Here is a 57,671-nt window from a genome sequence, read left to right as displayed (position 1 = left end):
ACGACGATGCGGCTGCAGCAGCGCCGCACCTGGCAGAAGCGGGAGACCGAACGCCTCGCCGGGTCGAGCGCGCTGATCATCGGAACCGGCCCGATCGGGCGGGCGATCGGGCGCAAACTGCGGGCCGTCGGGGTAGCGGTGTCCGGCGCGGGCCAAGCCGCCCGGGACTCCGATCCGGACTTCGAGTCGGTCGTCGCGCTCACGGACCTGCGCTCCGCGCTGCCCAAGCACGACCATGTGATCGTCGCCCTGCCGCTCTCGCCCGCAACGACCGGGTTGATCGACGCGCACGCCCTGCGGGCCATGCGGCCGACCGCCAGACTGGTCACCATCGGCCGCCGCGGCCTGATCGTCACCGCGGACCTGCTTGACGCCTTGGATTCCGGGACGATCGCGGGCGCGGCGATCGAGGTGTTCGCCGACGAGCCGCTCTCGCCGTCCTCGCCGCTGTGGGACATGCCCAACGTCCTCATCTCGCCGCACATGTCCGGCGACGTGAAGGGCTGGCGGGACGAATTGGTCCGACTCTTCGCCGACAACCTCAACCGCTACACCAAGGAAGAACCGCTGCTCAACGTGGTCGATAAGCGCCTCTACCGTCGGTGACCCGGGCCACAGGGGTCGACTGGAGCCACTTGCTACTCTAGAGTAGGTAAGAGGTCCGAACCGATTAGGGAGCAGCATGGCCGGGAAAGAGGGAGTCGGCGCGAAGCCGGCGCGGCGCGATGCCATGGGGACGGCGCTGGCGGTGCTGAACCGTTTGGCGAGCACCGAGGTGCTCGACCGGTTCGGGTTGCGCAAGCCGGTGCAGAACACCGTCTACCAGGCCACGAAGACCGGGTTCACCGCCATCGGCGCCGCGAGCCGCACGTTCGTCGCCGCGCAGAAGTCGGGCAAGCCCAAGCGGCTGCCGTCCGCGTCGGCCAAGGGTCTGTTCGACCTGACGCCGACCGAAGAGCAGCAGATGATCCGCGACACCGTCGCCGAGTTCGCCGCCGAGCGGCTGCGCCCGGTCGCCGCGGACGCCGACGCCAAGTGCGAGACCCCGCAGGAGCTGCTGACCCAGACCGCCGAGCTCGGCGTGACCCTGGTCGGCGTGCCCGAGGACCTCGGCGGCGTGGGCAGTGAGCGCTCCGCGGTCACCAACGTGCTGATCGCCGAGGCCATGGCGCACGGCGACATGGGTCTCGCGGTGGCCTGCCTCGCGCCGTCCGCGGTGAGCAACGCGCTGGTGCTGTGGGGCGACGCCGACCAGCAGGCCACCTACCTGCCCGCGTTCGTCGGCGACAACGTGCCCGCCGCCGCGCTGGCCATCCAGGAGCCGCGCGCGCTGTTCGACCCGTTCGCCCTGAACACCAAGGCGCACCGCACGCCCGGCGGTTTCACCATCACCGGCGTGAAGTCCCTGGTCCCGCGGGCCGCCCAGGCCGAGCTGTTCATCGTCGCCGCCGACCTCGACGGCCGCGGTCCGGCGCTGTTCCTGGTCGAGTCCGCAAACTTGGGCGTCAGCGTCGAGTCCGAGCCCGCCATGGGCCTGCGGGCCGCGTCGCTCGGCAAGCTGCACCTGGACCAGGTGTCGCTGCCCGCCACCGCGCTGATCGCCGAGGGCAAAAGCGACGTCTACGCCGAGTGCGTTCGCCTGGCCCGCATCGGCTGGTGCGCGCTCGCCGTCGGCACCTCGCAGGCCGTGCTCGACTACGTGATCCCGTACGTCAACGACCGCGTCGCCTTCGGTGAGCCGATCAGCCACCGGCAGGGCGTGGCGTTCAAGGTCGCCGACATCGGCATCGAGCTGGAGAGCATGCGCCTGCTCACCTACCGCGCCGCCAGCCGCGCGGAGCAGGGCAAGACCTACGCCCGCGAGGCGGCGCTGGCCCGGAAACTGTGTTCGGACAAGGGAATGATGATCGGCAACGACGGCGTGCAGTTGCTCGGCGGACACGGCTTCGTCAAGGAGCACCCGGTGGAACGGTGGTACCGGGATCTGCGGGTTATCGGTCTGGCCGAGGGCGTCGTCCTCGTCTGAGGGCTCAGGACAACGGGAGAAATTCAGATGATCAACCTTGAGGTTCCCAAGAAGTTCGAGCAGCTCGTCGACCAGGCACACCAGGCCGCCGCTGAGTTCTTCCGCCCCAACTCACGCAAGTACGACCACGCCGAGCACACCTACCCCAAGGAACTCGACATGCTCGCCGCGCTCCTCGACGGCCTGTCGGCCTCGGGCGGCGGCGCGGGCGCGAGCGGCGTCCGGGCGGACACGAGCAAGGAGAAGGGCAATCGCAACGGGTCCAACCTGTCGCTGCTGCTCGGCACCATCGAGATGTGCTGGGGTGACGTGGGTCTGCTGCTGACCATGCCGCGGCAGGGCCTGGGCAACGCCGCCATCGCCTCGGTCGCCAACGACGAGCAGTTGGAGCGCTACAAGGGCAAGTGGGCCGCCATGGCCATCACCGAGCCCGACACCGGCTCCGACTCCGGCGCGATCCGGACGACCGCGGTGAAGGACGGCGACTACTACGTCCTCAACGGCGAGAAGATCTTCGTGACCTCCGGCGAACGCGCGGACTGCGTCGTCGTGTGGGCCACTTTGGACCGCTCGCTCGGCAAGGCCGCCATCAAGTCCTTCGTGGTCGACCGCGGCACGCCCGGCTTCGAGCTGGTCCGGTTGGAACACAAGCTCGGCATCCGCGCCTCGGACACCGCGCACTTCCGCCTGGAGAACGTCCGGGTCCACCAAGACAACCTGCTGGGCAGCCCGGAAATCAGCGCGGAGCTGGGTTTCGCGGGGGTCATGCAGACCTTCGACAACACCCGCCCCCTGGTCGCCGCCATGGCCGTGGGCGTCGCCCGCGCCGCCCTGGAGGAGACCCGCCGCATCCTTTCCGAAGCGGGCGTGGAGATCGACTACGACCGTCCCGCCAACACCCAGTCCGCCGCGGCGGCGACCTTCCTGCAGCTGGAAGCCGACTGGGAAGCCGCCTACCTGCTGTCGCTGGAAGCGGCGTGGATGGCCGACAACCGCAAGCCGAACTCGCTGCAGGCCAGCATGGCCAAGGCGAAGGCTGGCCGCTCCGGTTCGGACGTCACCCTGCGGTGCGTGGAGCTGGCCGGTTCCGTTGGCTACAGCGAGAACTCGCTTCTGGAGAAGTGGGCCCGCGACTCGAAGATCCTCGACATCTTCGAGGGCACCCAGCAGATCCAGCAGCTGATCGTCGCCCGCCGCCTGCTGAACAAGTCGTCGGCCGACCTGAAATGATTTAGCGCCAACGAAAAGCGGCGCCCCTCGATGTCGTGGGGCGCCGCTTTTCGCTGTAGGGACTACAAGTGCGCCGCGCGCATCGCCTGGTCCATCTGATCGTGTGTCGCCGCCGCGCAGGGCAGCGGGTCCGACCCGCCGGTGCGGATCCCGTCGAGCAGCATGGCCAGGTACCGCCGCCACAGGTCGGGGTTGATCGCCCGGGTCAACTCCGCCGACGCGGCGACCATGATCAGGAAAGCGCCGATGTCGGAGGCCTCGAAGTCCGGGCGGACCGAGCCCTGCGCCTTCGCGCGGGCGACCAGGGCGTCCACCGCCGGGATGAAGTGTTCGGAGATGCGCTCCACCTGACCGAAGTCGGCCCGGGTGCAGATCTCGAACAGGCCGCGGTCAGCCGACTGGCGCTCGGCGATGTCGGTGATCAGACCACACAGGCCTTCCCACGCGTCCGGTGTGGACGCGGCGGCGGCGATCACCACGGCCAGTTCCTCGACGACGTGGTCGAACACGGCGGTGACCAGCGCTTCCTTGTTCGGGAATCGCCGGTAGACGGTGCCGACGCCGACACCCGCGTGCCGGGCCACATCGTCCAAAGTGACGTCCAGACCGTGCTCCGCGAAGACCTCGCGAGCGGCCCTGACGACGCGGACGCGGTTGCGTTCGGCGTCGGCGCGCAGGGGCTTGGTGGCGATCGTCACGCTCCTATCATAACAAATACGGAGGACGGCCCTCCGCTTCCTTGGTACCGTCGAAACCATAACCGGAGACCGGGTCTCAACTTTCTCCCCAGGGGCATTCATGACTCTCTCGGACACGCGCGCGCCCGAGCCACCGCTGCAGGCCGCGTCCAACAAGCGCTGGCTCATCCTCGCCGTCATCGCGATCGCCCAGGTCATGGTGGTGCTCGACGCCACCATCGTGAACATCGCACTGCCGTCGGCGCAGGTCGACCTGGCCTTCACCAACGACCAGCGCCAATGGCTGATCACCGGCTACGCGCTGAGCTTCGGCAGCCTGCTGCTGATCGGCGGCCGGGTGGCCGACCTGTTCGGCCGCAGGCTGACCTTCCTCGCGGGCGTCGCGGGCTTCGCACTCGCCTCCGCGGTCGGCGGCGCGGCGAGCAGCTTCGAGCTCCTCGTCGCCGCGCGCGTCGGCCAGGGTGTGTTCGCCGCACTCCTCGCGCCAGCCGCCCTGTCCCTGCTGACGACCACCTTCACCGACCCGAAGGAACGCGCCAAGGCGTTCGGCATCTTCGGCGCCATCGCAGGCGGCGGCGGCGCGATCGGCCTGCTGCTCGGCGGCGTGCTCACCGAGTACCTCGACTGGCGCTGGTGCATGTTCGTCAACCTGATCTTCGCCGGCGCGGCGTTCCTCGGGGGCGTGGCCCTGCTCGACCGCAGCACCGTCGACCACCGGCCCAAGCTCGACCTGTTCGGCATCGCGACCGCGACCGCGGGCATGTTCGCGCTGGTCTACGGCCTGGCCAACGCCGAGACCGAGTCGTGGAGCCACGGCCTGACGTGGGGCGGCATCACCGCGGGCGTCGTGCTGCTCGCGGTCTTCGCCTGGTGGCAGACGAAGGCGTCGCACCCGCTGCTGCCGCTGCGGATCCTGCTGCACCGCAACCGCGGCGGGGCGTTCCTGGCGATCTTCACCCTGTGCGCCGGGATGTTCGTGATCTTCCTGTTCCTGACCTACTTCCTGCAGGTCAACCTCCAGTTCGGCCCGGTGAAGTCCGGGGTGTCGTTCCTGCCGATGATCGGCACGCTGATGGTCTCGGCGACCCTGGCGACCACGGTGTTCCTGCCGCGCGTCGGGCCGCGGCCGCTGATCGCCGGCGGCATGCTGATCGCGGGCGCGGGCACCGGGCTGCTGGCCCTGCTCGACGAGACCAGCACATACGCGAGCGGCGTGCTGCCCGGTCTGCTGATCGCGGGCGCGGGCATCGGCCTGACCATGGCCGCGGGCATGAACATCGGCATCCTGGGCGTCGACCCCGACGACTCGGGTGCGGCGTCCGCGGCGATCAACGCCGTGCAGCAGGTGGGTGGCTCGATCGGCACCGCGCTGTTCAGCTCGGTCGCCGCCGGCGCGGTGACCACGGCCATGATGGAGGGCAAGGCCCCGGCGTCGGCCGCCATCGCGGGCTACAGCGCGGCGTTCCTCGGCAGCGCGATCCTCTTCGCGGTCGGTGCCGTCGTGGCCGGTCTGGTGCTGCGCCCCGGCGTGCCCGAGGAGCTCAGCACCGCCGGTCCCGTCGTCCACATGTGACATCTCCGGTGGCGTGGGCGAACCGGCTCACGCCATCGGGTTGTGGACCGCCAGGAAGTCGTCGATGTGCTTCCACGTCGTGTCGCGCGCGCCTCGGCCCGCGAGCACGCCGAGGTGGCCGCCTGGGCAGGCGTGGAACTCGACCTCGGCCGCGTTGTCGAGCACGTCGACCAGATGCCTGACCGCCCGCTCGGGTGCGATGCTGTCGCCCTTGCCCGCGATGATCAGCACCGGGATCTTCACCTCGGCCAGGGTGATCCGTCGCCCGCCCAGGTCGAACGTGCCCTCCGCGAGGTCGTTCGCGCGGAAGAACCGGTGGTAGAGCTGCCCGAACGTCCGTCCCGGGTAGGCGATCATGTTGTCGGTGAACCGGTCGACGGCCTCGATCTGCGCCAGGAAATCGGCGTCGTCGAGGTGCGACAGGATCGCGTACGGCTTGGTGATGACCTTGTCGATCGCCGAGAGTTGGAACGCGCGCTTCACCAGGGCCCGCGGCGCTCCGCCGAGCAGGCGGTAGGCCGGGGTGAGGATCCAGCCCTGAGTGAAGTCGACCAGGGGCTTCATCGGCGCGATCAGCGGGATGGCCGTCACGTCGAAGGGCGCGGCCACGGTCGAGATCGACGCGATCGGCAGGCCGGGCTGGTCGGCGGCGGTGAGCAGCGACATGATGCCGCCGAGGCACCAGGCGACCACGTGCACCGGCCGGTCGCCCGCGTCCCGGCTGACCGCCCGGATCGTGTGCGGCAGCACGTCGTCGATCCAGTGCTCCAGGCCGAGCGTGCGGTCGGCGAAGCTCACGGTGCCGAAGTCGACCATGTAGGTCGAGCGCCCCTGCTCGACCATGTGCTCGGCAAGGCTGCAGCCCCGGCGCAGGTCGAAGCACAGCGACGGCGCGGCGAGCGGCGGCACGAACAGCACCGGATCCCCACTGGCAGGAATGTTCCCCTCAGCGAACCGGTAAACCGACCGCATGCGGCCCTTGTCGATCAGCGTCCGCGGCATCGGCCGAAGATCGGCGATACCCCCGCGCGCGACCTTCGCCCCCACATTCTCAACCGCCGCCGCCACCCACTCGGTCACACCCACCGCACCCACCTCCACCCCAAGTCTGCCCGCCCCGCGAGTCGCCCGCCCAGGCAAACGAGTCGCCCCTCCAGGCAAGTGAATTCAACATCGGGACAACGAATCCCAACTTCGCCTGGTTACGAAGGTGAGACCCATGTCCCAGCCAGTGTCGAACTCGGTTGCCGGAAGGGGCGACTCGTTTGCCTGACGGGGCGACTCGCGCTATTTGAGGCCTAGTTCGCGGGCGATGAGCATGCGCTGGACCTCGCTGGTGCCCTCACCGATCTCCAGGATCTTCGCGTCGCGGTAGAAGCGGCCGACGGGGAACTCGTTCATGAAGCCGTAGCCGCCGAAGATCTGGGTGGCGTCGCGGGCGTTGTCCATCGCGGCGTTGGAGGCGTGCAGCTTGGCGATGGCCGCCTCCTTCTTGAACGGCTCGCCGCGCAGCATCTTCGCCGCCGCCGCGTAGTAGGCCAGCCGGGCGGTGTGCGCGCGCAGCTCCATGTCGGCGATCTTGAACTGGATCGCCTGGTACTCGCCGATCTTGCGCCCGAACGCCTCGCGCTCGCCGACGTACCGCAGCGACTCGTCGATGCACCCCTGCGCCAGACCGACCGACAGCGCGGCGATCGCGACCCGGCCCTCGTCCAGTGTGGACAGGAACTGCGCGTACCCGCGGCCCTGCTCACCGAGGAGGTTCTCCTTCGGCACCCGGACGTCGGCGAAGGACAGCTCGCGGGTGTCGGAGGCGTTCCAGCCGACCTTCGAGTACTTCTTCGACACGGTGAACCCGGGCGTGCCCGACGGCACGATGATCGCCGAGATCTCCTTGCGGCCGTTGTCCTTCACGCCGGTGACGGCGGTGACGGTGACCAGGCCGGTGATGTCGGTGCCGGAGTTGGTGATGAACGCCTTGGAGCCGTTGATGACCCACTCGTCGCCGTCGAGGCGGGCGGTCGTTCGGGTCGCGCCCGCGTCGGAGCCGCCGCCGGGCTCGGTGAGGCCGAACGCGCCGAGCTGCTCGGCGTTGGTGAGCTTGGGCAGCCACGTCTGCTTCTGCTCTTCGGTGCCGTACCGGTAGAGCGGCATCGCGCCGAGGGAGACACCCGCCTCCAGCGTGATCGCGACCGACGAGTCGACCCGGGCCAGCTCTTCGAGCGTCAGACAGAGGGCGAAGTAGTCGCCGCCCATGCCGCCGTACTCCTCGGAGATCGGCAGGCCGAACAGGCCCATCTGGCCCATCTTGGCGACGATCTCGTAGGGGAACTCCTCGCGCTCGTAGAAGTCCCCGATGACCGGGGCGACCTCCTCACGGGCGAACTCCTGGACGGTCTTGCGGAGCGCCTCGTGCTCCTCGCCCAACCTGAAGTCGATCATGACTGGTCCTCCGATGGGGTTACCACGGCCAATACCTGGTTCAGCGCGACCTGTTGGCCCGCGTGCACGTTCAGTTCGGAGACGACACCGTCGACCTTGGCCGTGATGGTGTGCTCCATCTTCATCGCCTCGACGACGAGCAGCGGCTGCCCCGCGGTCACGTGGTCGCCCGCGGCGACCTTGACCACCAGCACCGTGCCCGGCATCGGGCTGGTCACCGGCCCGCCCGCGGCGGCGGACGATCCCGCGCCTTCGAGCATCGAGTGCTCGGCCACCGCCCACGCCTGGCCACCGGCCGCAAGCCACAGCACGTCGCCGTCCTGGGCTCGGGTGTAGCGCAGGTTGCGACCGCCGTAGGTGACCCGCAGTTCACCGTCCACACGCGACACGGACGCCTTGACGGGGTCGCCGTCGTCGATCGTCACGGTCGCGGCCGACGGGCCGCCCGAGAGCCGGACCCGCACGTCGCGGTCGCCGCAGGTCAGGCGCAGCGGGACCACCGCGGCCCGGCCGAGGCGCCAGCCGTTGGGGACCGACCAGGGGTCGATCACGTCGCCGGTGGGCTGCATGGTGAGCAGCTCGTCGAGCGCGGCGGCGGCGAAGACCTCGTCGGGCACCGGCTCCGCGCGGGTCAGCTCGTCGAGCTTGCGTTCGACGAGCTGGGTGTCGAGCCTGCCCGCGCGCACGTCCTCATCGGCAAGCAGCGCGCGCAGGAAGGCGATGTTCGTGCCGACGCCAAGCACGACCGTGTCGGCCAGGGCGTCGGACAACCGGGTCAGCGCCCGCGCGCGGTCCTCGCCCCAGGTGATCACCTTGGCGAGCATCGGGTCGTAGTCCGAGCCGACGACAGAACCGGCCAGCAGCCCGGAGTCCATCCGCGCCCAGTCCTCAGTGGACTGGGACAGGCCGAGCACGCGGCCGCCGGTCGGCAGGAAGCCGGTCGACGGGTCCTCGGCGTACACCCGGGCCTCGACCGAATGCCCGCGAAGCTCCACATCGGACTGCTTGAGCGACAGCGGCTCCCCCGCCGCCACCCGCACCTGCAGCTCGACCAGGTCGAGGCCGGTGACCTGCTCGGTGACCGGGTGCTCGACCTGCAGCCGGGTGTTCATCTCCATGAAGAAGAACTCGTCGGGCCGGTCGGCGGAGACGATGAACTCCACCGTGCCCGCGCCGGTGTAGCCGACGGACTTGGCCGCGTCGACCGCCGCCGTGCCCATCCGGTCGCGCATCACCGCGTCAAGCAGCGGCGAGGGCGCCTCCTCGATGATCTTCTGGTGGCGCCGCTGGAGGCTGCATTCGCGCTCGCCGAGGTGGATCACGTTGCCGTGGGCGTCGGCGAGGACCTGGATCTCGATGTGCCGGGGCCGCTGGACGAACCGCTCGATCAGCAGCGTCTCGTCGCCGAACGAACCACGGGCCTCGCGCCGCGCCGACTCGATCGCCGAGCGCAGCGCGTCCGGCTCGGTGACCAGCCGCATTCCCTTGCCGCCACCACCCGCGGACGGCTTGAGCAGCACCGGGTAACCGATCTCCGTCGCGGCGGACACCAAGTCGTCGTCGGACATCCCGGGCTCCGTGCGACCGGGGACGACCGGCACGCCGGCGGCGATGACCGTCAGCTTGGCGCGGATCTTGTCGCCCATGGCGTCGATCGCCGAGGCGGGCGGGCCGATGAAGACCAGCCCCGCGTCCGCGCAGGCCCGGGCGAACTCGACGTTCTCGGCGAGGAACCCGTAGCCCGGGTGCACCGCCTCGGCGCCGGTCGCGCGAGCCGCCGCGATGATGTTCGGGATGGACAGGTAGCTCTCGCGCGCGGCGGCCGGCCCGATGCGGACGGCCACGTCGGCCTCCCGGACATGCCGGGCGCCCGCGTCGGCGTCGCTGTAGACCGCGACCGACCGGATGCGCATCCGGCGGAGCGTGTCGATGACGCGGCAGGCGATCTCGCCGCGGTTGGCGATCAGAACGCTGGTGAACATCACACTCACATCCGGAAGACGCCGTAGCCGACAGGGTTCAACGGTGCGTTGGCCGCCGCGGAGAGCGCGAGGCCGAGCACCTGGCGGGTGTCCGCCGGGTCGATCACACCGTCGTCCCACAGCCGGGCCGTGGAGTAATAGGGGTTGCCCTGCTCCTCGTACTGCTGCCGGATCGGCTCCTTGAACGCGTCCTCGTCCTCGGCGGACCACTCCTCGCCGCGCGCCTCGATCTGGTCGCGGCGGACGGTGGACAGCACGGACGCGGCCTGCTCGCCGCCCATGACCGAGATGCGCGCGTTGGGCCACATCCAGAGGAACCGCGGTGAATAAGCGCGGCCGCACATCGAGTAGTTGCCCGCGCCGAACGAGCCGCCGACGACGACCGTGAACTTCGGTACGCGCGCGCACGCGGTCGCCATGACCATCTTCGCGCCGTGCTTGGCGATGCCACCAGCCTCGTAGTCGCGCCCGACCATGAAGCCGGTGATGTTCTGCAGGTACAGCAGCGGGATGCTGCGCTTGTCGCACAGCTCGATGAAGTGCGCGCCCTTCATGGCCGACTCGCTGAACAGCACGCCGTTGTTGGCCACGATGCCGACCGGGTGGCCGTGGATCCGGGCGAACCCGGTGACCAGGGTCGAGCCGTACTCCTTCTTGAACTCGCGGAACCGGCTGCCGTCCACGATGCGGGCGATCACCTCGCGCACGTCATACGGGGTGCGTGAGTCGGTCGGGACGACGCCGTACAGCGTGGCCGGGTCGATCGCGGGCTCCTCGACCGGCGCGACATCCCACGGGCGCGGGGCGCGCGGGCCGAGTGTGCTGACGATCGAGCGGACGATGCGCAGCGCGTGGGCGTCGTCGTCGGCGAGGTGGTCGGTGACGCCGGAGGTGCGCGAGTGCACGTCGCCGCCGCCGAGGTCCTCCGCGGAGACGACCTCACCGGTCGCGGCCTTCACCAGCGGCGGGCCGCCGAGGAAGATCGTGCCCTGGTTGCGCACGATCACGGCCTCGTCGCTCATCGCGGGGACGTACGCGCCGCCCGCGGTGCACGAGCCGAGGACCGCGGCGATCTGCGGGATGCCCTGGGCGGACATGGTGGCCTGGTTGAAGAAGATCCGGCCGAAGTGGTCGCGGTCGGGGAAGACGTCGTCCTGCTTGGGCAGGAACGCGCCGCCCGAGTCGACCAGGTAGACGCACGGCAGGTTGTTCTGCAGCGCGACTTCCTGCGCGCGCAGGTGCTTCTTGACCGTCATCGGGTAGTAGGTGCCGCCCTTGACGGTGGCGTCGTTGGTGACGATCACGCACTCGCGGCCGGACACCCGCCCGACGCCGGTGATGACGCCCGCGGCGGGGGCGTCGTCGCCATACATCCCGGTGGCGGCGAGCGGCGAGAGTTCCAAAAACGGGGACCCTGGGTCGACCAGCGAGTCGACCCGGTCGCGCGGGAGGAGCTTGCCCCGCTCGACGTGGCGCGTGCGGGCCTTCTCGGGTCCGCCGAGCGCCGCCGTGCCGAGGCGTTCCCGCAGGTCGTCGACGAGCACCCGGTGCTCTTTGACGTTGCGCTGGAAAGCCTCGTCGGCGGGATCGGCGGCGCTGCGCAGGACGGGCGCGTCCATCTCAGATCCTCGCGATCGCATGTTAGTCACCGTTAACTATGCGACCAATGTTAGCGCTCGCTAACGTCCGCGTCCACCCATGGCGAAGGCCACCCCCTACCGGGGGTGGCCTTCGCGGAGTTCAAGCCGGGAATCAGCCGGTCACGGCCCGCACGGCGGCGTAGTAGCCACCGCTCTGACCAGCCACGTTCGGGTGATAGGACTCTTCGACCGGCCAGGCCCAGCTGTTGATCCAGCGGGTCCCGGAGGCACAGATCTCATGCCCGGCGAAGGCGGTGCGACCGTCGACGAAGGTGAAGCCTATGGCGGCCGCGCGACCCCGGGTGACGTCGGCCAGCACGTCGGCCGACTGGTTGATGGCGGAGCGCTTGGTCTCGCTCAGACCCGCGTAGCAGTAACCGGGGACCTTGTACATGCGCGGATAGCCGACCACGAGCACCCGGGCGTTGGGCGCCCGGGTGCGGATCTGGGAGTACACCGAGTCCAGCTTCGCGGGCAGCTGCGTACGCGCGTAGTCCTGCGCCTCCTGGTTGCGCTGCACGCAGGTGGAGTCGGAACCGAAGTTGCAGTCGGTCATGACACTGGCGAAGCCAGCGTCGTTGCCGCCGACGGAGATGGTGACCAGGGCGGTGTCGGAGGTGACCGCGCCGATCTGGTTGGCCAGCACGTCGCCGGTGCGGGCGCCGGAGCAGGCGACGAAGGAGAAGGAGGACGGGGCGTGGGAGTTGGCCCAGAGCTGGGGGTACGCGTTCGAACTGCGCTTGCACGAACCGCTCGTGCCGTAGCTGCCCGCGCCCAACCCCGAGGAGTAGGAGTCGCCGAGCGCCACGTACTTGCCGGTCGCGGCCGATGCGGGCACCGCGAGACCGGCCATGGATAACAGGGTGAGCAGAGTGATCACTAGGGACTTGGGGACACGCATGCCTAACCTCCGCCGTTGGAGGGGGATTCCCGACAAGTCATGACTACCAGCGACCAACCGCATACGGAACTGCTCGGTAACTTATTAAGGGTTGCCACTTTCACCAGCAGACTGCGAACGCCAGGCGTTAGCGGTCGCTAACCGCCCTGCAATACGATGAGTCCGTGTCCCCAGCAGCCGAACCAGCGAAAACCGGCCCCAGCCGCCGTGAGCAGATCTTGGCCGCCGCGGCGGAACTGTTCGCCCGGCACGGTTTTCACGGCGTCGGCATCGACGACATCGGCTCCGCCGTCGGCATCTCCGGGCCCGCGCTCTACCGGCACTTCCGGTCGAAGGACGCGATGCTCGGCGAGATGCTGACCTCGATCTCCGAAGTGCTGCTCGAAGGCGGGCTCGCCCGGGTCAGCTCGGCGGCGGGTGCGCAGGAGGCACTGGGCGACCTGGTGCGGTTCCACGTCGACTTCGCGCTGGACAACCCGGCGCTGATCACGGTGCAGGAGCGCAACCTCGGCAACCTGACCGACCCCGATCGGCGCAAGGTCCGCGCCTTGCAGCGCCGCTATGTCGAGGCCTGGGTCGAAGTCATCCGCGACGCCGTCCCCGCCATCCCCGAACCCACCGCCCGCGCCGCCGCGCACGCGGTGTTCGGGCTGATCAACTCCACCCCGCACAGCAGGCACCTCGACCGCGACCAGATGGCCGACTTGCTGACCGCGATGGCCCTCACCGCCCTGATCCACACGCCGACCGCGTGACCAACCCCTAGTGCGAAGCGTCCCGGGATAGGTCCCGGATCTCGGGGAGTTGCTGGAAGCCCGCTGACTTGTAGGTGGCGACGGCGCCGCCATTGGAGCTCGGGGTGCTGACGATCGCGCTCGACGAGCCCAACTCCTGGAGTGCGGCCGCCGCGCCGACGGTGATCGCCTTGCCGTAGCCGTGACCCCGGTGGTCCCGGTGCACACCCATCGGCTCGAGCAACCCGGGCTTCCCCGGACCGGCAGACCACACCGTCACCGCCGCCACCGCGTCGCCATGGTCGTCGTACGCGACCAGACACCGGGCGTCGGCGTACGGCGGTCCCGCCGCCATCGCGTGCCAGCGCTCGTCGGTGAACGTCGACCCGTCGAACGATGCCCGCTGCAGGGCGGTCCGCACATGCGCCCGCTTCGGTCCGATCACCTCGATCCGCACGCCTGGGTCCTTCACCGGCTCCGTGAGATCGCGGCGCAGCGGCGTCCACGGTTCGTCGGCGTTCCAGCCGTCCTCGAACAGCAGGTCTTGGACCAGTGCGCCCCTTGGTGCCTCGATATACACCTTCCCCGCTATCAGCACGCCACGCTCCGGCTCGGTCACGTCCTCGACCAGCTGCCGCGCCAGCTCCTCGTCCCGCAGGGCGTCTGGCGCGATCGTCAGCCGCAACAGCTCGGGACCGTCCAGCAGCCCGACGGCGAGAATCCGTCCGTCCCGGCTCCAGGTCCGGACCGCCGAGGCCGTCGCCTCCGCACCGAACCGCCAGAACCAGCCCAGGTCCCCCGGATGCGGCTGCATCGGCGCCCCGTCGTGCTGCCACTCCCGCAGCACGCCCACAGCCTCGATCAGCCCGTCGACGCCCGGCCTGCCCAGCACAATCGCCATGCACCCGATCACACACCACCGCACCGACAGCCTGCACCCGGTTTTCGACAGACCGACCAGGCCGAGAAATTGGTAAGACCACTTGACCTCTGACCGATTCGTCTTCTACCGTCCTCGACATGGAATTCCAGCCCGTGGCCCGGAGGTCGGTTCCGGACGAGGTGTTCGCACAGATGCTGCACGCGGTGATCGACGGCAGCGTCGCGGCGGGCGAGTCCCTGCCCAGCGAGCGCGCGCTGGCCGAGGTGCTCGGGGTGTCGCGGCCCGCGGTTCGCGAAGCACTGCAACGGATGTCGCAAGCCGGACTGGTCGACGTCCGCCAGGGCGACGGCACGGTCGTGCGCGACTTCCGGCGCAGCGCGGGCCTGGACCTGCTGCCGCGCCTGCTGCTGCGCGGTGAGACGGTCGACCTCGCCGTGGTGCGCGACATCCTCGACGCCCGGCTGCTCATCGGCCCCGAGGTGGCCGCCCTGGCCGCCGCGCGCGCGGGCGACCGCCTGGCCCGACCGCTGTCGGACGTGATCGCCGCGCTCGCCACGACCGAGGACCCGGTGGCGTCGCAGCGGCACGCGCTCGCGTTCTGGGACCACCTGGTCGACGGCGCCGACTCGATCGTCTTCCGGCTGGTGTTCAACAGCCTCCGCGCCGCCTACGAACCCGCGCTCGACCTCCTCGGCCCGCTGATGGCCGCCGAGGTGTCACGCACCGACGCGTACCGCGCTCTCGCCGACGCGGTCACCGAAGCCGATCCCGAGCGCGCGCGCTCGGCCGCGCTCGACCTCCTGAGCCCGGCCACCGAGGCGTTCCTGACCGTCATCAAGGAGCTGACATGAGCCGAAGGCAGGTGTCCCTGGCGGACTGCGCGCGGGAGTTCGCACGCCACCCTTCACCGTGGTTGATCGGCGGCACGCTCCTCGCCGCCATTGTCGCCCGTGTCGCGGTCGGCGACTGGTGGCTTAGCGACACCCTGCTGCCGTTCATCATGCTCGCCGTGTTCCCGTTCTTCGAGTGGACGGTGCACGTCTGCGTCCTGCACTGGCGCCCCCGCAAGATCGCCGCGGTGACCATCGATCCGCTGCTCGCGCGTAGGCACCGCGAACACCACGCCGATCCGCGCGATGTCCCGTTGGTCTTCATCCCGTGGCCGGTCCTCATGTGGCTGCTGCCGGTGATCACCGTGATCGCCCTCACCGCGTTCGGCCGGGTCGCGTTGGGCCTCACGTTCCTGTGTTTCGTGGCGGCCCTCGGGCTCGTCTACGAGTGGGCCCACTACCTGATCCACAGCGACTACCTGCCGAAATCCCGGCTGTACCGCGCGGTGTGGCGCAACCACCGACTCCACCACTTCAAGAACGAGCACTACTGGTTCACCGTCACCACCTCGGGTACAGCCGATCGGGTCATGCGCACCTACCCCGATCCGCGTACCGTCACGAACTCGCCCTCCGTCAAGGATTTGCACAACACCTCGCGCGATCCACTGTCGGATCCCCTGGTCGGGTGAGTAATCTCTACGGGTCACCAAGCGATCGCGGAGAGTGGGTGTCGTGGCCGAATCGACGACGACGTGGGTGCCCGAGGGCATCGACCTGGACAGACCAAGCGCAGCACGGCTCTATGACTACCTCCTAGGCGGCGGTCACAACTTCGCCCATGACCGGGAACTGGCTCACCGGTTCCTGCAGGCGCAGCCGCACGCCAGGGAGATCGCCCGGCACAACCGGTCCTTCCTCCGCCGGAGCGTGCTGTTCATGATCGAGAACGGCATCCGGCAGTTCCTCGACCTCGGCTCCGGCATCCCGACAGTCGGCAACGTGCACGAGATCGCGCACAACGCCGACCCCGCGTGCCGGGTCGTCTACGTCGACTACGAGGAAGTCGCCTGCGCGCACAGCAACCTGATGCTGGCAAGCAACCCCAACGCGACGATCGTGCAGGCCGACCTGACCGTCCCGGAGGACGTGCTGGCCGCGACGCGAGGCACTGGGCTGCTCGACTTCGACCAGCCGATCGGCGTGATCATGGCCGGGGTGTTCCACTTCGTGCCCGCCGCGAAGGACCCGAAGCGGATCATCGGGCGCTACCGCGATGCCACGGCCGACGGCAGCATGCTGGCGTTCTCGCAGTTCACCCGCGATCTGATGCCGGAGGAGATGGACCGCGTCGTCGAGGTCATGAAGTCCAGCCGCGACCCGATGTTCCCCCGCACCCGCGAAGAGATCATCGACCTGTTCGACGGCTACGAGATCGTCGAGCCGGGCATCGTCCCCACCGCGCTGTGGCGCCCGGACGTGGGCCTGGACGACGGCCAGGACCCGAACATGGCGGGCATCCTCGCAGGCGTGGGACGCAAGCACTGAGACGGATGTGATGGCCGAGCCCACCGCGCGCGTCCGAACGGACCAGGACACCCTGGTCCGTTCGTGGCTGCGCGCGGTGGCGGCCACGGCCTACGTGCCGCGGACGTCGCAGGAGATCACCGCCGACCTCGCCGAGATGGTCGACACGCTCGTCGCCGCGATGGCGGCCGAGCCGTTCGACACCACGCCGGGAACCGACGTCGGCGAGCGGATGGTGGCCGACGGCCTGATCGGCGAGACCACGCTGCAGCGGTCGGTCGCCGCGCTAGCCGAAGGCCTGCACGGGCCCGCGGACCGGAAGGTGTCGCTCCTCGTCGCGGTGTCCTCCGGCTACGCGAACGCCTTGCGGAACCGGACGCTGGCGCAGCAGGAGAACATGAAGATCGCGCTGCACAGCGCGATGCGGCAGGCCGAACGCGACCGGCGGGCCACCGAGAGCCGGTTCCGCGAGGTGTTCGCCAGTTCCGCCGTCGGTATCGCGATCACCGAGCTGGACGGCCGGTTCGTGGAGACCAACCCGGCCCTGGCCACGATCCTGGCCTGCGAGACCGGCGACTTGGCGGGCCGCTCACTGGCCGAGTTCATCACCAACGAGCCCGACGTCTCGGGCAGCCCGCTCGCGCACCTGCCCGACCGGCAGCGGCTGCGCAGGCTCAACGGCGAGACGGCGTGGGTCTACGCGAAGTCCTCGCTGCTGCCCGACGAGTCCGGCGGGCCCGCCTACCGGGTGACGATGGTCCAGGACCTCAGCGAGCTGCACCTGCTGGGCGACCGGCTCAGCCACCAGCTGCTGCACGACGCGCTCACCGGGGTGGCGAACCGGATCAGCTTCGAGTCGCGGCTGGAGACGATGCACGGGAACGCGGCGCCGACCAGCGCGCTCACCCTGTGCTGCCTCGACCTCGACGCCTTCTCCATGGTCAACACCACCTACGGCCACGAGGTCGGCAACCGGGTGCTGCGCACGGTCGCGCAGCGGCTCGAAGCGGTGGCGGGCGACAAGGCGGTGGTCGCGCGGATCGGCAGCGACGAGTTCGCCGTCCTCGTCTTGGACGCGCCGCCGGTGTCCGAGCTCGTCGACGCGATCAACGCCGAACTCTCCGAGCCGGACTACACCGACGGCGTTGGTCTCGCGATCAGCGCGAGCATCGGGGTCGTGCGGGCCGGTCCGTCGGCGATGTCGAGCGCCGAGCTGTTCCGCGCGGGCGAATCGGCGCTGCGACAGGCGCGTGCGGCGGGCAGGCGGCAGTGGGTCGAGTTCGACCACGACGCCGACAAGCGCGACCGCGCCATCGGGTCCGCGGCGACCGCGCTGCCCGCGGCGTGGGAGAACGGCGAACTGGACCTGCGCTACGACGTCGTCGCCCGGCTGGCCGACCACAAGCCGGTGCGGGTCACGGCGGTGCCCGGCGTCGAGCGACCCGCCGCGGGCATGCCGTCTCCGGCGGACCTGGCGGAGACGACAGGCCTCTCGGTGGCGCTGGGCCCGTGGCTGCTGTCCCGGTCGACCGAGCAGGTCCCGGTGTGGCAGGCGCTGTTCGGATCAGGACCGGTGCACCGGGTGCTGCTCTCCCCGCTGCAGTCGGCCGACGCGGAGCTGTCGGGGGTGATCAACCGGGCCATCGCGGCCACCGGGATCCAGCCGGGGCTGCTGGAGGTCGGGCTGCACACGGGGACGGTCACCTTCAACGGCGACGCCAAGGACAACCTGCGCACCCTCGGCGACATCGGCGTGGTCACCGGCCTGCACGGGTTCGCGGGCGGGCCGCGCGAGATCACCATGGCCGAGCGGTTCAAGGTCGGCGCGGTGCTGCTTGCCGACCCGTTCGAGGGATGGCGGCCGGACTGGCTGCCGCACGACTGCGTCCAGGTCGAGACCGCCCGCGGGTTGATCGACACGATGCACTCGATCGGCGTGTCCGTGGGCGTGCGCGGGGTGCGTGACCTGGCCGAAGCCCGGTGGTGGGCGGAGTTGGGCGCCGACACCGGGGAGGGCCCGGCGTTCGGCCTGGGTTTGTCCGTTGAGGACGTGCTGAGCCGCGTCCGGTCCGCCAAGTGAACGAATCGCCCGGCGTCGATCTCCCCGCGCGCACGCCGGCTGTTGCAGGATGAGGAACGTGGAACCCGACAGCGAGCCGGACCCGAACCGCCGCGAACGTCTCATCGACACCGCGGGCGCGGCTCTGGCCGCCATGCGCGCGGGTGAGGACGACGGCGCGCTCGACCATGTCGCGTCGGCCGTCCAGTCCGCCCCCAACAGCCACGCCGACGCGCGTGAGCTGATGCTGCTGCTGTTCCACGAGTGCAGCGCGATGGTGGCCGAACTCGGCGACGGCGGCTCGGCCCCGGTGAAGATGCAGGTCTATGACGACGACGGCCAGGAAGTCCCGATCGATGAGGCCGACCCCCCGGTCCGCACGGCGGTCCGGACCCTGCTCGCGGAGGTCCACGGCGACCAGGCCGGGGCGAAGGCCCAGATCGAGATCGCTTTGGCCAACGCGGACCCCGACGAGATGGCGGCCCTGATGGTCCAGGCACTGCGGTGGACCCTGCGTCTGTCCGACGAGTGCCTGAGCCGCGACCTGCCGGTGCCCGCCTGGATTCGCGGCTGAGGTCCACAGTGGACTGTCAGGTTGTCCACAGGCCGCGGCGGACCCGTTGACGTGCCCGGATCCGAGGACGACGATTCAAGGCATGCGCCCAGCAGCCTTGGTCCTCATCTTGACGGTGCTCGCCACCTTCACGGTCCCCGCGTCCGCGGCACCGCCCACCAAGGACTACGTGGCCTTGGGCGATTCGTACGCGGCGGGCCCCGGCATCCCGATCCAGAACTCGACCCCTCCGGGCTGCGCCCGCTCCGACCAGAACTACCCCGCGCAACTGGCCCGCTGGCTCAACGTCGACAATTTCCGGGACGTCTCCTGCAGCGGCGCCACCACCGTGCACATGGCCGCTCCCCAACAGGTCTCCGGCGGCCCCAACCCACCCCAATTCGACGCGTTGAGCCCCAAGATCGACCTGGTCACCCTGACCATCGGCGGCAACGACATCGGCTTCGGCGAGATCCTGGCCCGCTGCGGCCAAGAGGGCGCCAAAGACCCCACGGGCAACCCCTGCCAGCGGTACTACACCCAGTCCGGCCGCGACATCCTCGCCGACCGGGTCGCCGCGGTGGCCCCGAAGATCGCCCAGACGCTCGACGGCATCAAGAAGCGGTCGCCCCACGCCAAGATCCTGGTGGTCGGCTACCTGAGAATCCTGCCCCCACACACCGGCTGCTGGCCCGCGGTCCCCTTCGCCGAAGGCGACACCGCCTATTTCGACGGGGTGGAACGCGCCCTCAACGCCACCATCGCCACCACCACCCAGGCGGCAGGCGCCCTCTTCGTCGACCCGTACTACTTCTCCCTCAACCACGACGCCTGCCAACCCCGCGACCGCCGCTGGGTGGAGCCATTACAGCCCGCCAACCCCGCCGCCCCCATCCACCCCAACGCCGCGGGCATGCGCGTGGTGGCAGGCCTCACCTGGGCAACCCACTTATTGACCCGGTGAAAGCCGCAGTGCGCGAACCCACGAAAAGCGCCGCTCGGCGCCCGGACAACTGGCCGCCCTATCCCACCGCCACCCAAGGGGACCGTGACGACACTCGACCACGGCTACCACCAACCGCACCAATCACATGCGAGGGTGACCCAACCTTTGAATTCCGGGGAGGCGGACCAGGCATGATCACCGTGCAAGGAGTCGTGGACCGAGTAGGCCCCACCCTCCTGCGCATAGTCGCCCCACAAGACCCCACGCCCCAAGTAAGCGACGTGATCATCGCCGAAGCGGGCAAACGCACCCAGATAGCCACCGGCGACCTCGTCCTCGGCATCGCGGTCTCCTCAACCGCCGAAGCTGTCGAACTGGTCCGCCACAGCGGCGCCCACGCGGCCGCCGCCGTCCTGCTCAAGCCTCCACACGCCTCCCGCAGCGCCGTCAAGACCGCCGCCCAGCGCGGCGGCACAGCCGTCGTGGAGGTCCATTCCGGCGCCGCATGGGCCCAGCTCGTCTGGCTCCTGCGGTCGGTTCTCGACGCCGCCGCCGACGAGTCCGACTCCTCCGGCACGGTCACCGACGCGGGCCCTTTCGGCGACCTCTTCCGGCTCGCCGACGCGGCCGCCGCCGTCATCGACGCGCCGGTCACGATCGAGGACGCCAACTCCAGGGTCCTCGCGTATTCCGCCAGGCAGGACCGGACCGACCCAGCCCGGGTCTCGACGATCATGGGCAGGCGGGTCCCGGACGATGTCCTGGCCCGGTTCCGCTCCCGCGGTGTGTTCCGCGAACTGAGCCGCGGCCGGACCACGATCTTCGTGCCCGCGCAGCGCGACGGCACGCTTCCCCGGCTGATCGTCCCGATCCGCATGGGCGGGGAACTGCTCGGCTCGATGTGGGCGGTCGTCCCCGGTCCCGTCCCGGACGCGCGGGCCGCCGCGTTCGCCGACACCGCGCCCGTCGTGGCCCTGCACCTGCTGCGGCGGCGGGCGCGCGAAGACAGCGAGCGCAGACGGACCGCGGAACTGGTCCGCTCGGCACTGCAGGGCACCGGCAGCGCGCGTCTCGTCGCCGCGGAGCTGGATCTCGCCCCCGGCACCGCCCACCGGGTCGTGGCGATCGACGTGCAGACCGACGACGCCTTGGGCGGCGAAGGTGTGCGCCTCGCCCTGGTCCAGCGCCTGACCGACGGCATCGGCCGCCGGCCTGCCGTGGCCGACATGCACGGTGTCCTCTACGCCGTCGTCCCCGACCAACCGGGAAACACCGGGTGGACCGAGGTCCGCGCCGCCTTGGCGGCGTCCAGTGGCGCCCTGGTCGCGGCGGGCTCCCCGGTGGACGTGGCCGACCTCGCCCGGTCGCGCACCGAGGCCGACGAAGCACTGAGCCTCCTGCGCGCGGGCCTGGTCGAGGGCCCGGTGGCCGTCCATGACGACGTGTGGGCGGTGCTCGTCCTGCATCGGGCCGCCGTGGCCGCGGCCGGGGTGACCGCGTTCGGGCCGCTGGCCGCGCTCCGCGCCGCCGACGAGGAGTCCGACGGCTGGTACGTCGACACCCTCTACGAGTGGCTCCGCCACCCTGGTGACCCCCGCTCCGCCGCCGCGGCCCTGCGGATCCACCCGAACACCCTGCGGTACCGGATGTCCCGGGTGACCGCCGCGCTCGACGCCGATCTGACGGAGCCCGATGTCCGGCTCGCGCTGCTCACACAGCTAGTAGCCATTCGCTGGGCGTGATGTGCTCGTAGCACAACCGACTCGGGCCGATCTCGTGCTCCCGACACGATGACACCGCTGCACGCGTGTCCGACCGTGGTACGGCACACCCCGAATGGCCAGAGAGGACATCCCGTTGAAGATCGCCGTCCCCCGCGAGATCAAGAACCACGAGTACCGGGTGGCGCTCACGCCAGCGGGTGCCCATGAGCTGACCAGCCGCGGCCACGATGTCTTCGTCGAGACCGGCGCGGGCCTGGGCTCGGCCATCACCGATGAGGAGTACCTGGGCGCGGGGGCGAAGATCCTCGCGACCGCCGACGAGGTGTGGGCCGAGGGCGACCTGGTCCTGAAGGTCAAGGAGCCCATCGCGGTCGAGTACCCGCGGCTGCGCAAGGGCCAGACCCTCTTCACCTACCTGCACCTCGCCGCCGACGAGGCGTTGACGAAGGCCCTGTTGGAGTCGGGCGTCACCGCCATCGCGTACGAGACCGTGCAGACGAGCAACGGCGCGCTGCCGCTGCTGGCGCCGATGTCCGAGGTCGCGGGCAGGCTGGCCCCGCAGGTCGGCGCGTTCGCCCTGATGAAGCCGTCCGGTGGGCGCGGTGTGCTGCCCGGTGGTGTTCCGGGTGTGACCCCGGCGAAGGTCGTCGTCATCGGCGGCGGCGTCGCGGGCGTGAACGCGGCCACCATCGCTCTCGGCATGGGCGCTGAGGTGCAGGTCCTGGATACGAATGTGGACCGGCTGCGCCAGATCGACAACCAGTTCGGTGGCCGGGTCCGCACCGTCGCGTCGAACCGTTACGCCGTCGAGCAGGCCGCCCGCGAGGCGGACTTGGTCATCGGCGCCGTCCTGGTGCCGGGCGCCAAGGCCCCGAAGCTGATCAGCAACGCGCTGGTGGCGGAGATGCAGCCGGGTTCGGTGCTCGTCGACATCGCCATCGACCAGGGCGGCTGCTTCGAGGACTCGCGTCCCACGACACACGCGGACCCGACGTACCCGGTCCACAACTCGATCTTCTACTGCGTCGCGAACATGCCGGGCGCTGTCCCGAGGACGTCGACCTACGCCCTGACCAACGTCACCCTGCCGTACGCGGTGGCATTGGCCGACAAGGGCTGGAAGTCCGCCCTGCGCGACGACGCCGCCCTGGCTTTGGGCCTGAACACCCACGACGGCTTGCTGACCAACGCTCCCGTCGCGACCGCCCACTCCCTCCCCGCCACCTCGCTCGACTCCGTCCTCGCCTGAGCTCTCCCTTGTCCTGGCCGCCTTTAGCTCTCGATCGGCGGCCAGGACGAGGGAGCAGGGGAACCGCAGGGATGGAAGCATCCCCAGGGGTGAACTCGTCCGGCGTTAACACGCAGGCCGCTAGGGCGGCGGGCGCGGCACTACCGACCCCAGCCACCAGCCCACCTCGACCCCCATCCCAGGGGGATCACAGCAATCCCCACGAGCGCGACAAAAGCGCCACCCGCTAGTGGTTTCAGCCGCCCACCGAGCACAGCGATGCAAGATCCCCGACAGGGCTGCCTAGCCGAGCGCACCCGCGAACGCGGCTCCGCAGCGCATCGCCGGCGCAGCGAAGCAAGAACTCCGCACCGACGCACCGTCCGTCAGCGGCAGCGAGTCGAGCAACCGCACCACCTCCGCGCCGAGATGACAGCGCTGTACCGCCCCACCGCAGCTCTCGACGGAGTACGACTCCCCCTGCTTCCTCCTGGTATTCGGTCGAGCTGCGACAACCGTGGCGCATAGTCTGAAGGCATGGCTGGGATCTGTCTGATCTGTGCCAAGCATCGCGGGGAAGGCCCACTGGTCGGTCACCGTGTCTGGGCTGACGAACACGTGATCGTGTCGCACCGGCCGGTGAGAGACGACGGAACGACCGCCCTGGGGTACCTGTTCGTGGAAAGCCGTCGCCACGCCCCGTCGCTGGATGCGCTGACCGAAGTCGAGGCTGGGGCCATCGCCAGAGCAGCCTGGAGGGCGGCCCGTGGGCTCCGGGCTGAGCTCGACCCCGAGTTCGTCTTCTCCGCGATCGTCGGCCGCAGTGTCGCTCACTTCCACCAGCACCTGTTTGTCCGCTACCAAGGCACCCCAGAGCAGTACTCGTGGATGGAAAGCACGGCATGGCCAGGCGCGAAGCGCGGAGGCTTCGACGAGGTTGCCGACCTGTCCGCGCGGTTGGCGCTCCACATGGTTTGAACATGTTCCTTCGCCGAGTAAACGCCCTAGGCGACCGGCTAGTCACCGACAGCACCGTCGTCGGGGCCTCGGCCCCGGTCGTGTTCATTCGCGGCATTCACGCGACGCCTACCCACGCGATCGAGGATCACCGCAACCCGCTCAACGGAGTCAACTCGGATCGCGCCGGCGCGACATCGCCGTAAAGGACGAGAATCCCCGGCGAGCGCTCTGCGCGAGCATGTGGGCGCGGATTTAAGGGCGGCCCGCTCAACCAGCCTGGGGGTCACTGGGAGCGGGCCGCCATCTATAGCTTAGGCATATTCGGTCTTGGGCGCCGCATCGGGGGGCAGGCGAGTTGTGAATATTTGTCCACGGACAGTGGATGCGTTCTGGTGAACTGTTCACCACCAGCGCACATTCGGGTGAATACCCCCGGTAGGGGTAGTGAGTTCGCCCTGTGAGACCGATGTTCCCTCTGTGACTGAGCCCCGGTGGTACGTCGGTTGCCATGACCCGTTCGGCAGGGATCGGGCGTTGACGGTGTTGGTCGAGGATGACCGTGTCGTGTTGGTGCCGCCGCCTGGTGCTTCGGCTGTGTTGTCGGCGCAGCAGACGCGGTCGTTGGGTCTTGTGTTGGATCAGGCCGCCGGTCGCGCGGATGAAGTTCGGGCCTGATGGCGGGCGATCCGTTGCGTGAGGCCGTGATGCGGCGTTTGGCGCTGCTGGACGAGGCCGCGGGCAATGCTGATGCGGATACGTTGCTTCCGTTGGCACGCAGCGAGATCACCAGGTTGGCCGATGGGTGGCGGTTGCTGCTCACGGTGCACCAGCAGGGTCCTGATCAGCGGTGTCAGGCTTGTCCGCCGGGGTGGGGTGGGTTTCGGGGCAGGCGTTGGCCGTGTCAGGTGTGGAAGATGGCTCATGAGCATTTGATCGGTGAGGGTGTTCCGCACCGTGAGCGCACGACGCCGTTGCGCAATCCCTTCGGGAAGCCGGGTTGGGTGGTTCCGCCCGAGTCTTCCGTCGAGGTCACCACGGAGATCCCGGTGATTCGCCACCGCTGATCGCCGGTCACGCTGGGTGAACAAGGGCGCCAGTCTTCCAGTGTCGCCACGCCGTGCAGTCGTCATGGGGCAAGATGGCCGCCACGTAAGCCTGGCGAGCAGGAGGGGCCCTGTGCAGGACGGTAGCGGTCGCATCGTGGTGCAGAACTTGACCAAGAACTTCGGTCAGGTCGCCGCGGTGCAGAACCTGAGTTTCCATGTGGAGCCGGGGTCGGTCACCGGCTTCCTCGGGCCGAACGGCGCGGGCAAGACGACGACTCTTCGGATGTTGCTCGGCCTTGTGCGGCCGACGGCGGGCCACTCGACGATCAACGGGCAGCCGTTCGAGCGGTTGGGCAACCCCGGTCGGGTTGTCGGCGCGGTGCTCGAGGCGCAGGGGTTTCACCCCACGCGGTCGGCGCTCAACCATCTGCGGGTTTACGCCGCGGCGATGGGGCTGCCTGATCAGCGCGCGCATGAGGTGGTGCAGCTCGTCGGGCTGGGTGGTGCGGCGCACCGGGCGGCGGGCGGGTTCTCGCTCGGCATGAAGCAGCGGCTGGCGTTGGCCACCGCGCTTCTGGGCGACCCGCAGGTGTTGGTCCTCGACGAGCCCGCGAACGGGCTCGACCCGGAGGGCATCGCCTGGTTGCGCACGTTCCTGCGCGCGTTCGCGGCGTCCGGCCGGACTGTGCTGATCTCCAGCCACCTGTTGGCCGAGGTCGAGCAGACCATCGACCAGGTGGTGATCATCAGCCGCGGGCAGACCGTGTTCTACGGCATGCTCGACGACCTGCGCCGGTCGCAGCAGTCGCGGGTGCTTGTGCAGCCCGCGGACGCGACCGCGTTCGTCACCGCGTTGCAGGCGGCCGGGATCACCGGCATCCAGCCGACGCCGGACGGCAGGGTCGCGGTCACCGACGCCACGATCCAGCAGATCGGCGACGTGGCGGCCAAGGCGGGCGTCGCGACGTACGGCATGCAGGAGGAGAAGGTCGACCTGGAGCAGCTGTTCTTCCGGCTGACCAGCGGCCAGTACGCGGCACCGGGTTACGCTCCGCCGCCTCAGCACGGCGGCTACGCGCTGCCTGTGGAGGCCTACCAGCAGCAGCCGAACCCGTACCAGCAGCAGCAGCAGCAGCAGCAATACCAGCAGCCGCCTCAGCAGGATTATCAGCACCAGCCGTACCAGCAGCAGGATTATCAGCAGCCGCCGCAGAGCTATGAGCAGCAGTACCAGCCGCCGGTCCAGGAGTCCTCGCCGTATCAGCCGCCCGCGCCGGATCCGACGCCCGCGCCGCAGCAGGACTCGACCGGACAGGGAGGCAACGCCTGATGGGCAACATGATCAAGGCGGAGTTCCGCAAGATCCTGACCACCAAGTTGTGGTGGGCGATGATGATTCCCGCGTTCCTGGTGGCGGGCGGCTGGGCGCTCGGCGGCGCCGCGCTGACCACGGAGATCGCCAACGACCTGTCCCAGGAAGACGTCATCCAGCAGTTCGACATCCCGATCAACGACGTGTCCTGGTCGGTGATCGCGCTGGCCCGCGCGATGAACATCGCGTCGATCTTCCCGATGCTCTTCGGCGCGCTCGGCCTGGCCAGCGAGTTGCACCGCCGCACGATCACGACCACGTTCCTGACCGCGTCCACCCGTCCCGGCGTGCTCACCGCCAAGGCGATCGTCTACACGGGGTGGGGTGCGATCTACGGACTCGTCATCGCCATCGCGGTCTCCTTCGGCGCGCTGCTCGGGTCGGACAGCAACCACCTGCCCGACGGCAAGCAGTGGTTCCTGGTGCTGCTCGCCGGCGTGATCATGTGCACCCTGTGGACGCTGTTCGGTCTCGGGGTCGGCGCGCTCATCGGGTCGCCGGTGGGTGCGATCGTGATCCTGCTGATCTACGCGCTAGTCATCGGCCCGTTCGGCGAGTTCGTGCTCTTCTCCGCCACCGACGGCTCGAACCTGCCCGGCTTCCTGCCGAACGGCTCCGCCAACGGCATGACCGGCTCGACCGCGAGCGCGCTGTTGTTCGACCAGATCCAGGCCCTGGTCCTCAATCTGGGCGGCGAAATGGTCACCGAGGACCGCCGCGAGACCTTCGACCAGGCCGTCCGCGCGGTGGCGGGCGCCCCTGGCGCGCTGTCGCTGTGGCTGAGCACCCTGGTGTTCCTGGCCTGGACCGCCTTGTTCTTCGGCACGGGGATGTGGCGCAACCAGACGCGCGACATCACCTGAGCTAGTCCGCCACCCCGGAATTTTAAGTTTGGGTCGCCTTGGCGAGCAGCCGCGGCGGAGAGTGGGTAACCGTGGTCGGGTTTCGTCACGGTCCCCTTGGCGGCGGTCGGTTTGTCGGACAGGACCTAATCTGGCGGGGTGCCTGATAACCCTGGCTGGATCCGCAGACTGACCGCCGCGTGCTGGCGACACCGCCGCCTGGTGGTGTTGTCGGTCGTCGCGTCGGTGATCGGTGTCGGTTTCCAGGCGGCTGGTCCGCTCTTGGTCAAGTTCGTCGTCGACGACGCCATCGCCGGCACGACCGAACGCCTCGCCGGGCTTGTGGTGGCGTTGGTCGCGATGGAGTTGTTGACCTTCGGCAGCGCGTTCCTGCGCCGGTATCTGGGCGGGCGCCTGGCTTTGGACGTCCAGCATGACCTGCGCCAGGCGGTGTTCGGCGCGGTGCAGCGGCTCGACGGCGGCAAGCAGGACGCGATGCGCACCGGGCAGGTGGTGTCGCGGTCGATCACCGACCTGCAGCTCGTTCAGGGCCTGCTGATGATGGTGCCGCTCTCGATTGGCACGGTCGTGTTCGCGTTCATGGCGTTGGCCGCCATGCTGTGGCTCTCACCGCTGCTCACCGTCGTCGCCCTGGTGGTCACGCCGGCGGTCGCGTTCGTGGCGATGCGCAGCAGGCTCACGCTGTTCCCGGCGACATGGTCGGCCCAGCAGCGCGCCGCCGACCTCGCGCAGCACGTCGAGGAGACGGTCACCGGCGTCCGCGTGGTCAAGGGGTTCGGCCAGGAGGCCCGCGAGATCTCCCGGCTGGAGAAGTCCGCCCGGTCCCTGTTCGCCGAGCGGATGCGGGCGGCGGCGCTGACATCGAAACCGGCCGCGACCTTGGTCGCGATGCCGTCGGCGGGTCAGGTGGCGGTGCTCGCGCTCGGCGGCTGGATGGCGCTCGACGGCCAGGTCACGCTGGGCACCTTTCTCGCGTTCACCACCTATGTGGCCAATCTGGTCGGCCCGACCAGGTTGCTGTCCGGCCTGCTGATCAACGCGCAGCTGGCGCGGGCGGGCGTGGAGCGGGTGTACGAGCTGATCGACTCCCAGCCCGACGTCACCGACAAGCCCGACGCGGCCGATGTGCCGGACGGGCCGGTCGACGTCCGACTCGACGATGTCACCTTCGGCTACACGCGAAGCGATCCCGTGCTGGACGGGGTGTCGCTGCGGGTCTCCCCCGGTGAGACGCTCGCCCTGGTCGGCACGGCGGGCTCGGGCAAGTCCACGGTGTCGCTGCTGCTGCCCAGGTTCTACGACGTGCACGCGGGGTCGATCAAGGTCGGCGGGGTCGACGTCCGCGACCTCCGGCTGGCGTCGCTGCGCGGCACGGTCGGCGTGGTGTTCGAAGAGGCGTTCCTGTTCTCCGACTCCGTGCGCGCGAACATCGCCTACGGGCGGGCGGACGCGACCGAGGACGACATCCGAGCGGCGGCGAAGGCCGCGCAGGCGCACGAGTTCATCGAGGCGCTGCCCCACGGCTACGACACGGTGGTCGGCGAACGCGGGCTGACGCTGTCGGGCGGTCAGCGGCAGCGGGTCGCCCTCGCCCGCGCTCTGCTCTCCGACCCGCGGGTGCTGGTGCTCGACGACGCGACATCGGCGGTGGACGCGGCGACGGAGTCGGCCATCCACGACACGCTGCGCGAGGTCACCGCCGAGCGCACGACCCTGCTCATCGCCCACCGCCGCTCGACGCTGAGCCTGGCCGACCGCATCGCCGTCCTCGACCGGGGCCGGGTGGTCGACGTCGGCACGCACGCGGAACTGTCCGGGCGCTGCGAGCTGTACCGGTCGCTGCTGGCCGGCCCTGGCGACGTGATCGAAGACCCGACCCGCGGCCTCGACGAAGACCTGGTTCCCGGTCCCGACGGGATCACCGAGTCGCTCTGGCCCGCCCCGACCGAGCCGGACCGGGCGACGGCGGCGCCCGCCGCGCGGGTCAGCGGACGCATGGGCGGGGGTTCCGGCGACGCGGCGGCCGCGCTTGCGCCGACGCCCGAGCTCATCGCCCGGGTCGAGGCGCTCCCGCCCGCGCACGAACAGCCCGACCTGCCCGGTGAGGACCCGACGGCGCCGGATCCGGGCTTCCGGCTGCGCCGCCTGCTGACGCCGGTCCGGTGGTCCCTCGCGGTCGTGGCGGCCCTGGTGATCGCCGACGCGTTGACCGGCATGGCCATGCCCGCGCTGGTCCGCCACGGCATCGACTCCGGCATCCTGACCGGCACCTCGGGCGCGCTTTGGGTGGCGACCGGCATCTCCGCCGTCCTGGTCGGCGTCATGTGGATCAACACCGCGGTGACGACCATCCTCACCGCGCGCGTGGGCGAACGCCTCCTCTACCTGCTGCGCGTGCGCAGCTACGCCCACCTGCAGCGGCTCGGCCTCGATTACTACGAACGTGAACTGGCCGGCCGGATCATGACCAGGATGACCACCGACGTCGACGCGCTGTCGACGTTCCTGCAGACCGGGGTCACCACGGCGGCCGCGAGCGTGCTGACCGTCGCGGCCATCACCGTCGCGCTGCTCGTCACCGACTTCTCGCTGGCCCTGGTCGCGTTGGCGATCCTGCCGGCGCTGGCGGTCGCGACGATCATCTTCCAGCGGCTGTCCTCCGCGGCCTACGCCGAGGCGCGCGAGCGGGTCAGCGCGGTCAACGCGGACATGCAGGAGAACGTCACCGGCCTGCGGGTGTCCCAGGCGTACACGCGGGAGGGCCAGGCCGCCGAGCGGTTCGCCGAGCGCAGCGACGCCTACCGGCGCAGCAGGCTGCGTGCCCAGCGCTACATCGCGACGTACTTCCCTTTCGTCGCCATGCTGTCCGGCTTCGCGCAGGCGGCGGTGCTGGTCGCGGGCGCCCACCGGGTCGCCGCGGGCGACCTCACTCCCGGTGTGCTGCTGGCGTTCCTGCTGTACCTGGGCCTGTTCTTCGCCCCGGTCCAACAGCTTTCCGGCATCTTCGACGGCTACCAGCAGGCCCGGGTCGGCCTGCGCCGGATCTCCGACCTGCTGCGCACGCCGAGCAGCGTCGAGCCGCCCGCCGAGCCGGTTCCCGTCCCGGCCCACCTGAGCGGCGCCGTCGAGCTGCGCGGGGTGACGTTCCGCTACCCGGGCACCGAGACACCGGCCGTCGAAGACGTGTCGCTGCGCGTCGAGCCCGGGCAGACCGTCGCGCTGGTCGGCGCGACCGGCGCGGGCAAGTCGACCGTCGTCAAGCTGATCGCCCGCTTCTACGACCCGACCGAGGGCGCGGTCCTCGCCGACGGGACCGACCTGCGCGCGTACGACCTCGCCGGCTACCGGCAGCGGCTGGGCGTGGTCCCCCAGGAGGCCCACCTGTTCAGCGGCGACATCGCGCGCAACGTCGCTTATGGCGACCCGGACGCGTCGCCCGCCAAGGTCGAGGCCGCCGTCCGCGCGGTCGGCGCGCTGCCGATGGTCGCCGGTCTCGCCGACGGTTTCCGCCAGCAGGTCGGCGAGCGGGGCCAAGGTCTGTCCGCGGGCCAGCGCCAGCTCATCGCCCTCGCGCGGGCCGACCTCACCGATCCCGACATCCTGCTGCTCGACGAGGCGACCGCCGCCCTCGACCCGGCCACCGAGGCCGCGGTGATCGCCGCGAGCGACCGGGTCACGAGCAGCCGCACCACGTTCGTCGTGGCACACCGATTAGCCACCGCGGCCCGGGCCGACGCCATCGTCGTGATGGAGGCGGGCCGGGTGGTCGAGCAGGGCACCCACGACGAGCTGCTGGCGGCGGACGGTCACTACGCGCGCCTCTGGCGTTACGGATCACCGGAGCACGCCGAACAGCGCTCCGAGCTGCCCGAAACGGCCCCCCGGTGAGGGCCGAAACCTCACCAGCCCGGGCCGCGAGCAGTGAGAACATCCGGGCTCAATCGATACAGTGCCGAACGCTACGCATGAGGTGGCTCACCCGGGTCCACTTGATTAACACACGCCCTGACCGGGGGACTAGCCTGACGGGGAATGGCCATTACTAAGAGATCGAGATGGATAGAGGCGAGAGCCAGCCGTGTCCAGCAGTAGTCCCGCGTCACAGTTCGGTGCGAACGAGTGGCTCGTCGAAGAGATGTATGAGCAGTTCCTCGCGGACCCGTCTTCCGTAGACCCCGCGTGGCACGACTTCTTCGCCGACTACAAGCCCACACCGCGAGCCGCAAGCCAAGGCGCCGCGACGGCGAAGAGCGCGGGGAGTGACACCGGGACGGCGACCGCCACGGCCACCGCTCCCGCCGCCACCCCGCCCGCCGAGCAGCCACCCGCCAAGACCGCGCCCCCGGCGTCGGGCAACGGGCAGGCGGCCGCCGCGCCGAAGAAGCCCGCGCCCGCCCCAGCGCCCGCCAAGCCCCAGGTGGCCGCGGTCGAGGGTGAGGAACGCAAGCCGCTGCGCGGAGCCGCCGCCGCGATCGCGAAGAACATGAACGCCTCGCTGTCGCTGCCGACCGCGACCAGCGTGCGCGCGGTGCCCGCGAAGCTGCTCGCGGACAACCGCATCGTGATCAACAACCACCTCAAGCGGACCCGCGGTGGGAAGGTCTCCTTCACCCACCTCATCGGCTACGCGATGGTTCGCGCGCTTGAGGCGTACCCGAACATGAACCGGCACTACGCCGAGGCCGACAACAAGGCCTACGCGGTCACGCCGGAGCACGTGAACCTCGGCCTGGCGATCGACCTGCCGGGCAAGGACGGTTCGCGCAACCTCGTCGTCGCCGCCATCAAGGGCTGCGAGGGCATGACCTTCCAGCAGTTCTGGCAGGCCTACGAGGACCTGATCCGCAAGGCGCGCAACGGCGCGCTGACCGCGGACGACTTCGCGGGCACCACGATCTCGCTGACCAACCCCGGCGGCATCGGCACCAACCACTCGGTGCCGCGCCTGTCGGTCGGCCAGGGCGCGATCCTGGGCGTCGGCGCGATGGAGTACCCGGCCACGTTCCAGGGCGCCAGCGAGACCACGCTGGTCGAGATGGGCATCAGCAAGATCATCACGCTGACCTCCACCTACGACCACCGCATCATCCAGGGCGCGGAGTCCGGCGAGTTCCTCGGCCGGATCCACAAGCTGCTCCTCGGTGAGGACGGCTTCTACGACGACATCTTCACGTCGCTGCGGATCCCGTACGAGCCGATCCGATGGACCTCCGACCTCTCCGAGGGCCCGGTCGACAAGACCGCCCGGGTCATCGGCCTGATCGACGCCTACCGCACCCGCGGCCACCTGATGGCCGACACGGACCCGCTGAACTACCGCCAGCGCAAGCACGAGGACCTCGACGTCCGCTCGCACGGGCTGACGTTGTGGGACCTCGACCGCGAGTTCCCGGTCGGCGGCTTCGCGGGCAAGGAGCGGATGAAGCTGCGCGACGTCCTCGGCGTGCTGCGCGACTCCTACTGCCGCACCGTCGGCGTCGAGTACACCTACATCCTCGACCCGACCGAGCGCCGCTGGATCCAGGACCGCGTCGAGGGCGCGCACGAGAAGCCCGCCGCGGCGGTGCAGAAGTACGTGCTGTCGAAGCTGAACGCGGCCGAGGCGTTCGAGACGTTCCTGCAGACCAAGTACGTCGGGCAGAAGCGGTTCTCGCTCGAAGGCGGCGAGTCGGTCATCCCGCTGCTCGACACCGTGCTCGACAAGGCCGCCGAGTTCGAGCTCGACGAGGTCGTCATCGGCATGCCGCACCGCGGCCGCCTCAACGTGCTGGCCAACATCGTCGGCAAGCCGATCTCGCAGATCTTCCAGGAGTTCGAGGGCAACCTCGACCCGGGCCAGGCGCACGGCTCCGGCGACGTGAAGTACCACCTCGGCGCCGAGGGCAAGTACTTCCGGATGTTCGGCGACGGCGAGACCAAGGTGTCGCTGACCGCCAACCCGTCGCACCTGGAGACCGTCGACCCCGTCCTCGAGGGCATCGTCCGCGCCAAGCAGGACCTGCTCGACAAGGGCGACAAGGGCGACGGCTTCTCCGTGCTGCCGATCGCGCTGCACGGCGACGCCGCGTTCGCCGGTCAGGGTGTGGTGGCCGAGACGCTGAACCTGGCGCTGCTGCGCGGCTACCGCACCGGCGGCACCGTGCACGTGATCATCAACAACCAGGTCGGCTTCACCACCGCCCCGGAGCACTCGCGGTCGAGCCAGTACGCGACCGACGTGGCGAAGATGATCCAGGCGCCGGTGTTCCACGTGAACGGCGACGACCCGGAGGCCTGCTACTGGGTCGCCCGGCTGGCGATGGACTACCGCCAGACGTTCAACAAGGACGTCGTCATCGACCTGGTCTGCTACCGCCGCCGCGGGCACAACGAGGGCGACGACCCCTCGATGACCCAGCCCGGCATGTACGACATCATCGACACCAAGCGCAGTGTGCGTAAGGGCTACACCGAGGCGCTCATCGGCCGCGGCGACATCTCCGTCGAGGAGGCGGAGAAGGCGCTGCGCGACTTCTCCAGCCAGTTGGAGCACGTCTTCAACGAGGTCCGCGAGCTGGAGAAGCACCCGATCGTGGCCAGCCCGTCGGTGGAGTCCGAGCAGCAGGTCCCGGCCAAGCTGGCGACCGGTGTGCCCGCCTCGGTGCTCGAACGCATCGCCGACGCGCACGTCGATTTGCCCGAGGGCTTCAGCCCGCACCCGCGGGTCAAGCCGGTGCTCGACCGCCGCGCCAAGATGGCCCGCGAGGGTGGCGTCGACTGGGCGTTCGGCGAGCTGCTGGCGTTCGGCTCGCTCAACCTGGAGGGCCGCACGGTCCGCCTGGCGGGCCAGGACTCGCGTCGAGGCACGTTCACCCAGCGGCACGCGGCGATCATCGACCGCAAGACCGGACGCGAGTACCTGCCGCTGCAGAACCTGTCCGAGGACCAGGGCAAGTTCATGGTCTACGACTCGGCGTTGTCCGAGTACGCGGCGCTGGGCTTCGAATACGGCTACTCGGTGGCCAACCCCGAAGCCCTGGTGCTGTGGGAGGCGCAGTTCGGCGACTTCGTCAACGGCGCGCAGTCGGTCATCGACGAGTACATCGCCTCCAGCGAGGCGAAGTGGGGCCAGCGCTCCGACGTGATCATGCTGCTCCCGCACGGGCATGAGGGTCAGGGCCCCGACCACACCTCGGGCCGCATCGAGCGCTGGCTGCAGCTGTGCGCCGAGGGCTCGATGACCGTGTCGGTGCCGTCGACCCCGGCGAACTACTTCCACCTGCTGCGCCGCCACGCCCTCGACGGTGTGCAGCGTCCGCTGGTGGTGTTCACGCCGAAGTCCATGCTGCGCAACAAGGCCGCCGTCAGCTCCGTCGAGGACTTCCTCGAGGGCACCCGGTTCGAGACGGTCATCGACGACCCGACCCAGCCGGACCCGGCGGGCGTCACGAAGCTGCTGTTCGTCTCCGGCAAGCTCTACTACGAGCTGGCCGCCGAGAAGGAGAAGCTGAGCGCCACGGACACCGCCATCGTCCGCGTCGAGCAGCTCTACCCGATGCCGCTCAAGCACCTCAAGGCGATCTTCGAGCGCTACCCCAACGCGAAGCACGTGCGTTGGGTGCAGGAGGAGCCCGCCAACCAGGGTTCGTGGCCGTTCTACGGCCTCAACCTGCCGGAGGAGCTGCCTGAGCACATCACCAAGCTCACCCGCGTCTCGCGTCGGCCGATGTCGGCGCCGTCGGCGGGGTCGAGCAAGGTGCACGAGCTTGAGCAGCGGGCGCTGATCGAGAAGGCGTTCGCGTAGGAGTCAGACCCTCGCGGAGCCGCCGGACCTCACGGACCGGCGGCTCCGCCATTTCCACAGGAGTAGCACGTGTACTTCACCGACCGCGGTATCGAAGAACTGGAACAGCGGCGCGGCGACGAGGAAGTCAGCTTCGCGTGGCTGGCCGACCGGCTGCGCGCGTTCGTCGACGCCAACCCCGAGTTCGAGACCCCCATCGAGCGCCTGGCCACCTTCCTGGCCCGCGACAACGAGGACATTGACGACTGACCTCACCTGAGCAGGTCGGCTATCCTCACCTCAAGCTCCCGCAGGAGGTTGACGATGACTGCTCTACCCGACTGGATGGTCTTACGACCGCAGGGGTTGAGTGCGGCGGATTACGAGGCGCTGCCCGAGGAAGTCTGCCGCCGCATTGAGGTCATCGATGGAGCCATAGTCGTGAACGCAGCACCCCGTCGCACACATCAACGAGTGGTGCGCATGCTGGCTCAGTCGCTGGCGGCCGCCTGCGGAGACCGATACGCCGTCGACTTCGACATCGACCTCAGGTTGCGAGACGTCCCCCTGCTGAATCGTCGACCGGACATCGCCATCTACGACCGGGATCTCCCCGACGAAGCCGTCCTGCGTGGCCACCACTGTCAACTTGTCGTCGAAGTCATGTCACCAGGGTCAGTGACTACCGACCAGACCGACAAGCCCGCCGAGTACGCGGCGGCGGGTATCCCACACTTCTGGCGGGTGGAACGTGTCGACGACCACGACGAACTGATCCTCTTCCGATATCTGCTCGATCCCACGACCAGGGTCTACGTTTCAGCAGGCGTAGACACCCGCAAGGTCGTCGTCACTGATCCGGTGGACATAGCTCTGGATCTCTCCGACCTCACCTGAGCTCACCAGGCGTAGGCCTCCGGCGCGGGCTTCGCGCCGTTCGGCCCGGGTGCGGGGAACAGTTCATCGAGCCGGGTCAGCGTGTCGGCGTCGAGCTTGAGGTCGAGCGCGGTCAGGCTGCCGTCGAGCTGCTCCAGCGTGCGCGGCCCGATGATGGGCGCGGTGACGCCCTCCTGGTGCAGCAACCAGGCCAGCCCGACGTGCGCCGGGTCGGCACCGATCTCGGCGCAGAGCTTCTCGTAGCCCTCGATCGCCTCGCGGTGCTTCTCCAGCGAATCCCCGGACCGCCCGGACAGACCGCGCGACGCCGTCCCGTCGGCCTGCTTGCGCAGGACGCCGCCGAGCAGGCCGCCGTGCAGCGGGGACCACGGGATGACACCGAGTCCGTAGTGCTTGGCGGCGGGAAGGACTTCGAGCTCGACCCAGCGGGTCAGCAGGTTGTAGATCGACTGCTCGCTGACCAGCCCGAGGAAGTGCCGCTCCCGCGCGGCCTCCTGCGCCTGGGCGAGGTGCCAGCCAGCGAAGTTGGAGGAGCCGAAGTAGAGGACCTTGCCCTGCTGCCGGAGAACCGAGAACGCCTCCCAGATCTCCTCCCACGGCGTGCGCCGGTCGACGTGGTGCATCTGGTAGAGGTCGATGTAGTCGGTCCGCAGCCGCCGCAGCGACGCGTCCGCCGCCCGCCGAATGTTGTGCGCGGACAGGAACGTGTCGTTGGGCCAGTCGCTCATGCTGCCGTAGAGCTTGGTGGCGAGCACGGTCTTCTCCCGCCTGCCACCGCCTTGGGCGAACCACCGGCCGATGATCTGCTCGGTGACGCCTTCGCCCTTCTTCCAGCCGTAGACGTTGGCGGTGTCGAAGAAGTTGATGCCGTGCTCGTGCGCGCGGTCCATGATCGTGTGGCTGCCAGGTTCGGTCGTCTCGGGACCGAAGTTCATCGTCCCCAGGACGAGCCGGGACACGGACAGGCCGCTGCGGCCGAGGTGGGTGTACTCCATACCAGCCAACCTACGCCCGGTCGGCGCTGTCCTCAGGTCGTCCGTTTCCCTGCCCGCCAGACGGCCCAGGTGAGGGGGACGCCGGGGCGGTAGGCGAGGTGGGTGGCCGATGGCGCGTTCAGGACGTGGAGGTCGGCGCGGGCGCCGGGCCGGATGATGCCGACTTCGTGTTCGCGGCGCAGGGCGCGGGCGCCGCCCCAGGTGGCGGCGCGGACGGCTTCGGCGACGGACATGCGCATCTGCAGGACGGCGGTGGTGACGCAGTAGGCCATCGACGAGGTGTAGGAGGAGCCGGGGTTGCAGTTGGAGGCGAGGGCGACGGTGGCGCCGGCGTCGAGTAGTGCGCGGGCGTCGGGGAGGGGCTGGCGGGTGGAGAGGTCGCAGGCGGGCAGCAGCGTGGCCACGGTGTCGCTGTTCGCGAGTGCGTCCACATCGGACTCGGTCAGGTGCGTGCAGTGGTCGACGCTGGCGGCGTTCAGCTCGACTGCCAGGCGGACGCCGGGGCCCGGCCCGAGTTGGTTTCCGTGCACACGCAGGCCCAATCCCTTGGCGGCGGCGGCCGTGAGCACCGCGCGTGACTGCGACTCATCGAAGGCGCCGGTTTCGCAGAAGACGTCAGCCCAGCGCACGTACGGTGCGACGGCGTCGAGCATCTCGCCGGTGACGAGGTCTATATAGGACTGTGGATCGGTGCCCGGCGGGACGAGGTGGGCGCCGAGGAAGGTGACCTCGTCGGCGTGCTCGGCGGCCAGGCGGGCGGAGCGGACCTCGTCTTCGACCGTGAGGCCGTAGCCCGTCTTGGTTTCCAGGTACGTCGTGCCCTGGGCGACCGCCTCGGCGACGTGGCGGCGCAGGCCCGCGCTGAGCTCAGCGTCCGTGGCCGCGCGGGTCGCCTCAACCGTGACCGCGATTCCGCCTGCGGTGTAAGGCTTCCCAGCCATCCGGGCGGCGAACTCGGCGGTGCGGTCGCCGGCGAAGACGAGATGGGTGTGGCTGTCGACCCAGCCGGGCAGGGCTGCCCGCCCGTCGACGTCGACCCGTTCGTCAGCCGCGGGGGCGTCGGCGGCGGTGCCGACCCAGGCGACGCGGTCGCCGTCGAGCACCACCGCGGCGTCGGTGAGGGTGCCGAGTTCGTCGTCGTTGGTGGTCAGTTCGGCGATGCCGGTCACCAGGATGCTCACGCCCACAGCCCTTCGATCGCGTTGGCCAGCAATGATCCGACGTCACCGAGCATATGCCTGCCGTCGCGGACGACCATGCGGCCGCCGACCACCACTGTGTCCACATCGGACGCGGTGGCGGCGAACATGGCTTGTCCCGGCAGGCATCCGGCTGTGCGCGGCGTGTCGAGTCGGACGGCGACGAAATCGGCCGGGGCGCCCACTTTGAGCTGTCCGACCTCCGGCCAGCCGAGGGCGGCGTGACCGGCGGTGGTCATCGCGGTGAGGAGTTCGTCCGGGCTCAGCCTGCCGCGCTCACCGGTGCGGAACCGTTCGCCATGTTCGAGGGCGCGCGCTTCGACCAGCGGGTCGACAACCGCGTGCTGGTCGCTGCCGAGGGACAGCGGCGATCCCGCCGACAGCAGTTCGCAGGCGGGGCCGAGCCCGTCGGCGAGGTCACCTTCGGTGGTGGGACAGAAGCAGGCGCCGGTGCCGGACCCGCCGAGGAGGGCGATGTCGCCTGCCGTGAGGTGGGTGGCGTGCACGGCCGTGGTGCGGGGGCCGAGGACACCAGCGTCGGCCAGGAGTTCGGTGGGAGTGCGGCCATATGCGGCGAGACACGCCTCATTCTCAGCGGGCTGCTCAGAGAGGTGGACGTGGAGCGGCCCTTGGCAGGCACCGACCTCGGACAGCGCCGCACGGGGAACCGCGCGCACAGAGTGGATCGCGCCACCGATCCGAGTGTTGGCATCGGCTTTGAGGTCGGCGACCCGACTCGCCCACGCCTGCGCGGTGCCGTCACTGAACCGGACCTGCTCGGCCGACACGGGGGCGCCGATTCCGCCTGCGAGGTAACAGGTGTCGAGCAGGGTGAGCCGAATCCCGGCGTCCTTCGCGGCCTGGATCAGCGCGGCGCCCATGGCGTTGGGGTCGGCGTAGCGACGGCCACCGGAGGCGTGGTGCAGATAGTGGAACTCGCCGACGCAGGTGACCCCCGCGAGGGCCATCTCGGCATACGCGGCGCGGGCCAACGCCAGGTAGGTATCGGGATCCAACTTGGCGGCCAGCGCGTACATCCGCTCACGCCACGTCCAGAACGTTCCACCATCACCGTGGGTCCGCCCCCGCAGCGCCCGATGAAACGCATGCGAATGCGCATTGGCGAAACCGGGAAAAACCAGCCCCCGCAACGAAACCACGTTCTCAGGCAGCCCGCGCGACGCGACCGCCCGCAGCTCCCCCGGCACTTCCCGCGACGAAATCCCGCCCCCGGGCAGCCCCCGCCCTTCCCCGGGGGGACGGCCCTTGGCCAGTCTATCGGTGGGGGGTGACGAAAGGGAGGGGTCGGCTTGGGGCTGTGGACAAGCCTGTGGATGGACCGGGCTTGGGGCCACGGCGGCGTTGTGGGCAGGGGTGGTCACAGCGGTGCCGTGGCCAGGGGTGCTCGCGGCGATGCCGCCGGCAGGGGCGGGGTCGGCAACGGCGCCGTGGGCAGGGGTAACGGCGGTGATCGTGCCATCGACGACGGTGATCAGGACGTCGGTGGCTATGCCGTCGGGGAGCCAGGCCCGTTCGCAACGATAGGTGGTCATCGGGCCAGGTGGGCCAGGACGTCGGCGAGGGCCACCGCTCCGGCCGTGCAGTCGTCGGCTTCTGCGAACTCCGCGGGGGCGTGGCTGATGCCGGTTGGGTTGCGAACGAACAGCATTGCCGTGGGGCGGTGGGCGGCGAGGATGCCCGCGTCGTGTCCTGCGCCCGTGGGCAGGGCGGGGACGCCGCCCAGGGTTGCCGCGAGGTCGTCGCGCAGCGCAGGGTCGAAGATCACGGTGTCACCGTAGGACTCCTCCGTCACGGTGACCGTGCAGCCCTCCTCCTCAGCGGCCACGCGCGCGGCGTCCCTGATGTCGGCTACCACCGCCCGAGTGCGGAAGTCGTCCTCGGCTCGGGCGTCGAGCCAGACGTCCACTGTGGACGCGATGACGTTGGTGCCGCCCGGGTTGGGCACGACCTTGCCGACCGTGGCCCGGGCGCCCTCGATGCCGGACGCGGCGCGGCGGGCGGCGAGGACTACCTGGGCGGCGGGGAGCATGGGGTCGCGGCGGTCGGTCAGCAGCGTGGCGCCCGCGTGGTTTCCCTCGCCCGCGAAGCTGAACCGCCAGCGGCCGTGCGCCAGGATCGAGCTGGCCATTCCCACCGGCGCACCCAGGTCCACCAGTCCCTTGCCCTGCTCGACATGCAGCTCGACGAACACACCGATCCGGGCCATGGCAACAGGATCCGGGCCCAGTCCGGCCGGGTCGAGCCCGGCTGCGCGCACCGCGTCGGCCAACGTCACGCCGTCGGGGTCGGTGAGCCTGCGGGCCGCGTCAGGGTCGAGGGCGCCGGTCATCAGGCGGGAACCGAGGCAGGCGACGCCGAACCGGCCGCCCTCCTCCTCGGCGAACACGGCGATGGCGAACGGCTTGCCAGGGATGAAACCCTTGGCGCGCAACAGGTCCACCGCGACCAGCGCGGATGTCACACCGAGCGGGCCGTCGTAGGCGCCGCCGCCGGGAACCGAGTCGAGGTGGCTGCCGGTGACGACCGCGCCATCTCCAGGCGTGCCCCACCAGGCCCACATCGTGCCGTTGCGATCGGTCTCCACGTCGAGCCCGCGCGCGGCGGCCTCGGCGCGGAACCACTCGCGCAGCTCCAGTTCCGACCGGTCGAACCCGTGCCGGGAGAAGCCGCCGCGCCGGGGGTCCGCGCCGACGCCGCCGATGTCCCCCAGCAGACCGGCGGCCGTCACGACCGCGCCATGGGAACGGTCACGCCGCGCTCCGCCGCGACCTCGTCCGCCCGGTCGTACCCGGCGTCGACGTGCCGGATGACGCCCATCGCCGGGTCGTTGGTGAGCACGCGTTCGATCTTCTGCGCGGCCAGCGGTGTCCCGTCGGCGACGGTGACCTGGCCGGCGTGGATCGAGCGGCCGATGCCGACGCCGCCGCCGTGGTGGATCGACACCCAGGTGGCGCCGGACGCGGTGTTGATCAGCGCGTTGAGCAACGGCCAGTCGGCGATCGCGTCGGAGCCGTCGGCCATCGCCTCGGTCTCCCGGTACGGGGAGGCGACGGAGCCGCAGTCGAGGTGGTCGCGGCCGATCACGATCGGCGCGGACACCTCGCCGTTGGCCACCATCTCGTTGAACCGCAGCCCCGCCAGGTGCCGTTCGCCGTAGCCGAGCCAGCAGATGCGCGCCGGGAGTCCTTGGAACTCAACCCTTTCCCCCGCCATCTTGATCCAGCGGGCAAGGGATTCGTTCTCCGGGAACAGTTCCAGAATCGCCCGGTCGGTGGCCGCGATGTCGGCCGGGTCGCCGGAGAGCGCGGCCCAGCGGAACGGGCCCATGCCCTCGCAGAACAGCGGCCGGATGTAGGCGGGCACGAACCCGGGGAAGTCGAACGCGCGCTCACACCCGCCGAGCTTGGCCTCGCCGCGAATCGAGTTGCCGTAGTCGAAGACCTCGGCGCCCTTGTCCATGAACCCGACCATCGCGCCGACGTGCTCGGCCATCGACTCGCGGGCGCGGTCGGTGAACTCGTCGGGCTTCTTGGCCGCGTAGTCGTGCCAGTCGGCCACGTCGACACCGCGCGGCAGGTACGCCAGCGGGTCGTGCGCGGAGGTCTGGTCGGTGACGATGTCGATGTCGACGCCCCGGCGCAGCAGCTCGGGGAACACCTCGGCGGCGTTGCCGATCACGCCGACCGACAGCGGTCGCTTCTCCCGCTTGGCCTGCTCGACACGGGCGACGGCGTCGTCGAGGGAGTCGGCCAGCTCGTCGAGGTAGCGGGTCTCGACCCGGCGGCGGGCGCGTTCGGGGTCGACCTCGACGCACAGCGCTACACCGTCGTTCATCGTGACCGCAAGCGGTTGCGCGCCACCCATGCCGCCCAGACCGGCGGTCAGCGTCAGCGTTCCGCGCAGGGTGCCGCCGAAGCGCTTGTTGGCGATGGCGGAGAAGGTCTCGTAGGTGCCCTGCAGGATGCCCTGGGTGCCGATGTAGATCCACGAGCCCGCGGTCATCTGGCCGTACATCATCAGGCCCTCGGCCTCTAGCTTGCGGAACTCCGGCCAGGTGGCCCAGTCGCCGACCAGGTTCGAGTTCGCGATCAGCACCCGCGGCGCCCACTCGTGGGTGCGCATGACGCCGACCGGTTTCCCGGACTGCACAAGGAGAGTCTCGTCCGCGGCCAAGTTGGTCAGCTCGCGCGTGATCGCGTCGAAGCTGGCCCAGTTGCGCGCCGCCTTGCCGGTGCCGCCGTAGACGACGAGGTCGTCGGGCCGCTCGGCGACCTCGGGGTCGAGGTTGTTGTGGAACATCCGCAGCGCGGCCTCGGTCTGCCAGTTGCGGGCGGTCAGCGTGGTGCCTCGGGCAGCGCGCACGGGTCGGGCGGTGCTCATGCGGTCCTCCGGGTGACGGCGTTCATCAGGTCGCCGGAACGGATCAGGTCCTCGGCGGCGGCGATTTCGGGAGCGAGGTGGCGGTCGGCGCCGGGTCCATCGACATGCTCGCGCAGCGCGGCGACGGCGGCGCCGGTCAGCGGACCGGGCAGCAGCGGCTTGCGCATGTCCAGCGCTCGGGCTGCGGTCAGCAACTCGACGGCCAGGACCGTGGTCAGCCCGTCGACGGCCTTGCGCAGCTTGCGCGCGGCCGACCAGCCCATCGAGACGTGGTCCTCCTGCATCGCGCTGCTCGGGATCGAGTCGACCGACGCCGGGACGGCGAGACGCTTGAGCTCGGAGACGATCGCGGCCTGCGTGTACTGGGCGATCATGTGGCCGGAGTCGACGCCGGGGTCGTCGGCGAGGAACGGCGGCAGGCCGTGCGAGCGGGCAACGTCGAGCATCCGGTCGGTGCGCCGCTCGGCCATGCTGGCCACGTCGGCGACCGGTATGGCCAGGAAGTCGAGCACGTAGGCAACGGGCGCGCCATGGAAGTTGCCGTTGGACTCGACGCGGCCGTCGGGCAGCACCACCGGGTTATCGATGGCGGAGGCCAGTTCGCGGTCGGCGACGGTCTCGGCGTAGCCGACGGTGTCGCGGGCGGCACCGTGGACCTGCGGCGAGCAGCGCAGCGAGTAGGCGTCCTGCACGCGGTTGCACTCGGGGCCGCGGTGGCTCTCCACGATCGGCGACCCGGCGAGGAAGCGGGACATGTTGGCCGCGGACACGCTCTGGCCGGGGTGCGGGCGCAGCGCGTGCAGGTCGGGGGCGAAGACGCGGTCGGTGCCCAGCAGCGCCTCGACGCTCATCGCGGCGGTCAGGTCGGCGACGTCGAGCAGGGCGTGCAGGTCGGCCAGGGCCAGGCACAGCATGCCGAGCATGCCGTCGGTGCCGTTGATGAGCGCGAGGCCCTCCTTCTCGGCCAGCTCGACCGGGCGCACGTTCCGCTCGGCCATCACCTCGGCGGCGGGGCGGAGCGCGCCCGTGCGGTCGTGGACCATGCCCTCACCCATCAGCGCGAGCGCCACGGCCGAGAGCGGCGCGAGGTCGCCGGAGCAGCCCAGCGAGCCGTACTCGTGCACGACGGGGTGAATGCGCTGGTTGAGCAGCTCCAGCATCGTCTCGACGGTGGACTGCCGGACGCCGGTGCGGCCGGTGGCGAGGGTGCGCAGGCGCAGCAGCATCAGGGCGCGAACGACCTCGTCCTCGACGTGCGGGCCCGCGCCCGCGGCGTGCGAGCGGATCAGCGAACGCTGCAGGGCGGCGCGCTTGTCGAGCGGGATGTGGCGGGTGGCGAGGGCGCCGAACCCGGTCGAGACGCCGTAGGTCGGCTGCGCGGCGTTGGCCAGTTCCTCGATGTGCGCGCGTGACTTGGCGACCGAAGCCAGTGCGTCCTCGGTGATGCGCACCCGGGCGGCGCTCCGGGCGACCTTCACAACGTCCGCGCGGGTCAGCGGGCCGCCGTCGATCTCAACCAGTTCCAGCATGCGCCCATCTCAACGCGTGGCCTGCCCGCGCACGAGGGGGAATCGGGTGAGAGTGTCTGAAATACCAGACTGAGCTACCGTGGGCTGGTGGGTGTGAGCAGCGACGTGCCCGCGCTGCGGCGCGGCCTGGCGGTGTTGCGCCTGCTCGCGGGCAAGGCGGGCCCGGTGACGGCGGCGGCGGTCGCCCGGGAGTTGGGCCTGCCCCGGTCGACGACGTATCACCTGCTCGGCGAGCTGGCCGACGCTGGTTTCGTGACCCACCTGCCCGAGGAGCGGCGCTACGGGCTGGGGTTGGCGGCGTTCGAACTGGGCTCGGCGTACCTGCGCCACGACCCACTGGAACGCCTCGCCCGACCGGTGCTGCGGCGGCTGATCGAGCGCACCGGGCACACCGCCCACCTTGGTGTCCTACACGGCGGCGAAACCCTGTACCTGCTGCGGGAACAGCCCGCGCACCCGCACACCGTGGTGACCGATGTGGGTGTCCGGCTGCCCGCGCACCTGCCCGCGTCCGGCCGGGCGATGCTGGCGCACCTGCCCGCCGCGCAGGTGCGTGCCCTGTTCCCGGGCCGTGGGGCTTTCGTCGACCGGACCGGTCGGGGACCCGCGCACCTGCCCGCGCTGCGGGGGTTGCTGAGCGCCGAGCGGCGGCAGGGGTGGGCCGTCGAGGACGGTTACGTGACGGTCGGCTTCGCGTCGGTGGCCGCGCCTGTTTTCGACCACGGCGGCCATCCGGTCGCGGCGATCAGCACCACGTTCCGGCATTCGTGTGCGACCGAGACGGAATGCGGGGAACATTGGCCGGACTTGGCGGCGGAGACCAGGCGGGCGGCGGCTGAGCTGAGTGGCCGCATCGGCGGACACGACCCGGCGAACGAGCGGTGACGCCCTTGCCCGGTTGGGCATGCCCTGGCAGGTGGTGCCGGTTCGGCCCCTGCGGATCGAGGTCGTGGGCATGGATCGGTCGGGGCCGCTGAGGTCGGGCCGTTGGGGTCGGCACGTCGCGTTCAGGTGCGGGGTGTCGCGCATTCATGGCCGAACCGGGCAGACGCCAGTGCGACGCCTGCCCGGTCGACAGCTCAGATTCCGGCCGAGGCCAACCAGTCCTTGGCCACCTTCGACGCGTCCGGCTTGTCCGGGGCGTTCAGTTTGGTGTTGAGCTCGATCAGGGTCTCGGTGGTCAGCTTCGCCGAGATGGCGTCGAGGACCTGCTTGACCGTGTCGGTCGCCTTGGACTTATTGATCAGCGGGACGACGTTCTGGGCGGCGAAGTTGGACTTCGGGTCATCCAGGACGACGAAGTTGTTGCTGGTGATCGCGGGATCGGTGGTGAACAGGTCGGCCGCCTGCACCACGCCGCTCTTCAGGGCGTCCACGGTCAGCGGGCCGCCCACGTCGAGCGACTTGTACTCCGAGACCTGCAGGCCATAGCTGGACTGCAGCCCGGGGATGCCGTCGGCGCGCTTCTGGAATTCCGGGGGGCCGCCGAAGACGACCGGGCCCTTGGCGGCGAGGTCGGCGATGGACTTGACGACCAGCTTGTCCGCGGTCTCCTTGGTGACGACGACCGCGTCCTTGTTCTCGGCCGCCGACTTGGCCAGCACGGTCAAATTCTCCGGCAGCGCCTTCTGCAGCGCCGCGTAGACCTCGTCGGACGTGGATTCCTTGGCTGCCTTGTTCACGTGCAGCAGGAGCACTCCGGTGTACTCCGGGATCAGGTCGATCGACCCGTCCTGCAGGCCGGCGTAGTAGGTCTCGCGGCTGCCGATGTTGAGCTTCTTGGTGACCTTGACACCCTTGGCCTCCAGCGCGCTCGCGTAGATCTCGGCGAGCAGGGTGCTCTCCGGGAAGTTCGCCGAGCCGATGGCGATGGTGTCCGTCGCCGCGGGCGGGGCGGCGGTTGTCGAGGTGCCGAGCGGGTCGGACCCGCCGCCGCACGCGCTCAGGGCGAGCGCCGTGGCCAGCGTGGTCGCCGCGCCGGCGAGTACGCGCTTCATCGAGGATCTCCTCACGTCGTTGCTTTCCGTTTCCTGGTGCGGGTCGGCCGCAGTCCCGGCGAGACCACCAGCCATTGCACACCCGCGAGAACAAGCTCCACGGTGATCGCGAGCGCCGCGATGAGCACCGCGCCCCCGGCCATCTGGTCGAACTCGCGGAACGAGTTGCCGTCGATGACGAACCGGCCGAGTCCGCCCAGCGCCACGAAAGCCGCGATGCTGGCCGTCGCGATCACCTGCAGCGTCGCCGCCCGCAGCGCCCCGAGCATCAGCGGCAGGGCGTTCGGGAGTTCGACTTTGAGCAGCACTTCCCGCTCACTCATCCCCATCCCACGCGCGGCGTCCACAATGGACGGCTCGACGTTGCGGACGCCCGCGTACGTCCCGGCCAGCAGCGGCGGGACCGCGATCAGCACGAGCACGATCGTGAGCGCTTCGAAGGCGAGCAGCAAACCCATGGCGGGCACCAGCAGGACCAGCATGCCCAGCTCGGGCAACGCTCGAACCGAGTTCAAGAGGCCGACGACCAGGGTGCCGCCGCGTCGGGTGTGGCCGATGTAGGCGCCCAGCGGAACGGCGATCAGGGCCGCGATCGGGATCGCGGTGGCGGTGTACCGCAGGTGCTGCAGCAGGCGCAGCGGGATGGCGTTGGCAGCCCAGTTGTCCGGGTTCGTGAGCCAAGCCCAGACCTGCAGGAACACGCTCATCGTGCGCCTCCCGCCCGCACCCACGGCGTCAGCAGCCTGCCGGTGATCACGAGGACGATCTCCACCAGCAGAGCCAACACCAGGATCGCGGCGATCGCGGCGATGATCTCGGCCGGATTGCCGCGCTGGTAGCCGTCGGTGAAGAACTTGCCGAGCCCGCCGACGCCGATGAGCGCGCCGACGCTGACGAGGCTGATGTTCGACACCGCGGCGACGCGCACACCGGCCAGCAGGACCGGCACCGCCAGCGGGAGTTCCACGGCGAAGAACCGGCCCAGCGGTCGGTATCCCATCGCGGTGGCGGCGGCGGTGACGGCGGGCGGGACCGCCGCCAGGGCGTCGGCGACCGACCGGACCAGCAGCGCGACCGTGTAGATGGTCAGGGCGGCTATGACGTTGACCGGGTCGAGGATCTGGGTGCCGAGGATGAGCGGCATCAGCACGAACAGCGCCAGCGACGGGATCGTGTAGAGCATCCCCGCAGTGGGCACAAGGATCGACTTGGCCAGTCGCGAGCGGCTCGCAATCCAGCCCAGCGGCAGCGAGATCAGCAGACCTACGACCACGGGGATCAGCGCCAGCCACAGGTGGTCCAGGCTGACGGTGAACAGCTCGTCGAGGTGGTCGAGGATCCAGGTCATGTGGGCACCTCGCCGGAGCGGCGGGCGTCGCCCAGCGCCTTGACGACAGTGTCCGCCACGACCCCGCCGACCACCGTGCCCTGGGCGTCGATCGCGATGCCAAGGGCGGCAGGGGAACTGAGCGCCGAGTCGAGAGCGGTGCGCAGCGTCCCACTGTCCACTTCGAACAGGGAGCCGCCGGAGACGAGGTCCTCGGCGCGAACTTGGTCCACTGTAGACAAAGAGGCGTCGGACACCCAGCCGAGGGGACGCTTCGCGTCGTCGACCACGACGGCCCAGCCGTTGTCGAGGCTCGCCCGCGCCTGCTCGGCGGACGCGCCCAACGCGACCGTCGCCACCGGTCCGACCGGAACACCTTGACCGGAAAGGAAACCGAGAGCGCGGTAGCCACGGTCGCGGCCGACGAAGGAGGCGACGAAGTCGTCGGCGGGTTTGGCCAGCAGCTCGGCCGGGGTGGCGTACTGGGCGAGCTTGCCGCCGACGCGCAGCACCGCGACCTTGTCGCCGAGCTTGATGGCCTCGTCGATGTCGTGGGTGACGAAGACGATGGTCTTGCCGAGGTCGGCCTGCAGGCGCAGCAGCTCCTCCTGCAGGCCGTCGCGCACGACCGGGTCGACCGCGCTGAACGGCTCGTCCATCAGCAGCACGGGCGGGTTCGCGGCGAGCGCCCTGGCCACGCCGACCCGCTGCTGCTGCCCGCCGGAAAGCTGCGACGGATAGCGTTTGCCCAGCTCAGCGGGCAGGCCGACGCGTTCGAGTAGCTCCGCGGCCTGCTTGCGCGCGGCGGACTTGCGGGTGCCGAGCAGCACCGGGACCGTGGCGACGTTGTCGAGGACGGTGCGGTGCGGGAACAGGCCTGCGTGCTGGATGACGTACCCGATGCCGCGCCGCAGCTTCGCCGGCGACTGCGCGCGGATGTCGGCGCCGTCGAGCAGGATCGTGCCGGAGGTGGCGTCGATCATCCGGTTGATCATCCGCAGGGAGGTCGTCTTGCCGCAACCGGACGGGCCGACGAGGACGGTGATGCCGCCGTCCTCGATCGCCAGGTCCAGGCTGTCCACCGCGACCGTGCCGTCGTCGTACCGCTTCGTCACGGCCTGGAACTCGATCACTCGAAGCTCCTCGGGTCGCACGGCTCCTTGCCGGCCGTTGATCGCTCGACCTTAGCTCGCAGGACCGACAGTGGCAGGTCGTTCCACGATCTAGGCCCCCTTGCGGCCATGGTGTCCACAGTCCTCATAGGCTCTCTTGACTGTGGCCGACTCCCTCGCGAACTTCCTCGCCGATCGCGGCGTGCACTCCCGCCCGCTGCGCCTGCTGGCCGCCGCGCTCACCGAGGGCCCGCGGACCCTGGACTGGCTGATCCGCACCAGCGCCGCCCCCCGCCGCACGGTCGAAGACCTCCTGGCCGCGGCGGGCGCCCAGCGCGACGGAGACCAGTGGCGACTCGACAAGGTCGACCCGGCCCTGGTCACCCCGCCGCCCACGGCGACCGATGACGAGTTGCGGCCGGTCTTCGAGCGCTACCTCGACGGTGTGCCCAAGCCCCGGCGCGCGCTCGACCACGTCCAGGCCGACCTCGACACGATGCTGCGCCGGGCCCGGTGGCTCGACGAGACCTACCACCTGCCGGGCGCGCGGCTGCTGTGCGTCGGCGACCACGACCTGACCGCCCTGGCCGCCTGCACCCTGCGGCCGGAGCTGTCGGCCACCGTCGTGGACCTCGACGAGGACCTGCTGGCCTACATCGACGCGACGGCCCGGGAGCGCGGGCTCGACATCCGCTGCCTGCACGCCGACCTGCGGTTCGGCGTGCCCGAGGTGGAAGCGGACCTGGTCTTCACCGACCCGCCGTACACGCCGGAGGGGATGCGGCTGTTCCTGGCGCGGGGCGTGGAGTCGCTGCGACCGGAGGGGCGGGTCGTGGTCGCCTATGGGTACAGCGAGCGGAACCCGGCGCTGGGGTTGAAGGTGCAGCAGGAGGTGCTGCGGCTGGGGCTGGTGTTCGAGGCGGTGCTGCCGGGGTTCAACCGGTACCTGGGCGCGCAGGCGGTGGGCAGCGCGAGCGATCTGTACGTGCTGCAGCCGACGGGCAAGTCGGCGAAGCTGGCCGAGGCGGCGGTCCGCGGCGGCGAGACCGGGATCTACACGCACGGCCCGCAGTCGATCGAGTCCACGGGCTCCGACCCGGCGGCCGTGGCAGCGCTCCTGCGGTTGACGCGCGGGGAGGACGCGGCCCAGCCGACGCTTCTCGGGCCGGGCTGGTCCGCACCGGTCCAGGCGGCCGGTTCGGTGGCATTCGACCTGAGCGCCGACCCCGGGCCGTGGCTGGCGCGGACGCTGCTGGCGGGGCCTTCGCGGCGGGTGGGGGCGTTGGTGGGCAACAACCATCCCGATATCGCCGACCAGCGCGGTCAGGTGGCGTTGCGGGAGTTGGTGGGGGCGAAGTACCGGCTCACGTTCCACCGCAGCACCCCGGACGGCAAACACGCGGTCGTCGTCGCCGAACCCGCGCAAACCGAAAGCGTCGCGGCAGCGTTGCTGGACCGGGTGCACGGCAAGCTCGGGAACCTCTGGCGGGAAGCGCTGATCAAGGCGAGCGGCGGGACGCTGACGAAGCGGGAGGCTCGGGAGCGGATCGCCGAGTTGGTGCCGGATGAAGCGGACCTGGGTGAGCGGCTGATCGATCTGCCCCGGCACCGCGTGGCGGCGATCCTCACGGCTGCGCAGAGCGGCTAGAGATCAGCCAACCGCTCCGGTGACCGCGACGATAGCGAGAACGCAGCGACCACCCATCGGGGTTTGAAGTCCCCCGCATGCGGATTTCGAGCGCGAAGGCGACCTCCACGCAGCCGGCCTCGGCATCCATCCTGTTTCAGCTTCGTTCGTAGTCGGCCACCATTCTCTTCAGGAAATTCACCGTATCGGCGGGTCCCAAGGCATGCCTGGCCAGATCAGCGGTACGTCCCTCGAACCTGTCGACGTCGGACGGGGCATGGAGGAAGCCGGACGCGCCATCATTCTCGATGTAGACGAGCGGCGCGTCTGACCTGAATTCCATCAACTTGTAGCTACCTGGTTTCCGATATCCGCCGTGCTTGAACGGGATCACCTGGATTGTGATTTCCGGCAGGTGCGCACGACTGATCAGCCAATGAAGCTGCTGAACCATCACCTCCGGACCGCCGAAGGAGCTGCGCAATACCGCTTCATCGATGATGGCCACGAACTTCGGGCTTACCGTCTTGGCCAGTACTTGCTGTCGTGCCAGTCGCGTGGCGACCCGTTCCGCACGTCCCTGGTCGTCGGTCGTCGCGAACGCCATGATCGCCCGGATATAGGCGGGTGTCTGGAGCAGGCCAGGGATGTATGCGGGCGCGAACTCGACCATCGACCCCGCCTGCGCTTCGAAACCCACCAGGGGAGCCAACAGCCGCGGCAGGCTGTCACCCGGTTCCAGCCATTCCCGACCGTCAAGGTTCTCCGCCAATTCGAGAATGCGCTGCCGATCGGCCCCGACGACCCCGTACAACGCCAAGAGTCCCGCTATGTCGGCGATCGATGAGACCCGCTTGGCCTTCTCAGTGCGATTCAGTGTCGCCACGGACAGCCCGATGGCCTTGGCCACTTCCCGGGTGGTCTTCCCGGTGAGGGCGCGGGCCGCCTTCAACTCCATCGCCAACGCCCGCAAGCGGGCGGGCTGCCGGTCTCTGATCATTGCCCAATCAGACCGGGGTGTCTCCGTACCCGCAACAGCCACGATCGGCGGAACGTTCTCACCCGTGGAAACAGCGGTCAGGCTCCGCTTGGGATGTGGACCGGGCCCATGCGGAGGATTTCGCGGAAGTCCTTGGCGGGCAGGGGGCGCGACAAGAGCCAGCCCTGGTAGGCGTCGACGCCGACACCCCGCAGCACATGGAACTGGGTGGCGTTCTCGACGCCTTCTGCGACGCAGCTTCGGCCCATCGCGCGGGCCATGTCGACCAAGGCGCGGGCGACGGCGAAGTCGGAGGCGTCCGTTGCCACGCCGGAGACGAAGCGGCGGTCGATCTTGATGATCTGCGCGGGCAGTTCCTTGAGCCTGGCCAGCGACGAGTAGCCGGTGCCGAAGTCGTCCACGGCGAAGCGCACGCCGCGTTCGACCAGTTCGGCCATGGCCTCGCGGCTGCGCGACGGCAGGTCGATCAGGCTGGTCTCGACGAGTTCGAGCACCACGCGGTCCCAGGAGACGCCGGTGGCCGCGACCGTGGCGCACACGACCTCGACGAACTCCGGGTCGCCGGGCACCAGGCCCGCCAGGTTGACGGCGATGCCGACTCCCCCGTCGAGGGTGCTTCCGTTGATCTGCGGCCACTCCGCCGCCTCGGTCAGCGCCGCGCGCAGGACCCAGCGGTCGAGTTCGCCCAGCAGGTCGCCCTGTTCGGCGACGGGGAGGAACTCGCCGGGCAGCAGCAACCCGCGTTCCGGGTGCGGCCAGCGGACCAGGGCCTCGGCGGAGAGCACCGTGCCGTCCGGGCCCACCACCGGCTGGTAATGCAGGATGAGCTGGTCGTTGGCGATGGCCTCACGCAACTGGCCTTCGAGGAGCATCTGGCTGTTGGCCGAGGCGATGAGGGCGTCGCTGGCCAGCGACACCCGCCCGGTGCCCCGCGCCTTCGCGGCGAACATGGCCGCGTCGGCGAAGCGCAGCAGGTCGGCGCCGCTGGTGTCCGGCCCGGACGGGACGGCCGCGCCGATGCAGGCCGACACGCGAAGCAGCTGGCCACGGACGGGGACCGCGGTGCGGAGCAGGCTCGCGGCGAGGTTGGCGAGCGCGTCGACACCGCCGACTTCCTCCACGTCGGAGCAGATGACCACGTACTCGTCGCCGGACATCCGGGCGACCGTGCAGCTCGGCGGCAGTCCCCGCTCCAGCCGCCGGGCCAGCGCGGTGATCAGCTCGTCGCCGACGTCGTGACCCAGGGAGTCGTTGACCCGCTTGAAGTTGTCGACGTCGCAGAACAGCAGCGCGATGCGTTCGAAGTCGCGTCCACCTAGCAGCTTCGCGAGGAGTTCCTTGACCGCCGCGCGGCCCGGCAGACCGGTCAGCTCGTCGTGGGTGGCCTGGTAGCGCAACCGTTCCGCGGCACGCCTGCGGTCGGTGACGTCGGCGAAGACCACCAACCAGAACCGCTGGCCGTCGTCGGCGACCGAGACCGTGGCGTTGAGCTCGCAGTACACCGGCTTGCCTGCCGCGGTGGCCAGCACTCGCTGTCCACTCTGGAACGAGTGGGAGCCGCCGCGGGGCGTGGCCCGGTCGTCGGGGTGGGTGAGCTGCTCGGCGGTCATCCCGCGCAGCTGGTCGAGGTCCATGCCCAGCAGCGAGCAGAGGGCGTCGTTGGCGTCGACGAGCCGCTCGGCGTCGTCGAACAGGGCGATGCCGACTGGTGTGATCGCGACCAGGTCGGTGAACCGCTTGCTGGAGCGCTGCATCCGCGTTTCCGTGGAGCGCTGCTCGGTGACGTCCTGGGCGGTGCCGATCATCACGGCGTCGCCGCTGTCGGGCCCGGCCGCCTCACCGCGGATGCGGAACACCCGGCGGGTGCCGTCGGGCCGGATGACCCGGTGCTCGCACTCCACTGGCCGCTTCATGCCGGCAAGTTCCTGCCACCGCTGGTCGACCCAGCCGCGGTCGTCGGGGTGGCAGAGCTCCAGATAATCCGCGTATGTGATCTTCGTCCCTGGCTCCACGCCCGCCAGTTCGTAGAGCATCGATGACCACAGGCAGTCACCGGTTTCGGTGTTCCACTCCCAGGTGCCGAGCCGGGCGACCCGCTGCGCCTCGCGGAAGAGCCTGCCGTCCTGGGTGAGCTGGCGCTCCATCGCGCGGAACTTCGTGAAGTCCTGCACGGTGCCGTGCACCTTCGACGGCTTGCCGTCGGCGTCGCACTCCGTGCGCGCCCGCACCAGGTAGGTGCGCTCACCAGCGAGGTCGCGCACTTCCAGCTCGATGGGCTGGGCCGATCGGTATCGGCACAGCCGCGAGCGGAAGCGCGCGACCGCGGGCTGGTCATCGGGGTGGACGAGGGTGAGCAGCTCATCGAGCGTGGCGCGCGGGGACAACCCGCACAACCTGCACAAACCGTCGGAGAGGTAGCCCAGACCTGAGGCCAGGTCGAACGTCCAACTGCCCAGTCGGGCTATCCGCTGGGCCTCCAGTAACAGGGCGCGTTCCGCGGCCACGTCCGCGAGTACATCCGCGGCGCTCGATTCGCCCCGGTCAGGCGCGAGAATGCGACCGGTGTCGACGTCGAGTGCTCCCGCGGGCCTCCCGGCTCCGGGAAGCCCGACGCGCACGACATGCTCGGCCACGGAGCGATCCCCTCCACCCTCGAGTAGGCGGGTGGGGCACCGCTGCCGAGCATCCCGCCGGCCTCAGGCTACCCCGTCCTCCTTCGCGGCCCGTGCCACCGCCGCCGCGACCTCGGGTGCGACCCGGGGGTCGAGGGCGCTCGGCACGATCTTGTCAACTGCCAAGTCCTCCTCGGCGACGGCCGCGATCGCGTCGGCGGCGGCCAGCTTCATCCGCTCGGTGATCCGGCGCGCGCCGGAGTCCAGTGCGCCGCGGAAGATGCCGGGGAAGGCGAGGACGTTGTTGATCTGGTTCGGGAAGTCGCTGCGCCCGGTGGCCACGATCGCCGCGTACTTGCGGGCGATGTCGGGGTGGATCTCCGGGTCGGGGTTCGACAGCGCGAACACTATGGATTCCTTGGCCATGGTGGCCACCACGTCCTCGGGCACGGTGCCCGCCGAGAGCCCGACGAAGACGTCGGCGCCCGCGAGCGCCTCGGCCTGGCCGCCGCGCAGCCCGTTGACGTTGGTGACCTTGGCCATCTGTTCCTTGATCGGGTTCAGATTGTCGCGGCCCTCGTGGATGATGCCGCGCGAGTCGAGCAGCGTCACGTCGCCCGCGCCCGCGGCCAGCAGGATCTTCGCGCAGGCGATGCCCGCGGCGCCCGCGCCCGCGATGACGACCCGCTGGTTCGCGATGTCCTTGCTCAGGACCGTGTTCGCCCCGCGCAGCGCGGCGAGGAGCACGATCGCGGTGCCGTGCTGGTCGTCGTGCATGACCGGGCAGTCCAGGGCCTCGATGAGCCGCTCTTCGAGCTCGAAGCAGCGCGGCGCGGAGATGTCCTCAAGGTTGACCGCGCCGAACGACGGGCGCAGCCGGACCAGGGTCTCGACGATCTCGTCGACGTTGGTCGTGTCGAGCACCAGCGGGATCGAGTCGAGTCCGCCGAAGATCTTGAACAGGGCGGCCTTGCCCTCCATGACCGGCAGCGACGCGCTGGCGCCGATGTCGCCGAGGCCGAGCACCGCCGTGCCGTCGGAGACGACCACCACGAGGCGCGAGGCCCACGTGTAGCGGGCCGCGAGCGAGGCGTCCTCGGCGATCGCGCGGCTCACCTTGGCCACCCCGGGGGTGTAGGCGATCGACAGCGACCTCGGGTCGGCCAGCGGCTTGGTGACCTCTACACCGAGCTTCCCGCCCTCGTGGGCGCGGAAGATCTCCTCATCGGTGATCGGGGCGGAATCGCTCACTGGGTCTTCTCGCAGAGTCTCTCGGTAGTCATTCAGTGCGGTCATGAGTGGCGTCCTCCAGGATCTCGCAGTGCGCTCACGGGCACACGCGAGCGGATTGCCGGACGGGGCTCCGAGTCCGGACACGGGCTTGTCTTCCAGTCGCACAGGCGCGGGGGTTGCGTCGTGGTTGACGGGACATCGGAGCTGGTCGACGGCGGGGGTTCCGGTCGCTTGCCCGGGGTGTTGGGCGGGCGACCGATGGACGCTGCGGTGCGCACAGTGTGACAGCACAAGTGTGACCTGTCTGCGGCCGGGATCACATCGAAGGCCGCCAAAGCCGCACGTCAGAAGCAGTTTCACCAAGACGTCCGTCCGGTTTGGTTTGTGACGGAGCCCTGTTCGGAGCGTTACACGTGGATGGTGCTCATTTCCGGAGAGGTCGATCACTAGGCTCGGGGCCATGCAGGCACGTGAACTGAAGGTCACCGGCGCGACCGAGTTCTCCCCTCGGACCTTCCCGGACAGTCGGGGCCTTTTCGTGTCGCCGTTCCAAGGGGAGGCGTTCGCCGAAGCGGTCGGACACCGGCTGACCGTCGCGCAGACGAACCACAGTCGCTCCCACCGCGGCACGATCCGCGGGCTGCACTTCTCCGACGTGCCGCCGGGTCAGGCCAAGTACGTCTACTGCCCGCAAGGCGCCCTGCTCGACTTCGTCGTCGACGTGCGGGTCGGCTCGCCGACGTACGGCGTCTGGGACGCCGTCCGGCTCGACACCGTCGATTTTCGCGCCGTGTACGTGCCGGAAGGGGTGGCGCACGGGTTCGTGGCGCTGGAGGACGACACGGTGCTGTCGTACCTGTGCTCCACCGGCTACAACCCGGGCTCCGAGCACGGCCTCAACCCGCTGGACCCGGACTTGGCGCTGCCCTGGTCCGTCGACGAGCCGATCCTGTCGGAGAAGGACGCCGCCGCCCCGTCCCTCGCCGAAGCGGCTGCCGCTGGGCTGCTGCCGACGTACGAGGCCTGCCTCGCGCGCTACGCGGACCTGCGGGGCTGAATCCGGCCCGGATTGGGCCACAGCCGCCAGCGGATCACGCCGTGCACTCGGGCAGGCCCGAGGTAGCGGGAGTCGGTTGAGGCCTCGGAGAAGTCGCCTTCGACATGCCAAAGGTGGCCGGCGGGCCGGACGGCGCGCTTGACGGAGAGCTGACCCGGCCTGCTCGGCCAGGTCACCAGCACCACGTCCCCGGGTTTGGGCGTTCCCCGGATCGCCAGAACGACGTCGCCGCCAGACAACGCGGGCGCCATGGACGCACCGCGCACCGTCACCCGTCTGAGCGGCATTCGACTTTCGAGAGTCAACGATCACCTCCACCTGCCCGCTCATCGTGCCCGGAGTAGGGTCGAATCGTCGGAGCACCCCCCGTTCGCCCATGGAGGAACAATGCGACTGTTGTCGCGCTTTCTCGCGCCTCGACTGGAGGCCACAGCCCACTGTGACCTTCCGTGTGGCGTGTACGACCCGGCCCAGGCCCGCATCGAAGCCGAGTCGGTGAAGGCGGTCCAGCAGAAGTACCAGGACAACGAGGACCCCGAGTTCCGCACGCGCGCGGTCCTGATCGCCGAGCAGCGCAGCGAGCTCGTCAAGCACCACCTGTGGGTCCTGTGGACGGACTACTTCAAGCCGCCGCACTTCGAGAAGTACCCGGAACTGCACGACCTGTTCAACCGCGCCACCAAGGCCGCGGGCGCGGGCGGCACCAAGGGTTCGATGGACCCGGCCACCGGCCAGGCCCTGCTCGACCTGATCGGCGAGATCGACAAGATCTTCTGGGAGACCAAGAAGGCCTGACGCCGTAGCGCGTCGAAACGGCGCTGACCAGCGAGAACATCTCGCTGGTCGGCGCCGTTTCGCATTGTCCCGCTACGCCGGTAGCGCGCTCATCCGACGCTGCTCGACCATCGCGGCGGCGAACACGTCCTGCAATATCCGCACGGTGTCGGCGGAGGGCAGACGGGCGGTTTCGCCGGGCGGGACGGAGATCCCGATGTTCCCCTCCGCGTCGAGATAGACGGACATCTCACGATGCCGTCCAGCCGCGTCGATACACGGCACGGTTCGTATCCACTGGTGCGAGCTGATCGCGACCACCTCCTGGTGCAAGTGCGAAGGTTCGCACACGGTGTTCCTCGCGTGGGCGGGGCCCGCGTTAGCCGTCCCGGTCAGGGTCCGCTCCGGGTCGTGGCCAGGGTCTTACCTGATGATCTTGCCGCAGTCACCGGACAGGCTTGGCCGCATGAAGAGTTCACGCCTGGCCGCCACGTTCGCCGCCGCCGCCGCGCTGGTCGGCCTCGCCGCCGCCCCGGCCGCCGCCGTCACACCTGAGTTCACCTTCGCCGACTGCCCCACCGTCCTGCCGACCGGCGCAGACCCGGCCAAATGGCGCTGTGAGGAGATGGCGGCCACCGGAACCGTCAAGTTCGGCACGCTGCCCACCCTCGACTTGCCGATGCTGCGGATGACCTTCGCCGAGGGCACCCTCGACGGCCGCTTCGCCCAAACCTTCGGCGCGCTGCGAGCGGAGCCGGTGCGGGTGCCGCGCAGCCACCTGTCGTTGGAGTTCCAGTACGGCGGGTTCTCGGACTTCCAGTCGAACGACCAGCGCATGGGCGAGGTGCACCTGAAGCTGGCGGTCAAGGGGTTCGGGGTGCCTTCGACCTGCGCGATCGGAACCGACGCGGAGCCGATCCGGTTCGTGGTGA

General features: G+C 70.0%; 48 protein-coding genes (2 of these 48 cut by a window edge). 26 read left to right on the top strand and 22 right to left on the bottom strand.

Translation table 11 applies throughout. The features are described 5' to 3' along the window. The 3 genes from ACUZ2Y_RS25000 to ACUZ2Y_RS24990 all read left to right on the top strand — a co-directional run. Nucleotides 1-606 carry the 3' portion of a D-2-hydroxyacid dehydrogenase gene (locus ACUZ2Y_RS25000; RefSeq protein ID WP_476323142.1) on the top strand. The gene continues 360 nt to the left of window position 1, outside the view, so the window shows 606 of its 966 coding nt (coding positions 361-966); the start codon falls outside the window, past its left edge; the stop codon is at nt 604-606. 124 nt (nt 607-730) lie between these two features. Continuing rightward, nucleotides 731-2,026 carry an acyl-CoA dehydrogenase family protein gene (locus ACUZ2Y_RS24995; RefSeq protein ID WP_476332060.1) on the top strand — a complete coding sequence of 432 codons (1,296 nt, stop codon included), beginning with the start codon at nt 731-733 and terminating at the stop codon, nt 2,024-2,026. 27 nt (nt 2,027-2,053) lie between these two features. After that, a complete protein-coding gene (locus ACUZ2Y_RS24990) occupies nt 2,054-3,256 on the top strand; it encodes an acyl-CoA dehydrogenase family protein (RefSeq protein ID WP_476323139.1) in 1,203 nt (400 codons plus the stop codon). A 62-nt stretch (nt 3,257-3,318) separates the two neighbouring features. Here ACUZ2Y_RS24990 and ACUZ2Y_RS24985 read toward each other — a convergent pair whose 3' ends face one another. Then, nucleotides 3,319-3,954 (bottom strand): TetR/AcrR family transcriptional regulator, encoded by a 636-nt coding sequence (locus tag ACUZ2Y_RS24985; protein WP_476323136.1) that lies wholly within the window; start codon nt 3,952-3,954, stop codon nt 3,319-3,321. 100 nt (nt 3,955-4,054) lie between these two features. Between ACUZ2Y_RS24985 and ACUZ2Y_RS24980 the strand changes: the two genes are divergently transcribed. Further along, nucleotides 4,055-5,527, top strand: coding sequence for an MFS transporter (locus tag ACUZ2Y_RS24980; protein WP_476323133.1), 1,473 nt, complete (start codon nt 4,055-4,057; stop codon nt 5,525-5,527). A 27-nt stretch (nt 5,528-5,554) separates the two neighbouring features. On the opposite strand, the gene ACUZ2Y_RS24975 is transcribed toward ACUZ2Y_RS24980, so the two are convergent. The 5 genes from ACUZ2Y_RS24975 to ACUZ2Y_RS24955 all read right to left on the bottom strand — a co-directional run bounded on the left by ACUZ2Y_RS24975 (nt 5,555) and on the right by ACUZ2Y_RS24955 (nt 12,492). Beyond that, on the bottom strand, nt 5,555-6,613 hold the full coding sequence (locus tag ACUZ2Y_RS24975; protein WP_476323130.1) for an alpha/beta fold hydrolase: 1,059 nt from the start codon (nt 6,611-6,613) through the stop codon (nt 5,555-5,557). A gap of 201 nt (nt 6,614-6,814) precedes the next feature. Continuing rightward, nucleotides 6,815-7,969 (bottom strand): acyl-CoA dehydrogenase family protein, encoded by a 1,155-nt coding sequence (locus ACUZ2Y_RS24970; protein WP_476323127.1) that lies wholly within the window; start codon nt 7,967-7,969, stop codon nt 6,815-6,817. After that, nucleotides 7,966-9,951: an acetyl/propionyl/methylcrotonyl-CoA carboxylase subunit alpha gene (locus tag ACUZ2Y_RS24965; RefSeq protein WP_476323125.1), complete on the bottom strand. Its 1,986-nt coding sequence runs from the start codon at nt 9,949-9,951 to the stop codon at nt 7,966-7,968. Before ACUZ2Y_RS24965 ends, ACUZ2Y_RS24970 begins: the two co-directional genes overlap by 4 nt. Before the next feature lie 5 nt (nt 9,952-9,956). Beyond that, the gene (locus tag ACUZ2Y_RS24960) at nt 9,957-11,570 is read right to left on the bottom strand and encodes a carboxyl transferase domain-containing protein (RefSeq protein WP_476323122.1); all 1,614 of its coding nucleotides are present in this window, start codon (nt 11,568-11,570) and stop codon (nt 9,957-9,959) included. A 133-nt stretch (nt 11,571-11,703) separates the two neighbouring features. Continuing rightward, nucleotides 11,704-12,492 (bottom strand): SGNH/GDSL hydrolase family protein, encoded by a 789-nt coding sequence (locus ACUZ2Y_RS24955; RefSeq protein ID WP_476323119.1) that lies wholly within the window; start codon nt 12,490-12,492, stop codon nt 11,704-11,706. A 164-nt stretch (nt 12,493-12,656) separates the two neighbouring features. Between ACUZ2Y_RS24955 and ACUZ2Y_RS24950 the strand changes: the two genes are divergently transcribed. Further along, complete coding sequence (locus ACUZ2Y_RS24950; protein WP_476323116.1) at nt 12,657-13,247, top strand: SACE_7040 family transcriptional regulator; 591 nt, start codon at nt 12,657-12,659, stop codon at nt 13,245-13,247. Between the two features lie 7 nt (nt 13,248-13,254). Here the strand turns inward: ACUZ2Y_RS24950 and ACUZ2Y_RS24945 are convergent, their stop codons facing one another. Continuing rightward, nucleotides 13,255-14,127 carry a GNAT family N-acetyltransferase gene (locus ACUZ2Y_RS24945; protein ID WP_476323113.1) on the bottom strand — a complete coding sequence of 291 codons (873 nt, stop codon included), beginning with the start codon at nt 14,125-14,127 and terminating at the stop codon, nt 13,255-13,257. Between the two features lie 119 nt (nt 14,128-14,246). On the opposite strand from ACUZ2Y_RS24945, the gene ACUZ2Y_RS24940 reads away from it, so the two are divergent. From ACUZ2Y_RS24940 to ACUZ2Y_RS24865, 16 genes are all read left to right on the top strand, one after another. Then, complete coding sequence (locus tag ACUZ2Y_RS24940; protein ID WP_476323110.1) at nt 14,247-14,960, top strand: FadR/GntR family transcriptional regulator; 714 nt, start codon at nt 14,247-14,249, stop codon at nt 14,958-14,960. Continuing rightward, nucleotides 14,957-15,631, top strand: coding sequence for a sterol desaturase family protein (locus ACUZ2Y_RS24935; RefSeq protein ID WP_476323107.1), 675 nt, complete (start codon nt 14,957-14,959; stop codon nt 15,629-15,631). Before ACUZ2Y_RS24940 ends, ACUZ2Y_RS24935 begins: the two co-directional genes overlap by 4 nt. A 43-nt stretch (nt 15,632-15,674) precedes the next feature. Next, nucleotides 15,675-16,487 (top strand): SAM-dependent methyltransferase, encoded by an 813-nt coding sequence (locus tag ACUZ2Y_RS24930; protein WP_476323105.1) that lies wholly within the window; start codon nt 15,675-15,677, stop codon nt 16,485-16,487. A 10-nt stretch (nt 16,488-16,497) separates the two neighbouring features. Continuing rightward, on the top strand, nt 16,498-18,546 hold the full coding sequence (locus ACUZ2Y_RS24925) for a diguanylate cyclase domain-containing protein (RefSeq protein ID WP_476323102.1): 2,049 nt from the start codon (nt 16,498-16,500) through the stop codon (nt 18,544-18,546). A 49-nt stretch (nt 18,547-18,595) separates the two neighbouring features. Next, the gene (locus tag ACUZ2Y_RS24920; RefSeq protein ID WP_476323099.1) at nt 18,596-19,099 is read left to right on the top strand and encodes a hypothetical protein; all 504 of its coding nucleotides are present in this window, start codon (nt 18,596-18,598) and stop codon (nt 19,097-19,099) included. A gap of 82 nt (nt 19,100-19,181) precedes the next feature. Further along, complete coding sequence (locus ACUZ2Y_RS24915; protein WP_476323096.1) at nt 19,182-20,042, top strand: SGNH/GDSL hydrolase family protein; 861 nt, start codon at nt 19,182-19,184, stop codon at nt 20,040-20,042. A gap of 173 nt (nt 20,043-20,215) precedes the next feature. Then, a complete protein-coding gene (locus ACUZ2Y_RS24910; RefSeq protein WP_476323093.1) occupies nt 20,216-21,766 on the top strand; it encodes a PucR family transcriptional regulator in 1,551 nt (516 codons plus the stop codon). 115 nt (nt 21,767-21,881) lie between these two features. Further along, nucleotides 21,882-22,997 carry an alanine dehydrogenase gene (gene ald, locus ACUZ2Y_RS24905; protein ID WP_476323090.1) on the top strand — a complete coding sequence of 372 codons (1,116 nt, stop codon included), beginning with the start codon at nt 21,882-21,884 and terminating at the stop codon, nt 22,995-22,997. Between the two features lie 516 nt (nt 22,998-23,513). After that, a complete protein-coding gene (locus ACUZ2Y_RS24900; protein ID WP_476323087.1) occupies nt 23,514-23,954 on the top strand; it encodes a histidine triad (HIT) protein in 441 nt (146 codons plus the stop codon). A 656-nt stretch (nt 23,955-24,610) separates the two neighbouring features. Then, on the top strand, nt 24,611-25,000 hold the full coding sequence (locus ACUZ2Y_RS24895) for a hypothetical protein (RefSeq protein ID WP_476323085.1): 390 nt from the start codon (nt 24,611-24,613) through the stop codon (nt 24,998-25,000). A 112-nt stretch (nt 25,001-25,112) separates the two neighbouring features. Next, entirely contained in the window at nt 25,113-26,312 is a 1,200-nt protein-coding gene (locus tag ACUZ2Y_RS24890) for an ATP-binding cassette domain-containing protein (protein ID WP_476323082.1), read from the top strand. After that, nucleotides 26,312-27,217, top strand: coding sequence for an ABC-2 transporter permease (locus ACUZ2Y_RS24885; RefSeq protein WP_476323079.1), 906 nt, complete (start codon nt 26,312-26,314; stop codon nt 27,215-27,217). Before ACUZ2Y_RS24890 ends, ACUZ2Y_RS24885 begins: the two co-directional genes overlap by 1 nt. A gap of 138 nt (nt 27,218-27,355) precedes the next feature. Then, nucleotides 27,356-31,105, top strand: a complete 3,750-nt coding sequence (locus ACUZ2Y_RS24880) for an ABC transporter ATP-binding protein (protein WP_476323076.1) — start codon at nt 27,356-27,358, stop codon at nt 31,103-31,105. Nucleotides 31,106-31,295: 190 nt separating this feature from the next. Beyond that, a complete protein-coding gene (locus ACUZ2Y_RS24875) occupies nt 31,296-35,000 on the top strand; it encodes a multifunctional oxoglutarate decarboxylase/oxoglutarate dehydrogenase thiamine pyrophosphate-binding subunit/dihydrolipoyllysine-residue succinyltransferase subunit (protein ID WP_476323073.1) in 3,705 nt (1,234 codons plus the stop codon). 69 nt (nt 35,001-35,069) lie between these two features. After that, a complete protein-coding gene (locus ACUZ2Y_RS24870) occupies nt 35,070-35,249 on the top strand; it encodes a DUF6104 family protein (RefSeq protein ID WP_476323070.1) in 180 nt (59 codons plus the stop codon). 54 nt (nt 35,250-35,303) lie between these two features. After that, nucleotides 35,304-35,876: a Uma2 family endonuclease gene (locus tag ACUZ2Y_RS24865; protein WP_476323067.1), complete on the top strand. Its 573-nt coding sequence runs from the start codon at nt 35,304-35,306 to the stop codon at nt 35,874-35,876. Between the two features lie 2 nt (nt 35,877-35,878). Here ACUZ2Y_RS24865 and ACUZ2Y_RS24860 read toward each other — a convergent pair whose 3' ends face one another. The 6 genes from ACUZ2Y_RS24860 to hutH form a co-directional block, all read right to left on the bottom strand. Continuing rightward, nucleotides 35,879-36,871: an aldo/keto reductase gene (locus ACUZ2Y_RS24860; RefSeq protein ID WP_476323064.1), complete on the bottom strand. Its 993-nt coding sequence runs from the start codon at nt 36,869-36,871 to the stop codon at nt 35,879-35,881. Nucleotides 36,872-36,903: 32 nt separating this feature from the next. After that, nucleotides 36,904-38,052: an imidazolonepropionase gene (hutI, locus tag ACUZ2Y_RS24855; RefSeq protein ID WP_476323062.1), complete on the bottom strand. Its 1,149-nt coding sequence runs from the start codon at nt 38,050-38,052 to the stop codon at nt 36,904-36,906. After that, nucleotides 38,049-39,278, bottom strand: a complete 1,230-nt coding sequence (locus tag ACUZ2Y_RS24850; RefSeq protein ID WP_476332058.1) for a formimidoylglutamate deiminase — start codon at nt 39,276-39,278, stop codon at nt 38,049-38,051. Before ACUZ2Y_RS24850 ends, hutI begins: the two co-directional genes overlap by 4 nt. Nucleotides 39,279-39,619: 341 nt before the next feature. Further along, on the bottom strand, nt 39,620-40,819 hold the full coding sequence (locus tag ACUZ2Y_RS24845) for an allantoate amidohydrolase (RefSeq protein WP_476323059.1): 1,200 nt from the start codon (nt 40,817-40,819) through the stop codon (nt 39,620-39,622). Beyond that, nucleotides 40,816-42,471 carry a urocanate hydratase gene (gene hutU / locus ACUZ2Y_RS24840; RefSeq protein ID WP_476323056.1) on the bottom strand — a complete coding sequence of 552 codons (1,656 nt, stop codon included), beginning with the start codon at nt 42,469-42,471 and terminating at the stop codon, nt 40,816-40,818. Before hutU ends, ACUZ2Y_RS24845 begins: the two co-directional genes overlap by 4 nt. Then, nucleotides 42,468-44,000, bottom strand: coding sequence for a histidine ammonia-lyase (gene hutH, locus ACUZ2Y_RS24835; RefSeq protein WP_476323053.1), 1,533 nt, complete (start codon nt 43,998-44,000; stop codon nt 42,468-42,470). The genes hutU and hutH overlap by 4 nt, the downstream gene beginning before the upstream one ends. An 87-nt stretch (nt 44,001-44,087) precedes the next feature. On the opposite strand from hutH, the gene ACUZ2Y_RS24830 reads away from it, so the two are divergent. Next, nucleotides 44,088-44,885: an IclR family transcriptional regulator gene (locus tag ACUZ2Y_RS24830; RefSeq protein WP_476323050.1), complete on the top strand. Its 798-nt coding sequence runs from the start codon at nt 44,088-44,090 to the stop codon at nt 44,883-44,885. A gap of 194 nt (nt 44,886-45,079) precedes the next feature. On the opposite strand, the gene ACUZ2Y_RS24825 is transcribed toward ACUZ2Y_RS24830, so the two are convergent. The 4 genes from ACUZ2Y_RS24825 to ACUZ2Y_RS24810 are packed head-to-tail and all read right to left on the bottom strand — an operon-like array spanning nt 45,080 to nt 48,457. After that, nucleotides 45,080-45,997: an ABC transporter substrate-binding protein gene (locus ACUZ2Y_RS24825; RefSeq protein ID WP_476323047.1), complete on the bottom strand. Its 918-nt coding sequence runs from the start codon at nt 45,995-45,997 to the stop codon at nt 45,080-45,082. Between the two features lie 11 nt (nt 45,998-46,008). Next, nucleotides 46,009-46,704, bottom strand: a complete 696-nt coding sequence (locus ACUZ2Y_RS24820; RefSeq protein WP_476323044.1) for an ABC transporter permease — start codon at nt 46,702-46,704, stop codon at nt 46,009-46,011. Next, the gene (locus tag ACUZ2Y_RS24815) at nt 46,701-47,345 is read right to left on the bottom strand and encodes an ABC transporter permease (protein WP_476323041.1); all 645 of its coding nucleotides are present in this window, start codon (nt 47,343-47,345) and stop codon (nt 46,701-46,703) included. Before ACUZ2Y_RS24815 ends, ACUZ2Y_RS24820 begins: the two co-directional genes overlap by 4 nt. After that, on the bottom strand, nt 47,342-48,457 hold the full coding sequence (locus ACUZ2Y_RS24810; RefSeq protein ID WP_476323038.1) for an ABC transporter ATP-binding protein: 1,116 nt from the start codon (nt 48,455-48,457) through the stop codon (nt 47,342-47,344). Before ACUZ2Y_RS24810 ends, ACUZ2Y_RS24815 begins: the two co-directional genes overlap by 4 nt. 142 nt (nt 48,458-48,599) lie before the next feature. Here ACUZ2Y_RS24810 and ACUZ2Y_RS24805 point away from each other — a divergent pair, with 142 nt between their 5' ends. Further along, on the top strand, nt 48,600-50,084 hold the full coding sequence (locus tag ACUZ2Y_RS24805) for a bis-aminopropyl spermidine synthase family protein (protein WP_476323035.1): 1,485 nt from the start codon (nt 48,600-48,602) through the stop codon (nt 50,082-50,084). Between the two features lie 136 nt (nt 50,085-50,220). Here ACUZ2Y_RS24805 and ACUZ2Y_RS24800 read toward each other — a convergent pair whose 3' ends face one another. From ACUZ2Y_RS24800 to ACUZ2Y_RS24790, 3 genes are all read right to left on the bottom strand, one after another. Further along, nucleotides 50,221-51,063: a helix-turn-helix domain-containing protein gene (locus ACUZ2Y_RS24800; protein WP_476323032.1), complete on the bottom strand. Its 843-nt coding sequence runs from the start codon at nt 51,061-51,063 to the stop codon at nt 50,221-50,223. A 77-nt stretch (nt 51,064-51,140) separates the two neighbouring features. Then, nucleotides 51,141-53,696: a bifunctional diguanylate cyclase/phosphodiesterase gene (locus ACUZ2Y_RS24795; RefSeq protein ID WP_476323028.1), complete on the bottom strand. Its 2,556-nt coding sequence runs from the start codon at nt 53,694-53,696 to the stop codon at nt 51,141-51,143. Between the two features lie 63 nt (nt 53,697-53,759). Beyond that, nucleotides 53,760-54,971 carry an NAD(P)-dependent malic enzyme gene (locus ACUZ2Y_RS24790; protein WP_476323025.1) on the bottom strand — a complete coding sequence of 404 codons (1,212 nt, stop codon included), beginning with the start codon at nt 54,969-54,971 and terminating at the stop codon, nt 53,760-53,762. A 397-nt stretch (nt 54,972-55,368) separates the two neighbouring features. Between ACUZ2Y_RS24790 and ACUZ2Y_RS24785 the strand changes: the two genes are divergently transcribed. Continuing rightward, nucleotides 55,369-55,965 (top strand): dTDP-4-dehydrorhamnose 3,5-epimerase family protein, encoded by a 597-nt coding sequence (locus tag ACUZ2Y_RS24785; RefSeq protein WP_476323022.1) that lies wholly within the window; start codon nt 55,369-55,371, stop codon nt 55,963-55,965. Here the strand turns inward: ACUZ2Y_RS24785 and ACUZ2Y_RS24780 are convergent. Continuing rightward, nucleotides 55,944-56,237, bottom strand: coding sequence for a S26 family signal peptidase (locus ACUZ2Y_RS24780; protein WP_476323019.1), 294 nt, complete (start codon nt 56,235-56,237; stop codon nt 55,944-55,946). The genes ACUZ2Y_RS24785 and ACUZ2Y_RS24780 overlap by 22 nt on opposite strands. Nucleotides 56,238-56,352: 115 nt before the next feature. On the opposite strand from ACUZ2Y_RS24780, the gene sodN reads away from it, so the two are divergent. Next, nucleotides 56,353-56,760: a superoxide dismutase, Ni gene (sodN, locus tag ACUZ2Y_RS24775; RefSeq protein ID WP_091381659.1), complete on the top strand. Its 408-nt coding sequence runs from the start codon at nt 56,353-56,355 to the stop codon at nt 56,758-56,760. A 72-nt stretch (nt 56,761-56,832) separates the two neighbouring features. Here the strand turns inward: sodN and ACUZ2Y_RS24770 are convergent, their stop codons facing one another. Next, the gene (locus ACUZ2Y_RS24770) at nt 56,833-56,988 is read right to left on the bottom strand and encodes a hypothetical protein (protein WP_476323015.1); all 156 of its coding nucleotides are present in this window, start codon (nt 56,986-56,988) and stop codon (nt 56,833-56,835) included. A gap of 217 nt (nt 56,989-57,205) precedes the next feature. On the opposite strand from ACUZ2Y_RS24770, the gene ACUZ2Y_RS24765 reads away from it, so the two are divergent. Beyond that, nucleotides 57,206-57,671, top strand: partial view of a hypothetical protein gene (locus ACUZ2Y_RS24765; protein ID WP_476323012.1) — the 5' portion only. The gene runs 197 nt beyond the window's last position; only the first 466 of its 663 coding nucleotides appear in the window; its start codon is at nt 57,206-57,208; the stop codon falls past the right edge of the window.

This window comes from Actinokineospora sp. UV203 (assembly GCF_056323665.1).
This window is presented reverse-complemented; position numbering and strand designations above follow the sequence as displayed.

What these genes read in the sequence shown, in the direction of transcription:
- ACUZ2Y_RS24825 (WP_476323047.1), bottom strand. Translation starts at nt 45,997, where the DNA reads ATGAAGCGCGTACTCGCCGGCGCGGCGACCACGCTGGCCACGGCGCTC.
- ACUZ2Y_RS24920 (WP_476323099.1), top strand. Translation starts at nt 18,596, where the DNA reads ATGAGGAACGTGGAACCCGACAGCGAGCCGGACCCGAACCGCCGCGAA.
- ACUZ2Y_RS24955 (WP_476323119.1), bottom strand. Translation starts at nt 12,492, where the DNA reads ATGCGTGTCCCCAAGTCCCTAGTGATCACTCTGCTCACCCTGTTATCC.
- ACUZ2Y_RS24995 (WP_476332060.1), top strand. Translation starts at nt 731, where the DNA reads ATGGGGACGGCGCTGGCGGTGCTGAACCGTTTGGCGAGCACCGAGGTG.
- ACUZ2Y_RS24900 (WP_476323087.1), top strand. Translation starts at nt 23,514, where the DNA reads ATGGCTGGGATCTGTCTGATCTGTGCCAAGCATCGCGGGGAAGGCCCA.
- ACUZ2Y_RS24915 (WP_476323096.1), top strand. Translation starts at nt 19,182, where the DNA reads ATGCGCCCAGCAGCCTTGGTCCTCATCTTGACGGTGCTCGCCACCTTC.
- ACUZ2Y_RS24945 (WP_476323113.1), bottom strand. Translation starts at nt 14,127, where the DNA reads ATGGCGATTGTGCTGGGCAGGCCGGGCGTCGACGGGCTGATCGAGGCT.
- ACUZ2Y_RS24970 (WP_476323127.1), bottom strand. Translation starts at nt 7,969, where the DNA reads ATGATCGACTTCAGGTTGGGCGAGGAGCACGAGGCGCTCCGCAAGACC.
- ACUZ2Y_RS24940 (WP_476323110.1), top strand. Translation starts at nt 14,247, where the DNA reads ATGGAATTCCAGCCCGTGGCCCGGAGGTCGGTTCCGGACGAGGTGTTC.
- ACUZ2Y_RS24770 (WP_476323015.1), bottom strand. Translation starts at nt 56,988, where the DNA reads ATGTCCGTCTATCTCGACGCGGAGGGGAACATCGGGATCTCCGTCCCG.
- ACUZ2Y_RS24820 (WP_476323044.1), bottom strand. Translation starts at nt 46,704, where the DNA reads ATGAGCGTGTTCCTGCAGGTCTGGGCTTGGCTCACGAACCCGGACAAC.
- hutU (WP_476323056.1), bottom strand. Translation starts at nt 42,471, where the DNA reads ATGAGCACCGCCCGACCCGTGCGCGCTGCCCGAGGCACCACGCTGACC.
- ACUZ2Y_RS24800 (WP_476323032.1), bottom strand. Translation starts at nt 51,063, where the DNA reads ATGATCAGAGACCGGCAGCCCGCCCGCTTGCGGGCGTTGGCGATGGAG.
- ACUZ2Y_RS24865 (WP_476323067.1), top strand. Translation starts at nt 35,304, where the DNA reads ATGACTGCTCTACCCGACTGGATGGTCTTACGACCGCAGGGGTTGAGT.
- ACUZ2Y_RS24980 (WP_476323133.1), top strand. Translation starts at nt 4,055, where the DNA reads ATGACTCTCTCGGACACGCGCGCGCCCGAGCCACCGCTGCAGGCCGCG.
- ACUZ2Y_RS24895 (WP_476323085.1), top strand. Translation starts at nt 24,611, where the DNA reads ATGGCGGGCGATCCGTTGCGTGAGGCCGTGATGCGGCGTTTGGCGCTG.
- ACUZ2Y_RS24885 (WP_476323079.1), top strand. Translation starts at nt 26,312, where the DNA reads ATGGGCAACATGATCAAGGCGGAGTTCCGCAAGATCCTGACCACCAAG.
- ACUZ2Y_RS24935 (WP_476323107.1), top strand. Translation starts at nt 14,957, where the DNA reads ATGAGCCGAAGGCAGGTGTCCCTGGCGGACTGCGCGCGGGAGTTCGCA.
- ACUZ2Y_RS24990 (WP_476323139.1), top strand. Translation starts at nt 2,054, where the DNA reads ATGATCAACCTTGAGGTTCCCAAGAAGTTCGAGCAGCTCGTCGACCAG.
- ACUZ2Y_RS24790 (WP_476323025.1), bottom strand. Translation starts at nt 54,971, where the DNA reads ATGACCGCACTGAATGACTACCGAGAGACTCTGCGAGAAGACCCAGTG.
- ACUZ2Y_RS24910 (WP_476323093.1), top strand. Translation starts at nt 20,216, where the DNA reads ATGATCACCGTGCAAGGAGTCGTGGACCGAGTAGGCCCCACCCTCCTG.
- hutH (WP_476323053.1), bottom strand. Translation starts at nt 44,000, where the DNA reads ATGCTGGAACTGGTTGAGATCGACGGCGGCCCGCTGACCCGCGCGGAC.
- ACUZ2Y_RS24925 (WP_476323102.1), top strand. Translation starts at nt 16,498, where the DNA reads ATGGCCGAGCCCACCGCGCGCGTCCGAACGGACCAGGACACCCTGGTC.
- ACUZ2Y_RS24785 (WP_476323022.1), top strand. Translation starts at nt 55,369, where the DNA reads ATGCAGGCACGTGAACTGAAGGTCACCGGCGCGACCGAGTTCTCCCCT.
- ACUZ2Y_RS24965 (WP_476323125.1), bottom strand. Translation starts at nt 9,951, where the DNA reads ATGTTCACCAGCGTTCTGATCGCCAACCGCGGCGAGATCGCCTGCCGC.
- sodN (WP_091381659.1), top strand. Translation starts at nt 56,353, where the DNA reads ATGCGACTGTTGTCGCGCTTTCTCGCGCCTCGACTGGAGGCCACAGCC.
- ACUZ2Y_RS24960 (WP_476323122.1), bottom strand. Translation starts at nt 11,570, where the DNA reads ATGGACGCGCCCGTCCTGCGCAGCGCCGCCGATCCCGCCGACGAGGCT.
- ACUZ2Y_RS24860 (WP_476323064.1), bottom strand. Translation starts at nt 36,871, where the DNA reads ATGGAGTACACCCACCTCGGCCGCAGCGGCCTGTCCGTGTCCCGGCTC.
- ACUZ2Y_RS24815 (WP_476323041.1), bottom strand. Translation starts at nt 47,345, where the DNA reads ATGACCTGGATCCTCGACCACCTCGACGAGCTGTTCACCGTCAGCCTG.